Origin of the sequence: Metabacillus idriensis, assembly GCF_009674765.1 — a bacterium.
GTDB classification, from domain to species: domain Bacteria; phylum Bacillota; class Bacilli; order Bacillales; family Bacillaceae; genus Bacillus_P; species Bacillus_P idriensis.
Genome location: NZ_WKKF01000001.1, coordinates 1 through 57,671, shown reverse-complemented (window position 1 = coordinate 57,671; position 57,671 = coordinate 1). Strand labels below are relative to the sequence as shown.

The window sequence follows — 57,671 nt, the reverse complement described above, 5'->3', positions numbered from 1 at the left end:
CTGAACTGTGATTGGAAAATATACTGCACAAGCGGCAATGTTGCCATGTCGCTGTCGCTCAGTACGACGAGCGGCAAGAGAAAATCGTTCCATGCTCCTAGGCATGTAAGAATGGCGACTGTTGCATTCATTGGTGCAAGCAGCGGGAAAATGACCTTCCAGAACACTCCCCATGTTGTTGCGCCATCTACGATTGCAGCTTCTTCCAATTCTTTTGGAATGGATCTGATATATCCTACATAGATAAAGATGTTGAAAGATAGATTGTAAACAATGTACAAAATCACTAACCCCACTAGATTATCCATGCCCCACAATGCTGTTTGTCTTACAATTGGAAGCATGATGATCGGAAAAGGAATGAACATCGCACTTACAAAATAGTAAAAGGTGAATTTATAAAACTTCTTATGCATGTTGCGTGCAATCGCATAAGCGACCATCGAATTCGTCAGGACCGTAAAGATTACTACAAATACAGTGACGAATACGCTGTTTTTTAATGCATTGAAGAAATTCGTCATTTCGATTGCTTTAGTAAAGTTATCAAAAGACCATGACTGCGGCAGGGCAAGCAAGTTTCCCGCAAGCTCCTGCGGTGTTTTAAAGGCAATGGTAACGGTTAAGTAAAGCGGCAGGATAATGAACATGGCCCCTAAAATTAAGAGAATGGTGACAGGCCAGTTTGTCTTTTTGCTGATCATCAGTTCCCCACCTCTCTTTTTTCAAGAATCTTAAGCTGAAAGATAGAAAAGATCACAATCACAATAAAGTAAATGACTGCATTTGCAGACTGATAGGCAAATTCTCCTCCTTGGAAGCCGCCTCTATAGATCAGAAGTGAAATCGATTCTGTTGATTGACCCGGTCCTCCGCCTGTAAGGGCAACAATCTGGTCAAACACCATCAGAAAGCCTTTCATTGATAAAATCATATTGATGGTAAAAAATGGAGCAATCAGCGGAAACGTGATTTTCCAGAACTTTGTCCAAATTCCAGCACCGTCAATGCTTGCCGCTTCATATAAATCCTCTGTAATGGTAACAAGACCTGCAAGGTACAAGATTGTATTGAACGCGATTGCCTGCCAAACAGCTACGATCACGATACCAACCCAGGCAAGGTTCGGGTCGCCAAGAATATTTTTCGATAATGCCTCAATTCCAAGGCTTCCTGCGATATCAGGCAGAAAATGCGTGAAAATGAAGTTGAAGATAAAACCAACGATCAGAATACTTAAGATATAAGGCATGAAATACACAGCCCGAAGTGTTTTCTGAAACTTAATCTTCGCATTAAGCCCCATTGCCACAAGCAAGCTGAAAAAATTCACGAGAATCGTTGAGATGATTGCGAATTTAAACGTAAAACCATATGCATCTAGTGCTCTTTCGTCTTTAAAGACATTCAGATAATTTTTAAATCCTACAAAGTTCCATTCCCCGTACCCTCTCCAGTCCGTAAAACTGTAGAATATCCCCTGAAGCGCAGGATAGGTATGAAAGATAAAGAACAGGATAACGGCAGGAATGGTCATGATCAGAAATACTCTGTTTTTAGTGTTCATCGATTCATCTCCTTTACTAGAAATGCGGAACGTCCCGTTTAGAAACGGCAGACAGATAAGGATACACCGTAAAAGTCCGGTTTTGACTTTTCGGGGAATCTGTTCTGACCGCGGCGGGCTGTGCGGCTGGAAAAAATGAAATGTTGAATCGCCCGATCAGCGATCCTCTACTTTCTCCCACTCTCTATCCATTTTCTTTAAGAATGCGCTTTTCTTTTTCTCAATCAGAAATTCCTGAAGAATGTTTTCTGCACCCATTCCCGCTGGATAATAGTGATCTTGGAAGCTTGTAATCTTTCCTTTTTCAAAGTTTTCTTTTATTCCTTCGAAAACCGGGTCCTCTTGATAAACACCTTCTATTGCAGAGAAAGCTTTTTGCTCATCAATATAACGTTTTGCTGTCTCTTTCTCAAGCATAAATTCGAGGAATTTTCCAGCTTCTTTTTTGTGCTCGCTGTCCTTGCTGATAGTAAGCAGAACATCAACACCTGAAACAAGTTTGTTTTGCTCTGGGTCGTTCGTTACAGGCATCGGGAAAACGCCAAGCTCTGCTTCAGGATTTGCTTTTAAGATCTCAGGAATCGCCCAGTTCCCTTGAATATACATGACACCCTCGCCTGCGGCGAACGCATTGTTGCCATCGCCGTAGGCAATCCCAAAGTTGTCTTTGTGTCCATATTCAGTCAGGGTCAGCATCTTGTCAGCGACTTCATCGTAGCTCTTTACAAAAGATGTCTTTCCGGAGCTTTTCTTTTCTGCAAATTCTTCGCCAGCCAGATTACCTCCAAGCGAGTTCAAGGAAATCATGCCGGTCCAAGCATCCTTAAGAGTTAAATAGATTGGTATTTCGCCTGCAGCTTTTGCTTTTTCCAAAACGGCGATAAATTCATCCCACGTTTTCGGAACTTCAAGACCAAGCTCTTCAAACTTCTGTTTGTTGTAAATAACCGTGTTTGCGTTTGTAGCATAAGGCAGCCCGTAGACCCCATCTTTTTCAGGTCCTACTAAGCGGTCAATCATGTCAAGATAGGAAGGCTGAATCGAGTTAATCAGTTCTGAGTCAGCAAAATCCTCAAGCACTCCTGCCCTGCCCAATTCTCCGTATGTAGCGTTTCCTGCAATCAGCATGACGTCAGGAATGTCATTCTTTATAAGCTTTGTCCGCAGCACAGTCTCTGCTTCCGGGGGAGAATCAAATTTAATTCTGATATCTGGATTCTCTGCTTCAAACTCTTCTATCAGACCTTTATACGTATTGATGTTTTCAGATTTGTTGGAGAAAAGATTCAGAGTTACTTTCCCGTCTTTCTCATCTCCCGAAGAGCATCCTGCCAATACCGACGCGCCAAGTAAAACGCCTGCGGCGATTGCGGTTAACTTTTTGATCATTCATTTCGCCTCCCAATTCAGTATAAGTAAACGTTTACTCTTTTCTTCAAAAAAAGAACCATTTTTCCACTTTCTCAGCGTAAACGTTTACGTAATGGTCAAAAAAGAAGAAAGCTATTCCTCTTTTTCTGCCACACTGCTTCTTTCCATGATCGAATGCGGCATAATCCGGCTTTCTACGAGCTGTTCGCCGTTTATCATATCAAATATCATGTTTGCAGCCTTTTCTCCCATTTCATAGAAGGGCTGAGCAAGTGATGTTAAAGGCGGTATCGACATTTCAGCAATGCTTAAGTTATCATAGCCGATAATCGATAATTCTTCGGGTATCCTTATGCCCTGCTGATAAGCCGCTGAAATCGCGCCAAATGCAATTTCATCGCTTGCAGCAAAGATTGCCGTCACTTCAGCTGCCTGCTGTCTCATTTTCTTTAATCCTTTTATTCCGTCTGCAAAGGTAAATCCTTCGCTGCAGACAATCCGGCTGTCATCAACGGACAAACCATGATCCATTAACGCATCCTTGAAGCCGTCAATTCTCGGTTTACCAGCGATAAGATCGTTTTGATTTCCGCTGATCATGCCGATGCGAGTGTGCCCTTTTTTGATTAAGTACTGTGCGGCAGAATACGCGGCATGCCTGTCATCCACTTTGACGTAAGGCACTGAATAAGCACGTGATTCAGTTGATAAAAGTACGAGGGGAATATTCATTTTCTGAATAAATTCGTAGTATTCTTCTTTTAGAATCTCACTCGTAAAAATAATTCCGTCAACACGCTTTTCATTGAGCAATTGCAGATATTTCATTGTTTTCGAACCATTGGACTCTGTATGGCAGACAATCACGCTAGATCCAAGCTGATGCGCTGCTTTTTCTATTCCGGCTAACAGTTCCGTCACGAGCATACTTGAAAGTGCCGGAAATAATACACCAATCGTCGACGTTTTTTTATTGATCAGTCCTCTTGCAATCGCATTTGGATGATAGTCCAATTCTTCGATGGCTTCAAGAACTTTCCGTTTCGTCTTCTCAGAGTAACCCTTCTGATTATTGAGAATTCTTGAAACAGTTGCTATCGAAACATTGGCCTTTTTTGCTACATCTTTGATGGTATAATTCATTTCCCACCTTCTCCCCGCTCGCACGTAAACGTTTTCGTAAATTTATAGTACCACCTAATGAAAGCATTTACAATATGAAAATAATTAAATTTTTCTAATCAGTTAAAGCAGCAATGTTAGAACATACATATGATCATAGTCTAGGCTGCCTGATCTATTTTATATTTAATGAAAAAAAGCTCTTTTCTTAATAACAGGTTCGGTTCAGATGTGCAAAACATCAAAACAACATAAATAAATATACATTAAATAACACACCAATTAGCAGCATAATTGGTGTGTTTTATCTTGCAAATATACTCATCTTCAAAGGTGTATTTGTGATAAAATGGTAATATCAGTTATTCAGCAATCGGGCAGTTTTACGGAGTAAGCGGATTCCGAAGTTCTTCTCCAAAAGGGCCAGGTTGTGGAGCAACTTCTTTAAAGAAAATTAGATTTCTAAGCTGAATTTTAAAGGAGATTGTGAAATTATGTACTTAAAGTAACGGGGCAGAATAGTTTTAGAAAAAAATGTAAAGAAGTAAAAATAAATGATATGATAAATAATAAGTTATATTATGGAGGTGTTATTGTGATTTGGTTATATTTATTGATACCTGTCGTTATTATAGGTGGTATTGCTGTTTATCTTGATAAAAAATCTGGAATGACTCCACCCGATGAAAATATACAAGATGAAAAGTTAGGGGAAATTTTTAATCAAAATGGCATCAATTCTAATGGAACAGGAACAGATTATTTTAACTAACGGGTAGCTTTTGTTTAAGAAGAATTGTGAATTGAGTGAACAATTTTAGGACTGAATCCAAGTTGTAGTAATTCCATTAAACCAGCTAATAGCTTGTCAAGAATTATCAATAATAAGTGGTTCTCCGCTGCAGGAACTTGACTCCTGCGGGAAATAGGAATTGGGAGACCCCCGCAGGCATACCGAAGAAGCTCCCACCCGGACCGCGGAAAGGAAGTTCCTGCAGCGGAAAGGAACGGACAACATTTATAATCAAAACAACAATTTATGCGAAACAGCAAAAAAAAAGCCCGCTTTGGACTCTTTCTTTATCTACTTCCACAAAAACCTGCCGACTTCCTCGTCGACTTCCTTATTTTCATGAAGGCCATTATGAGTAGCTTTCTTGGATACAATAACTTGCTCACGGTAATGATCTGAAGCAACTACCTTTTTTAGGGATGTTGCACTTTGAACGGAGACCAAACCGTCTCCATCTTCTTTTTTACTGATTTTCCCAGCGATTGAGTACACTTGTATATTTGGATCGAAGTTCTCTTTTTCTGCATATAATTCCTGAATTGCCTGTGAATCTGCAATTAAATCATGCTTTTTTTCATGATATCTTTTTTCAAATACTTCTCTCTTAATGCCTTTAAATGGAGAACCGATTGTAATAAGCTTTTCAACTTTAGGAAACTCTTTTTCCTGTCTAGTTTCCTGAATATAATTGACTGAAACAAGGCCTCCCATGGAATGGGCAACGATATTGATTTTATCGTATCCATATTTTTCTTTTAAAAGCTTTAAGATATTGCCAAGTTCTATGCTTGTCTTTTCAAAATTCGAATCGTTGTCTTCGAAATAAACTTGTATAAGAGGGTTTTTCACTTTTTCCTCTGTCAGGGCACTACATTCAGCTACTCTATTATCCGATGTACAAACAAGTTTTTTTTCTCCCCATTCGTAATCAGACTGAAATCTCTCCATCATGCCTTCGAACGAATTCAGCGAGCCTCTGTAGCCGTGTACGAAAACAGTCGGCGTTCCTTCATGCTCTACCTCACTGGCTCCATTTGAAATCTCAGGCTTTACAGTCTGAACGATAAAAACGATAGCTAATAAACTAATAGCTGCAATAAGTGCAATATTCTTTTTTGATTTCATTATGGAATCCTCTCATCTTCTGCGATTTTCTTGTCGTAAGATTTATTAATACCCTTTTCTTCTTCCCTTTAAACGAGTACTCTAGCATACTGCTCCCTATCTATTTTGATTGCGAATTGTATCCCTTTTCTTGTGAGTGGAACTGGAATTCCTGCGAGTTGGAGCCAGGTTCCAGCTAATTAAAATGCGATTTATGCGAGTTGAAGCTTCGGTATCGTGTTTCTTCTTTTCAATATCCTGCAGACGACTCTCTATCCTTTGCTTCTTTCCCCCTTTTTAGGCGATAATAAGAGAGAGATTTGGAACAGGAAGGGATCTGCTATGAAGAAATTGAAATTAAGTCTTTTGTTTGTTGCTGTCGCTGCATTTATTCTTTCTGGATGCAACCGCCCGCAGCTTCAGAACGAAGATTACAGTATGCAGGGCATCTATAATGGAACTTGGGTAGACCGGGTTAAGGTGAAAGAAGAAGGCAATTTTGCCATTGTCAATTTCCCTGAAGATGGACAAGTTGCTGAGCTGACACTTGGACTGAAGTCGAAGGACAACAAGATTCTGAAGGAACACAAAACAAAAACGACCATCCGCGGAAATGGAGATGGCCCTTTTACAATAGAAGATTCTGCAATTGAAAAACCTGTTGAAGGAACGATTTCCCTGCGGGGTGACGAAATTGTAATCAGTATTAACGGTCTTAATGAAGAGCAGGAAAAAAAGCTTGGGCTTCATAACGGAACGAGGCTTTACAGCAAAGTCGATTATCATTTGAAGTGACATCAGGCATCAGCGATGAAAATGCCCTCACCTATTCTGCATTAAATAATACAGGAACCATACGGCATGATTCTGTTCATCTGCTGATGCTCTTTTAAATTGTTTTCGAATATAGGGGCTGCTTGCATTCTCAGCAATATCAAGATAAAAATCCACAGTCTCCTGCTCGTCTTTAAAAGCCGCTGTCAGCGCAACATAATAATCCCCAGGGCATTCTTCCGTTTGTTTCGGATTGTACTGCATCCCGGACAGACTCTGATAAATAGCAGCGAATGTCTGATAGTGTTTTATTTCATCATTTCTAATCTCCATGATTTGCTTTTTCTCTTCCTCATTCTTCGCCATATTGGCCATCTGTTCATAGCATTGAATCGCATTATATTCTCCTGCAAGTGCTTTTGCAATTTGATCTATTTCATTTTGATTTGCCCTATAGTAGCTATACATTATTTTTTCTCCCCTTTTATATGAAGGCTGTTTTTGCATGGATTGTTGTTTTGAAGATGAATGTGGACCGTTCCTTTCCGCTCCAGTCACTTGCTTTCCGCGGTCCGGGTGGGAGCCTCCTCGGCCTGCCTGCGGGGTCTCCCATTTCCCTCTATTTTCCCGCAGGAGTCAAGTGCCTTCCGCTGCAATCCACTATGGCTTTCAACATTTAGTCTAAAAGCAACAAAGTTTACGAAAAGAGCCTAAATGAATCATTGTTAAAAATATATTTAAAAAAAGAGAGAGTATGCCTATTATTGCTGATTCTGGACTTTGATCAAGTAAAAAATCATTAAACTAAGCCATATTGACATTGAAAAATAATCATCTAGTTTAAGCGTGCCGAAATAAAATTTTGCTTCTTTAAAAAAAACACTCCATTCCATTCCCTGTATCAGGTCTATTCCGACCGCAAGACCAAATAATGAAATAAAACTTATCGCCCCAAAACCAATTCCCTTTACCATTTTACCCCTCCTATTGCTTAAGCGGCATTTTCCTTTGCTTCGCCAAATATGACTTTACTGTAAGAGTTAAAAATAAGAGTACAGGCAAGACAATCTGGAAGGGAATATGAAGCAAGTACGGAACGACTTCAATTCCTTCTTTGATATGTTCAATGTAATCTGGAGCCATCAGCACTGCTAAAAGAATGACGAAAATACCGAAAGCAACAGAGATTTGTTTGACCGGCACTCCCGATACCTCTTCTGCCATTCTGGTTGCTCCGTAGAAGAAAATATAAACTTTCATAAAGCCTGTGACAATCATCAATATAACAATAAAGGCATCAAGTCTTTCAATAAAATCTGAAATGCTGACGAGAGAAACGGTGGTTAAAATAGGAAACATGGACCTTTCGACCATATCGGCACCTAAAATGGCAACATGCAGAAACGCTGTTGTCGTTAATACAAATGTCGCCATAATCAGTGCTGTGAATGTTACCTTTAATGCCTTCTTTTTCTCATCCAGCAGTGGGAAAATCATTAAAAATACGACCATTTCTCCAAATGGAAAGGTCAGGATTGTTGGAAAGATCGTTTTTAATACTGGCCCCCATCCGTTTCCAAGGATGGGCTTAACATACTCCAAATGAACAAGCTGCGAGAGAATTTCAAACATAATAATGACAAAGAACGGAACGATAATTAAAACAAATAATAGAACACTGAGCTTTGCAACAACCTGAAAGGACTTTAGCGAAAAATAGATAACGCAGAGAATCATGAAGCTATTGATCACAATCATGGACGTATCCTTATACGCAGAAATGATCAGCAGCTCTCCAAAATCTCTTAATACTCGTGCACTTATGTAGAGAAAATAAATCATATAAGCAAAGCAGAGCAGGAGACCTATTTTCTTTCCAAATCCTTTCATTAATTGACCTGTAAGAGTTAGTTCCGGATTTTTCCGGTAGAGAGAAAGATATAATAAAATCAGCGGAATAGCCGCAGCAAAACCAAGCAGGACTGCAATCCATGCATCCTGTCTCGCCCCTTTAGCTGCATCAAGCAAAATGGCGCTTCCTATTTCAAATATAAAAATGGTAAACAGCAATTGGTTTGATGTAATGGAAGGAATTTGCATAGCATCTGTCCCTTAATTTGAATTTGTGATATTGCCAGTTCTCTTAATCTCCGCTTCCGCATGTACATCCACATCCGCACCGGAAAATAACTCTTCCCATTGGTCCTTCAGCTTTTTCCACTGCTCCGGATTTTGACGGTAAATCGTTTCGCCAAATCCATAGATATCGGTTTGACGATCTTGGGCTTCTTTAATTGACGCCAGTATTTCTTGTTCAATGAGCCCTTCCAGCTCTTTCTCAAAGTCTGTAATCGTCCTTTTTTTAATCATTTTTTGATTCTCACAGCCTAAGCCGTCTATTTCAGCCTCCGCTTTAATCTTGGCGCTAAGTTTAATGTGATCACCTGTCATACTGGCTTTCTTTTTAACTTTTGCGTACGTCACCTTAATTGTTGTTGAATTTTCATCGTCACAGGGCAACGTGATGAATGTCTGCTGTATCCTATTTTCCAGAAAAAGAACACTTCTCTTTTGCTCCTCTTCCAGCCAATAAAGAAATTTCCCTTCTTGATCAAAAACAGCCAATCCTGACACAAGACTTGATTTTGGAGCTGCCTGTTCAAGGTTCACTTTTTGACTCGTCTTTTCCGTATAATCTGGAGTTTTTACCCCGCTGACAATAGGATATCCTTCTTCGGAATCTTTCTTTATGAGGAATTCTTTAATAGACACCGTCATCGTATTACCGAAGCTCTCCTCATTCATTTTCAGCTTGCCTTTGATGGAGAAAGCCGGAAGTTTATTGATCATGGTCAAAGAGTTAAGAACCTGAAATGCTGAAGCCTGATTCCCTATCACAATCGGAATGTTTTCCCTGATTTCAGGCTCCCTTTCTAAAATATCAAGAAGCGGAAAGATCCCCCGTTCAGCTAAATCCTGCCCGATGACAATTAAGGCAACATGAGTGTAAAAGGTGCTTCGGGATACTTGCTTTGCCGCATCCTCCAGAGCCTCAATAAAAGTCGGACCAATACCTGTATAGTTGACAATTGGAATGGAAGTTGTTCCGCTTGTAGCACCGGTAATGGAAATAATTTCGCTCGGATCAGCAATTTGAAGGGTGACCTGATAGCCGCTGCCACCGTGAACATCCACTCCAAGCGACAAAATTAATGCAAGCTCATTTAACTCTTTTTGAGTGCCGCAGCCGCTCATAAATAAGACAAAACAGATCATCATCGCGATTTTCTTCATGTTGAACTCTTCCTATCTTTTTCGCCTGAATCTTTATAGGTGAAATAAGGCATATTGAGTGATTTTAAACTCATTAAATGTCCCATCAAAATTAGCATTGCGAGAAGGAGACCGTAAAACCCGAGAAAATAAGAAACGAACATAAAGATAAACCGGAGCATCCTTGCGGTTGTAGCCAAGCTGTAGTTGGGTGTCGTGAAGCTTGATATTGCCGTAATTGAGACCACTATCACAACTGCTGTGGATACAAGGCCCGCCTCTACTGCCGTTTGTCCAATGACTAATGCGCCAACAATGGATACCGCCTGTCCGATTGCTCTCGGCATGCGGATTCCTGCTTCCCTTAAAATTTCAAAAGTTGTCTCCATAATAAGAGCCTCAATTAATGAAGGGAATGGAATTCCTTCCCTTTGAGCATAGAGACTCAGCAGGAGACTGTTTGGAATCATTGCCTGATGGTGTGTCACCAGACCAATATAGATAGAAGGGGCAAATAAGGATAGGAAAAAAGCAAAATATCTTAGGCCCTGCATGAATTTATCAATGCTGAACTGCTGAAAATAATCCTCCGTTGTCTGGAAAAAAGTACGGAATTCGATTGGGCAATAGAGGACAAAAGGTGTTCCGTCAATAAAGATGGCGATTCTTCCCTCATACAGGTTACTGACAATCTCATCAGGTCTTTCTGTATGATTAATCACGGGAAATGGAGTAATCTGATCGTTTTGAACGATTTTTTCGATATAGGCAGATTCCATGATAATATTCGGATGTTTATTCAAAAGCTTTTCTTTTATTGCTTCAAGAGCTTTCTCATTCACCTTATCTTTTAAATACATCAATTCAACTTTTGTATGGGAGTATTGGCCTTCCTCAAGCTTTTCCACACAAAGACCAGGACATTTCAGACGTCTTCTGACGAGTGAAGTATTCACTCTGATATCTTCTATAAAACTATCCTTTGGCCCGCGGATAACCGTTTGGGATGTAGGCTCTGAAATTGGTCTTTTTTCCCCGCCAGATGTTCCTACAATTAAAGCAAATCCTATTTGATTGAAAAGGAGAATTGTATTTCCCTCTAGCAGCTCTTTCGTGATGTTCTCCCACTTATTTTCCATTTTAATGTCATCGATTGCGATGATCGTATCTTTTAATTCTTTTAAATATTCGGGGGATGCATACTGCTTTTTTTCAGCAAGCGATTCGATGAGAGGCTTTAAGGTAAATTCAAACACTTTTGTATCATCTGATATTCCGTCAATCCTTGTCATAATTCCTTTAATGTTTGAATGGCTGAATGATTGTATTTGGTGAACAATCATGTCAGCGCTTCCGCCTGTAATTTCTTTAATCCGCTCACAGTTCAGTGTTAAATCGGACGAGATTTTGCCATCAGTTATGGTCATTTAACCACCGCAATTGTTTTTGATTAGTATGTGTCCTGCATTCTTATATATGTATTTTTATCCTATTTTTAACAATTAAGCTGCTTTTAAGGTCTCGATAACCATGTGTAAAGCTAATGCTGCTAGACTAGGGATAGTGAAGAAAAAGGAGCTGATTAAATGAAGGCAATTTTCAGATTTACCGCAACGGCTGCGTGTCTTTTGATGATTTCAAGACATTTTGGAGTATCATTCGCATCCCAGTATTACTGGTGGCTTGCTGCTCTATTTTTGGGCAGTCTAACCGGAAATATGATTTGTCACCTGATTGAAAAAAACAAATTGAAACATACAGGAACCTCTTAACAAATGCGCGGATTTGAATTAAGGTTATGAAAGACAGAAAGGGGAAGATTTCCTTGATTCATACTTGCAAAATTCTATTAGTGGACGATGAAGAAGCGATTATTAAGCTCGTCCGCACGGTGCTGCAAAAAGAAGGCTTTTTACATATAGATGAATGCTTGACAGGATCAAACGCTCTTAAAGCAATAGAGAGAAAACAATATGATTTAATCGTGCTCGACATCATGCTTCCTGATATAAGCGGATTTGACCTTTGCCCGCTTATCAAACAAAAAACAGACGCGCCAATCATCTTTTTAAGCGCAAAAAGCAGTGATCTCGACAAATTATCAGGCTTTGCATATGGCGCCGATGACTATATTACAAAGCCTTTTAATCCTCTCGAAGTGGCTGCACGCGCAAAAGCCCTGTTAAAACGCACGATGCCTCAAACCAATCAAAAGACTGCTCTAGAAGAGCGGTATGAGTACGATCGCTTCACACTAAATGTTTCTTCAGCGGAATTGACCGTAGGCAATCAGACGGTTGACTGTTCTGCACAGCTTTTTCAGCTGCTGATTTTCTTCTGCAAGCATCCAAATCGCGTATTTACCAAACATCAGCTTTATGAAAACGTCTGGAATGAGCATTACATGGTTGATGACAATACGGTTATGGTCCACATCAGAAAGCTCCGCGAGAAAATTGAAGAAAATCCAAGTCAGCCGCGCTACATTAAAACAATCAGGGGCCTTGGCTATAAATTTGTAGATCACAGGGTCAAACCATGAACTTAAAAAGAAAGCTTACGCGTTTTTTCATTTTTCATATGATTGTCTGGTTTATTTTGTTTTTAACCATTACCGGAGTATCACTTGCGATCTTGATGACACAGGATTTCAATAACATGCTTGAAAAAGAAGTGAAACGAATTGACCCGCTGTATATTGGAGATATCTTTCATTTTTCAGAGGATGATGCCATCTCGCTTGACGAGTCAGCCAGAGATGCAATCAAAAAGCAGAATGGCTGGCTGCAGGTCATTGATGAGGAAGGACGCGTTGTCTTTTCATACTTGACACCTTCTTCCATTCCGAAGAAGTATGCACTGACTCACTTTTTTGCAGATGCCGAAAAAGCATTCCATTATGATCAGACATATTGGATGCTTCACCAGGAAGAAGAGTCCTATATCGTCCTCTATGGAAAACATTCTGCTAATACGGACCTAATGACATCACTTATAGAAAAAGGCCTTGCTTTTAATAAGAAGCCCGTGCTTTCAAAAGAAATGAAGGCTGATTTTACAAAACAAAAAGCCTGGCTTGCAATCTATGATTCTGAGTACTCTCTAATTTACTCTTTTAATAAAGATAATAAAAATCTGCCTAAATACTTTGAAATGATGTCTTATAAAAAAGAACCCTGGAACCATAAAGTGTCGATTTCCACTTACGACGATCCGGAAACTGGAAAAAAATACATTATAGGGTCGCCAAATAAGGAATACTTCCCCGACGATCAATTTGACAACAGTCTCATGGTCTCCTTATTCAAATGGATTATCGTTTTCGTTCTTTTCACTGGAATCTTATTTTTCATTATCTCTATCTGGTATTCAAATAAACTTGGAAAGCCGCTGCTTCATATGATTCTATGGCTTGAAAATCTTGCGACAGGAAGATATGAGGAACCTCTTTCTAAAAAAGGCGTCCGGGCAAGCTCACGGCAAAACGGAAAATTGAAAAATTCGTTTAGAATCTACCATGATATTATTTACTCACTTAATGTGCTTACCTCAAATTTAATTCAAAAAGATAAGGACCGAGCTATGATGGATGAAAGAAGAGAAGACTGGATTACAGGCCTGTCTCATGATTTGAAGACGCCTTTAAGCTCTCTGTACGGCTATGCATACATGCTGGAGTCCAATCAATATGACTGGACAAAGGAAGAGGTTCAGGAGTTCGCATGCATTATGAAAGACAAAGCAAGCTATATGACGTCTTTGATTGAAGACTTCAATTTGACTTATCGCCTGAAAAATAATGCTCTTCCGCTTCAGATTGAGACAGAGGAAATGAACGAAACAATCAGAAGATCCATCGTGCATGTTTTAAATGATCCGCAATATCAAGAACGGGAAATAGATTTTCACCCTTCGGATGATGAAATCTATTTCCCTATCGATAAAAGGTGGTTTCACCGTATTATTGAAAACCTTGTCGCTAATGCGTTCAAGCATAATCCTTCTTCAACAGAAGTTGGAATTTCTCTGAAGAAAGAAGAAACATTCTTCTCTGTCCTGATTAATGACACCGGAAACGGGATGGACGAGGCAACAAAGGATAATCTGTTTGACCGTTATTTCAGAGGAACTAATACAGAAGAATCGACAAAAGGGACAGGACTCGGACTTGCCATTGCAAAGCAGCTGATTCTTGCTCATAATGGCGAGATCGCTGTCTGGAGCGAGCTTGGCAAAGGTACAGTCATTACACTTAAATTCCCGCTTTAATTTTTTTGGAACAGATCTGTTCCATCTTATTAGAAAATAAGAACAGTGCTAAAGCTGAAAAAACGTCCGTCTGATGTAAACCAGACGGACGTTTTTTTAATGATTAAAGCTATATTTGTAAATAATAATACAATTCTCAATCAAGGTAAAAGATGATATCGAAGGGGGTAAAAAATGGAGAGAAATTATGCAATAGACTTTATTAAATTTTTTGCAATATTTGCTGTAGTAGTGATACATACATTTCCATTAGACAGTCAGATTGAATTGTTTATTCTTGATAACCTTTTTAGATTCGCTGTTCCTTTTTTCTTTGTTGCTTCTGGTTATTTGTTTGGAAATAAAATCATAAATACCCGAGAGTCTGTTGAATATTTCAAAAGGTATGTTATAAAAATCATTAAAATCTACGTATGCTGGCTCATTTTTTATACAATATATGATGTTCTCGTCATATATCTAAGTGATTCTAATGTACTTCAGAAATTAATGAAGTATTTTGATGAATTCACAATGCTGAATCTATTCTATTTTGGCAAAGGAACCAGCGGATATCAATTATGGTTTTTAACATCCTTAATTTGGAGTATCATCATTTTATATATTATTTATAGACTAAAAAAAATAAATTTCCTATTAACCCTAAGTTTCATTTTGAACATCATTGGCCTTTTTGGACAATCCTATTCAATGTTTTTTAAACTTCCGATAAGTACCAGAGATGCTGTATTCTTCGGTTTATTTTATACAACGTTAGGATTTTTCTTTGCTTTACATTCACAAAAGATTAAATCTCTGAAGATAAACGCAACTATTTATTTATATTTATTTGTTGTCTTTTCATTTCTCCAAGTGATGGAGGGCTACATTTTAGAAAAGAAATTATCAAGCAGTCACGGAGAATATTTTATATCCACCATTTTTCTAACCGTGTTTTTATTTTCCTTTGCACTGAATTTCAGCCAGTTAGGAAAAGGTATGCTTATAACAAAAATCGGCAGTAACGCTCTTGGTATTTATATTATCCATGTTTTTTTCATAAAAATAATGGACATGGGAATAAATATTTTGGGACTGAAAAGCATGACAGAAAATTTAATTTGGCCACAGCTATATTCTCTGTTTATTTTTGTCATTTCGTATCTTGCATATAATGGTATCCAATCTTTAAAATTGGCATTCAAGGGGCAGGAATGAATCAAAAAGGCTGTTTTCGCATATTTTTGAATATAAATGCTGTCCGTTTCTTTCCGCTCCAGGAACTTAAGGTTTTTATCAAGTAATCTTAATGCAACAATTGCGGTTCCCCTTAAAGTGATATTAGGCATTGAAATACATAGACCCTATAGCGATTTGCTCTCTTTCAGGAAGCTTATGCTATAAACGCCGAGCTGCCATTAATATAGACAGTTCATTGCTTCTCTGCAAACAATAGGAAGAACCCTTTATTAGAGCTTCGTCAATATACGCAGGGTGGCACATTACTTCAACACTGATATCCCCTTGATAGTTCTCTTTTAAAGCAGTAAAATAATCCGGGTTTAAATTATCTCCGTAAAAATCAAACAAAAACACATCTGAAAGCGCCTCGATCCCCTCTTTTTCCCCTTCCCAAAAGCGTCTGACCGGAAGCTCATACTTATTTGAGAGCTTTTTAATGACTGGTTCAAGAACAGCCCAGGAATGAACGTGATGATGGCTGTCCAAATGAGATGGCGTTAAACCAAAAGACAAAAACTGCTGAATTTGACTCTCCCATTCTAACTCCACTTCATCCGCGTTCAAATATTGGTTTTGGCTTTGGTTATTTTTTATTCTAAAAAAACCGTTATCATCGATCAATGATGGAACTTGAGTGCTTACAGCCTTCCCGCAAGTCAGGGTTAGATGGATACCCGTCTTAAGCTCGGGATATTTTTTAGCAAGCGATGCTGCGTGAAGAGCGCCTGGCATGTTCGCCATCATTGTCGCTGAATTCACAATCCCGTTTGCATGGGCATCAATAATCCCGTAGTTCACTCCTCTGGAATAGCCAAAATCATCTGCATTGATTATAAATTGAGGCATGTTCTTCCCCCTCTGTCATGAACGTTTTAATCCTTCTTTGAAAAATTGCGGCTTCATTTTGTCCTTCCAATCTAAATATACACTTCATTCGAATATCATATGATTCAATCCTGCAAAATCAATATTCTTCCGCTTAAACTTTGAGAATACAAAAAACCTAATTTCTCCGGGATTCATGAGAGAAATTAGGCTTTCGTTTCTTTTACTTATTTGTATGCCAGAAAGGGAAATACTTTCTATAAATTCCCGATTGAAATAAATTTTGTTTCTAAATATGGCTCAATGCCTTCTGTTCCGCCTTCTCGTCCCAAGCCGCTTTCTTTCATTCCGCCAAACGGCACGTGAGCAGCAGAAGGAGCGCCATCATTCCAGCCTATAATACCAAAGTCTAAATGTTCACTTAAATAGGTTCCGATTTTGTAATCATTGGTAAAGAAATACGCAGCAAGTCCGTAAGGCGTACTGTTCGCGATTTCTGCAGCTTCTTCAATATCTTTAAAGCTCATAATCGGCGCAACAGGACCAAATGTCTCTTCCTGCATGATTTTCATGTCTTCATGAACATTTTGCAAGACGGTAGGATAGACAAAGAAATAGCCCTGTTCCTTGCTTGCGTGGAATTGATTACCAGTCAGTACTTTCGCCCCTTTATCTAGAGCATCATTGATTTGTTCAACAATCTTGTTAAATCCTTTTTCATTGATAATAGGACCTATTTGAGTATCCTCTTCAAGACCGTTGCCTACTTTTAATTCTTTCACTTTCTCTGTCAGTTTTTGAGAAAATTCTTCAATAATATTTTCATGAACGATAATACGGTTAGCACATACGCATGTTTGTCCTGCGTTTCTGAATTTAGAGGCGATGGTTTGCTGAACAGCGAAATCAAGATCTGCATCCTCCGCAATGATGAGAGGAGCATGTCCGCCTAATTCCATTGTGACATGCTTGACCGTATCGGCACTGTTTTTGATGAGGGACTTTCCTACAGGAGTCGAACCTGTAAACGTAATTTTTCTTACAAATTCACTTGAAGTAAATAAGTGTCCCACTTCTTTGCCGTCACCTATCACGTATTGAATGGCATCCTTTGGGATCCCTGCTTCATGTGCGAGTTCAATTATCTTTATAGCAGTTAAAGGCGTATCTTCTGCAGGTTTCACAATAAAGGTACAGCCGGCTGCAAGGGCCGGGGCTGCTTTTCTGGTCATCATTGCGGCCGGGAAATTCCACGGTGTAATCGCGGCGACTAACCCTATCGGCTGTTTGCTTACGATAATTCGTTTTGATTCTGAAGACGCCGGAATGGTGCGGCCATAGATGCGTTTGGCTTCTTCAGCATACCAGTCGATATAGCTTGCAGCGTAATCGACTTCACCTAGTGATTCCTTTAAAGGTTTCCCGTTCTCTAATGTCATGACTTCAGCAATTTCGCTTTTATTTTCCTGTATTTTTCGGGACCATTCTTTTAACAGTCTTGATCGTTCGTGAGCGTTTATTTTAGACCAGCTTTTAAAGCTTTCATGTCCTTTTTTTAGCGATTGTTTAATTTCCTCTTCAGAATGAATGCATACTTCTGCAATCATCTTCCCTGTAGCAGGGTTATTTACTTTGAACGATTCCGGCATTCGTATTCATCTCTTTTCTATTTTCTTTTGGACTTGTGAAATATAAAGCAGCTCCTATTAAACACCAAACAGCAAGGATGATCCATTCCATCGGCCAGACAAGTGCGGAAGGCATGCCGGGCAAATAGAAACTTAAGAAGACGATGCTTAATATGATAGCAAGAGTTCCTGTTGTTTTCCAGTATTTCACTTTATACGGACGTTCTAAATCCGGCTCTGTTTTCCGAAGTTTTAAAAAAGCAATAGACACGATCAAATAGCCGACGACGATTCCAACCCCGCCTGCATCCACAATCCAAACGAGAGCCGGTCTGCCTAAGAAAGGAGCGATGAAGGCAAGCAGCCCCAGAAAGAGAATGGCGTTTGTCGGAGTTTTATATTTTGGATGGATATGAGCAAACCATTTAGGGATCATATCCCGAATGGCCATCGCATAGAGAATCCGGCTGCCCCCGATAATAAAGGCGTTCCAGCTTGTGACGATTCCCGCTACGCCGCCCAGGACAAGAATGGTGCCAAACAATTGATTCCCGAATAAATTGACCATGGCATCAGCAGTAGCTAGTTGGGAACTATTAATCTGTGACTCTGTTAACCCTGTTGTAACCCCAAATACGATAAATAAATAAAACACGACAGACGTGATAATTGAAATAATCAAAATCCGGCCAATAATCTTCGGTGGAGCGTTAATTTCAGAAGCTACCTGCGGAATAACATCAAAGCCAACGAATAAGAATGGAATCATAACCAAGACGGCCATCGTTCCTCCGGCTCCGTTTTTAAAAAGAGGCTCAAGGTTAGCTGTATTCCCATTTTTAATGGCTCCAAATACTAACAGGAGGCCAACCGCGACAATGGCAACTGTGAAAACAGACTGGAAAATGGCTGCCGGTTTTATCCCAAAGTAATTTAAAGCTGTTAAAAGAACGGCGCCAACAGATCCGATCAGGGCCCAGGTTAAGTAAACATCCCATCCCCCCAATGTCCAAAGAAAGACTTGATGCTGCACAGGATAAATATAATCTAAAACGGTAGGAAGCGCGACGGCTTCGAAGGTGATAACAGAAACATATCCAAATAAAACGGCCCAGGCTGCTACAAATGAACTCCGTTTCCCAAAAGCACGCAAGACGAAAACCAGTCCCCCGCCTGTTTCCGGAATAGCTGCTGCAAGCTCTGCATAGGTTAAGCCAATGAAAATAACCAATAGTCCGCCAATCAAAAAGGCGATGATGCTTCCTAAAAATCCTGCTTTAGATACCCATTCACCTGACAGAACAACCCATCCCCACCCCAGCATGGCACCCATGGCTAAAAATAAGACATCTACCTTCGACATTGATTTCGAAAAATTTTTCTCCATCTAATCCCCCCCCTTGTCATTTAGAAATTATTGAAACGCATTTTTCAAAATAGCCAGTCCTTTTGCCAATTCCTCATCCGTAATCACAAGCGGCATAAGGAAACGAATAACATTGCCTTTTAAACCGGCAGAGAGGAGCAATAATCCATTTTCATTTGCGTACTTCACAATTTCTGCTGTTTTCTTTTTGTTAGGCAGCTTACTTATGCGGTCTTCTACAATTTCAACTGCGACCATAGAACCTAAACGGCGAATATCTCCCATGTAATCATGTTTTTCATATAGTTCATTTAAAACGTCTTCCATTTTTTGTCCAAGCACTTCTGCCTTTTCCGCCAGTTTTTCTTCTTCCATAATATCAATTACTGCCAATGCTGCAGCACATGCCACCGGACTTCCTGCATATGTGCCTCCGAGTTCTCCCGGATCAGCTACATTTAACATTTCCGTTTTCCCGACAACACCGCTTAATGGCAAACCGGCTGCCAATGACTTTGATACTGTTATCAGATCAGGGGCTACATTAAAATGCTCAATCGCAAATAACTTGCCTGTTCTTCCAAACCCTGTTTGAATTTCGTCCGCTACGAAAACAATCCCGTTCTCCTGGCAAAAATCATATACGGCTTGTACAAATTTAACAGGAGGAATAATAAATCCGCCCTCACCCTGTACAGGCTCCATGACAACACAAGCAACTGTTTCCGGAGCAACTGTAGCAATGAAGAACTCCTTAAATTCTTCAATTTTCATGTTTACATAGGATTCTTCCGTCATTTCATTTGGTTTTTGATAGAGATATGGAAAAGGAGCCTGATAGATTTCCGGAGCAAACGGCCCAAATCCAAATTTATATGGTTTTACTTTACTGGTCATCGTCATTGTCAAATTCGTTCTGCCATGATAACCGCGGACAAAGGAAACGACAGCTTGTCTTCCTGTATAGCGCCGGGCTATTTTGATTGCATTTTCCACAGCTTCAGCACCTGAATTAAATAAAATAGCCTGCTTGTCAAAGCTGCCTGGAGTGATGCGGCATAATTTTTCTGCCAGATTAATATAGCCTTCATACATCATGACATTAAATCCAGGATGCAAAAATTTATCGACTTGCTCTTTCACTGCCTGGGTTACTTTTGGATGAGTGTGCCCTACATTTAAAGTGCCGATCGCACCTGCAAAATCTATCCATTCATTCTGATCAATATCTGTAACTGTTGCACCGGAAGCATATTGCGCAATGTTCAAATTTCCATTGCTCACACCTTTCGGGACATACTTCCTTCTTTTCTCTTGTAATTCTTTAGTAGTTGAATGTGCAGTTATCATAATAATCCTCCTTATCAGAATTTATTCATAATTATGATAACTATCTGGTATAATGAAAAGTACCAAATAGAAAATATTTTAGGTACCAGATGAAGAGGGATAAACATGATTAACTTTTCAATTAATAAAAAAATGGATTCCCATTTTATTTATCAGCAAATTTATAAGGGGATTAAGGCCAATATTCTAGAAGGAAGAATAAAGCCGGATGATAAGCTCCCGTCTAAACGAATATTGGCAAAACAATTAGAGGTCAGTGTCAATTCAGTGATGAATGCCTATGATCAATTATTGGCTGAAGGATATATTTATCCCCTTGAAAGAAAAGGGTATTATGTCGAAAATATTACTCAGTTTATTGATCAAAGAGAATCAGTGAAAAATACATTGCCGGCTGATTTAAGGGAAACTATTTCAGGCAGCGAAGATGAAAGACTGTCCCTCTCTCATATGACCTCAAGCTTATCGTTATTTCCATTTAAAGAGTGGATGAGATGTCAGGAAAAAGCCATAAAGAATCACTCAAGAGAGCTTTCGGAAATGCCCCATCCTCAGGGGCCTTACTCAGTAAGGAAATCGATTTGCCATTTGATCGCTTTAACACGAGGGGTCATATGTGAGCCAGAACAAATTGTGATTGGGGCAGGGACAAAAACATTAGTCCGCCAATTAATGGAACTTCATAAAAAAGAGACCATCATTGCCATGGAAGATCCCGGATATTCAAGACTCTATCATTTACTGAAAAAGATGGAATTTGACATCCGTCCCGTTAACATGGATAAAAAAGGGATTAATATAAATGAAGTGGAACGCTCCAAGGCAAATTTTGCAGTCGTGACACCCTCACACCAATTTCCAACCGGTAAAATTATGCCGATTTCCAGACGAATCGAACTATTAAACTGGTCGATTTCTTCTCATGACCGGTACATTATCGAAGATGATTATGACAGTGAATTTAAATATGAAACGGATCATATTCCCTCTTTGCAAAGCTTAGATCGAAATCAGCGCGTCATCTATACAGGCACTTTTTCAAAAACGATGTTTCCTGGACTGCGGATCAGTTATATGGTGCTTCCGCCCAATTTATTAAGGGAACATCGCGAGTATTATGCTGATTTAATTCAATCCAGCAACACACTGAGCCTATTTACGATGCATTACTTTATAGAAAGCGGCGAATACATCCGGCATGTTAAACGGATGAATCACCAGTATGAAATCAAAAGAAAAACGTTAATCAAAGAGCTGCAGCACCGATTTAAACATAAAGTCTCTATAGAAAATGTCCCCGCCGGGCTTCATTTTCTTGCTCATTTTAAAACGCAGCTGGATTATGGAGAAATTGAAAAAAGAGCAATCAAAGAAAATCTGGAAATTTATACAATGAGGCGTTTCATGCTAAAACACAGCATAATAGAAGAAAATAGAATCAGTCTTGTTCTCGGATTTGCCAATATTCAAGAGGAAAAAATAAAAGAAGCAGTGAATCGGCTGTATTTGATATTTTCTTAGATAATGTTCATGTAAGCTATAACAAAAAAGTCCAAATCAGATGCGATTTGGACTTTATTTGCTCAATTATAAACCAATATACATTTTATCTAGGACGAAGTTCCTGATAAGACTGTACAGCAGGCAAATGCCCAGATGCCACTTGCACACGCGGCGGATTTTTGACTTCTAAGGTTAAAATACTGAGAACAAACAGAATCACGAGTACAATAAATGTAAGTGATATGTGCAGTCTCCTTCAACAATCAAGATCCAACTAAAACCGTTTCTCCTTTTATGTTAGATTTAAATAAAAACATAGAAGAACGATTTACTTACACGGTGTATCTCCCTTTCAACTGTAAATTATCAAAATTATATCATTTTCTATAAAAATTGCAATCTACTTGTTTAGCAGAGCAGTAATTTCCGGCACCTTTATTTCCTCTGCAATCGAGCGGGCCGTTTCATCTTCACTTGTGGCATAATCAGGATCCGCCCCTGCATTCAACAGCAGTTCGACCATTTTTACATCTTCTTCATATACCGCAGCAGTAAGGGCTGTTTGCCCGTAGCCGTCTTCGAGATTGATATCGGCATTCTTTTCAATAAGCAGTTCAGCTAAATCAAGATCACCTGAATAGATGATATCTACCGTAGCCACGTCTCCATTATCTGATACGATATTCGGATCTGCCCCATTTTTAAGGAGCAGCTCCACCATTTCAGCATTGATGATCAACTCTTCTTCGTACTCATCTGCCGGCGGATAACTTGCGTACATAAGCGGAGTCATGCCCATGGCATCCATGGCATTTACATCTTCCCCGCTTTCTATAAGCTCTTCTGCACGTTCTAAATCATTCTCTGAAGCTGCAAGCATAAGCTGGGTTGTTTCCTCACTGTCCAGTACAAAGTCACTGTAAAGACTTGTTTTAGCAAGCATTTGAACTAAAAAGACGCTGCCAGCTCCGAGGATGAAGATCAAGGCAAATGCTCCTGCTAATCCCGCTTTAAACAAAGCAGTTGTCTTAAATGAGATGGATGGATCAGACTCGCCAAATTTCACATTTAGGTGATGAATCCTCTTTGGCAGTATAGGGTGAGTAGATAATTTTTCACTAAACCAGACAAATAGGTTCTTCTCACGGCTGCTTTCCTGAAGATAGTCCGTTTCATTAACATGTTTATAAAGCACTGGACCAATCGCAAGGACAGTCAATGCCCGTTTTGAGGCATCCAGGTCTTCCGTATAATAATGAGCCAGAGCATCACAAGTATATTCGCAGGCTCTTGAATAGGCGCTGCCAAGGAACGGCACCCAGTTTCCAAACAGAACAAAGAGATTTTTTAATAGATGATTTCTTTTAATATGGGCAAGCTCATGTGCAATGACAAAATCAAGTTCTTCTTTTCCGCCCTTTACGTATAGTTCGGCTAATCCCGAATAAAGGACAACCATGTTTCTCCCTAAAAATCTTGTCGCAAACGCATTCAGCATGCCTTCTGATTCAATGATAAAAATATCGGGAAGCTTCTTCATTTCCATTTTAACGGCAAGATCATTCACCTTGGCATAAATCTCAGGAAACTGAGAAGGGGTAACCTTCACTCCATTGCCCCGGATCATGCCGATGGAAAGCAAATGAGCAATAAGCGGGATCAGGATAAATGGAATTAAGATGAAAAGTCCGACTCCTGTGAAAATAAATAATAAGTACATTGGAATACTGATTAAAAGCAGGATAATGAAATAAATATGTTCTTTTCTGTGTATATGCTCTGACATTTGTTCCTCCGGATTATGTAATTTTTATGTGTGATATGAACTATCCTATTTTACCTATTTTTCCGCTTGATTGGAAGGTAATTTATTCATAGAAAAATAGAAAAAGAGGACGATGTTTCGTCCTCTTTTTCTATGCATACATCTGCTCTTCATCTTTCCGGAAAAATCCTTTCATCGCGTGAAACACATCGACTTTTTGCTTGAGGATATAATGGCGGAATCTTTCATCAGAGATATTCTTATAAGCGGACATTAGAGTAGAATGGCGGTTGTACTGATTAACTTCCCCGTATCCAAACATGTTGGAAACCTTCATCAGTTCTCCCACAAGCTTCACGCAGCGGGCGTTGTCAGATGTTAAATTATCACCATCTGAAAAATGGAAAGGATAAATATTATAGCGGCTCGGGTGGTACTTTTCTTCAATGATTTCCAGTGCTTTCCGGTAGGCAGATGAACAGATCGTTCCTCCGCTTTCCCCTTTTGAAAAGAAATCTTCTTCCGAGACGACTTTTGCTTCTGTATGGTGGGCAATGAACTCAATTTCAACTTTTTCATACTTGGAGCGCAAAAATCTTGTCATCCAAAAGAAAAAGCTTCTAGCCATATACTTCTCCCAAATACCCATGGATCCGCTTGTATCCATCATCGCTAAAACAACTGCGCGTGATTCAGGCTTCACCACTTCATTCCATGTTTTAAATTTTAAATCCTCAGGATAGATCGGATGAAACTTCGGTGCCCCTGATATCGCATTGCGCTTATAGGCAGAAAGCATCGTTCGTTTTTTATCAATATTTCCCATCAAACCTGTTTTTCTAATATCATTGAATTCAATATTTTCTACAACAATCTGGTCCAGCTCTTTTCTCTTAAGGTTTGGCAGCTCAAGCTCTTTGAACAGCGCTTCCTCAAGCTCCATCAGCGAAACCTCTGCTTCGTAATAATCCTCGCCCGCCTGATCGCCTGCGCCCTGCCCTTTTCCGGGACCATTTGCATTTGACTGAGAACCATCTCTTGCTACAACATCGCCGACTTTGCTGTCTCCATCTCCCTGACCAACATGTTTATTTTTATCATAATTGTATCTGATTTTATATTCATCCAGTGACCTGATCGGAATCTTAACAACATCTTTACCGTTTGACATCACAATATTTTCTTCTGTAATTAAATCTGGCAAATTGCTTTTGATAGCTTCCTGAACCTTCTCCTGGTGACGTTTTTGATCGTCGTGGCCTTTGCGATGGAGGGACCAATCTTCATTCGAAATGACAAAGTTGCGCCCATTTCCTTCTATCATCTTATTTTCTCCCCCTCCAAAAATAATTTTGGAATAGATTCACCAAACTGCACCTATATACATAAAATAGCTTTGGGTCTAGATTCGGTTTTGTTTAGATTACTCTATCCTATGCTGAAAAAAGAGATAATTGACAAATAATTTAGAAAATTAGGCTGGTCCTCATAAAAAATAGACAAGTTTCATTGTGCATAATTATTTAACGTACATACAGGTTTATTCAACAAAGAGCTTTCATCTTGCACAGATGAAGGAAGCCGTTTTCATACATATGCATTCTCATTTAATCAAGCATTGTCTTGGTTTCAAAAAGGACAGAAAAAAACTCTCTGACAGCATATCAGAGAGTTTTATTTTTTATCTTCATGCTGAGCAGGATCAGGTTTTTTGCCGCTTTTTTTCACTTCCTGATTGGTTTTCATATGCTCCATGATCTTCGAATGCTCTACTAAATCCTTCATATTGCGCACCATTGAGCCATTTTCTGTTTCTGTTTCATTTCTTTTTGTCATGGCAAGCACCTCCAGTCTTATTTTTACTTTTCCCGATATTATCCAAATTGAAACCTTGTGCAGGCTGGACTCTGCATTAAGATGGGGACACAGCCTTTGTTGATTCAGCCTCCACATTTCCGCGTCAAAAAGCCGGGCACAATCACCCGGCTTTCGTTTACCGATTTAACAGACTGCCCACGTAACGCAGCAGGTCATTTGCAGATGTTGAGTTATATCCGTGCTCATCAATGAGTCTTTTTACAACCTCATTGATTTTCTTCAGCTGCAGCTCATCAGGTGTTTTCGAGGATGTTGTAATTTTCACTACATCCTTCAGATCAGCGAAGAGTTTTTTCTGAATGGCTTCGCGAAGACGCTCATGAGAGTTGTAATCAAATCGTTTTCCTTTACGGGCATATGCAGAGATTCGGATAAGAATTTCTTCCCTGAACGCTTTTTTCGCATTTTCAGAGATTCCAATTTGCTCTTCAATGGAGCGCATCAATTTGTCGTCCGGATTCATTTCTTCCCCAGTCAGCGGATCGCGGATCTTGTTCTTATTGCAGTAAGCTTCCACATTATCCAGGTAGTTATCCATAAGCGTTTTGGCAGACTCCTCGTATGAGTATACGAATGCCTTTTGTACTTCTTTTTTCGCAAGATCATCGTATTCTTTTCTCGCAACGGAGATAAAGTTCAAGTAGCGCTCGCGGTCTTCATTTGAGATGGATGCGTGCTGATCCAATCCTTCTTTTAAAGATCTGAGGACATCCAGGGCATTAATAGAAGGAATTTCTTTTCTGATGATGGTCGAAGAAATCCGGTTGATGACATATCTCGGATCAATCCCGCTCATTCCCTCATCCACATGCTCCTTTTGCAGCTCTTCTACATCGACGTTATTGTAGCCTTCAACATTTTCACCATCATACAGACGCATCTTTTTGACGAGGTCAATGTCTCCGCGCTTAGGATCTTTTAATCTGGTCAAAATAGTAAACATGGCTGCAACCCGCATCGTGTGAGGGGCAATATGAACATTTGCTACATCACTCTCACTGATCATCTTCTCATAAATTCTTTCTTCCTCAGAAACTCTTAAATTATATGGAACAGGCATAACGATAATTCTGGAATGCAAGGCTTCATTTTTCTTATTCGAAATAAACGAACGATACTCCGTTTCATTCGTATGGGCAACAATCAGTTCATCCGCTGAAATTAATGCGAATCTGCCTGCTTTAAAATTGCCTTCCTGGGTGAGCGATAATAAGTGCCATAAGAATTTTTCATCACATTTCAGCATTTCCTGAAACTCCATCATTCCGCGATTTGCCTTATTCAGCTCTCCGTCAAAACGATAGGCCCTTGGATCCGACTCTGAACCAAACTCTGCGATCGTTGAAAAATCAATGCTTCCTGTTAAGTCTGCAATATCCTGTGATTTCGGATCTGACGGGCTGAACGTTCCGATGCCGGTCCGTTTATCTTCTGAGAAAAAGATCCGCTCAATTAACATATCTTCTATTCTGCCTCCGTACTCCTGCTCAAGTCTCATCAGGTTTAGAGGCGAAAGATTCCCCTCAATGCGAATACCATATTCCTGAAAGAAATCTTCTCTTAGATGATGGGGAATTAAATGCAAAGGATCCTCATGCATCGGGCAGCCTTTAATCGCATATACTGCACCGCGATCCGTCAGAGAATATGTTTCAAGACCCCTTTTCAGCATAGTCACAAGCGTTGATTTACCCCCGCTGACAGGGCCCATAAGCAGCAAAATCCGTTTCCGGACATCAAGCCGCTTAGCTGCCGGGTGGAAGTACTCCTCTACAAGTCGTTCCAGTGATTCTTCAAGTCCAAACAGCTTATGATCAAAGAATTTGTAGCGCTTTGATCCATTTTCTTCCTCTATACCGGCATCTTTGATCATATTGTAAACTCGTGAGTGAGCCGATTGTGCAACCCATGGTTTCTCTTTTAACATCTCTAAATACTCAACGAAGGTTCCTTCCCACTTCAGTCGCTGTTCATCTTCTCTGTACTTTTCAATTTTTTTTAAGATATCCATAAGGACCTCCTCCATCATTGGTGATACTTGAGCGCGATTAATACACTTTATGCAAGGATGTCCTTTAACATTCTTGTTTAATTTAGAAATGCGGAACCGACTGTTCAGACCTGACAGACAGATAAGGATTTGGCAGAAAAGGCGCTTTTTGCCTTTACTGCCGAATCCGTTCTGGCCGAGGGGCTAGGAGGTGGAGCTGGACAATGAGAAATGCGGAACCGACTGTTCAGACCCGACAGACAGATAAGGATTTGGCAGAAAAGGCGCTTTTTGCCTTTACTGACGAATCCGTTCTGGCCGAGGGGCTAGGAGGTGGAGCTGGACAATGTGAAAAGCGGAATCACTAGTTCTAGAAGAGAAAATCAATCTTTGCGATTGAAAATCTGATTTCTCGCTCTTATTAAATAGAACGGGTTAAATCAAAATTTGCAAAATCCAATAAACCTACTGGGCTTGCTGCTGCAAAAAGGACTAGGCAGCAAAATGGCCTTCCGGTTAGTAAAGAACGCTTTACAACCTTTTATAGATCAAACAAAAAAGATAATTCAGGAAATGTTCCCATTTTTATTCACATGATATTAGGGATAAGATATAATAGGACTAGCTATGTAAGGGTCATCATTTACATATAAGGGAGGAATCAGCACGATGAAATTGGCATTAATCTTAGGGGTATGCATCACTTTTCTAGTTTCGATATTCACTGCTGGGTACAACGATAAGCCGGGCGTGAAAAAATAAACATAAAAAAAACGGCCTGAGAAGCAATTCTCAGGTCGTTTTTTTGAGTAATCCGGGATAGTTCTGCTGTCTTAATGCTTCGTAGATTAAAATCGCAGCTGTGTTCGATAAATTGAGGGATCTCACATTTCCTGTCATCGGCAAACGGAGACATCTTTCCAGATTTTCAGCAATTAATTCTTTCGGAAGTCCTGTCGTTTCTTTCCCGAAAACAAAGAAGGTATCTTCCTCATGATTGCTGTAATCAAATGTTGTATGCGGTTTTTCTCCGAATTTCGTTATATAGTAGAATTCCCCTTGCGGATAGGCTTCAAAAAGCTCATCTAAGGAATCGTGATAAACAACATTTACAAATTCCCAATAATCAAGCCCTGCACGCTTCAGCATTTTGTCATCCGTTCTGAATCCAAGAGGACGGATTAAGTGCAGCGTGGTGTTGGTTGCAGCGCAAGTCCGCGCAATATTTCCTGTGTTTGCCGGAATTTCCGGCTGATAGAGTACGACATGTAATGCCACTTTCTTCACCTCATCTAAATCTGTTACCCGTATTATACCACTTATTATTTTTTAGAACCTGAATCATCATCGATATGAAAAAATCTATACTTAATGTTCGGCGTGTAAGCTGTCGAGTCTTCATAATCCCAATAACGCATTCGGCTGTTGTACGTATTTGCATTCACAAGAGGCATGTTCGCCTGATCCTTAGCTACAACAATCGTTGTATGATCAAACCTGCCGTCCCCTTGAAAATCATAGCAGATGACATCCCCCGGCATTAACGCTTCAGGTGCACGGACAGCTGTCGCCCTCAAGCCAGTTTTTGAATTTCCGAGATGCAGGGTGAGGGAATGGGCAACCGTCCAGCTGTAACTCCATATATTGTTCTGCATCCACCATCCGTTTGATCGCCCCGGGTATCCTCTCATTGGAGCGCCGCCTGCATGAAGACACTGGGAAACATAGTTCGTGCAGTTTACATCGAAGTTTTTAAACTTAGGATTGTTGGTGTTCCACCATCTCTCAGCATATTGAACGGCAGCGAGCCTGTCATAAAAGAAAGATACTCTTTCATTAGGAGTATCGTCGCTTTCTGCAAAAGGTTCATCATACTCATGCTCGACCTTATAGTCCCTTATGATTGTATTATTTTGAAACACAGCCATGCGGTTTTCCGTTTTTTCTTCGAGATAAAAGGACTCCTTATCTTTATGAAAATATTTATAGTGGCACCGGTAGAGAACATGCTGCTCACGTTCAGATACGTTCTCAAGCGCAAGCAATTGAACAGAGGCATTTCCTTTTAAAATCTCGACATCCCGGTCTTCCAGAATCTTTTTTTTCCGCAGCATCGCTTTGCTGTCTTCTATTATATCAAGCTCTTTAGCACGCCGATTATTGATAAGAAGCTCTAACTTCGCCTTTATTGCAGCTGAAAGATTATTTTTCATCCATGCCTCACCGCCATATTTGTCGTTAGTAAGACCATATGAAAAGAGATTGGCAAGTATGAAACTTACGCTTCTATTAGCGATATTCCTTTTTCGATTTCATTCCGGACTTCTTCGTCTTCTTCAAGCTGAAGGGCTTTTTGCAAGTCGTTCAAACTTTCTTTCTCACCAATTGAGCCAATTGCCCAAGCCGCAGTTCCGCGAATAACCGGACGCGGATCTTTATGCATCAGCTGAATTAGTTCAGGGATAGCGGTTTGATCTTTAAAGTGAGCGAGCGCAATAATCGCATTTCTCTGAATCGGTTTTTTCCCTCTCCATGACCCAGATACATGTCCAAACTTTTCTTTAAACTCTCTGTTGCTCATGGTAAGCAGGGGCTTAAGCTTTGGCTTTGCAATCTCTGGATCCGGCTCCATTTCTGCATGTAGATGAAAATCCTTGCCTTTGTTTTCGGGGCAAACGGTTTGGCACGTATCACAGCCATATAAACGGTTGCCTAGCTTCTTTCTGTATTTATCCGCTAAAAAGCCTTTCGTCTGTGTTAAAAAGGCGATGCATTTATTTGAATCAAGCTGGCCGCCCTGTACAAGTGCTCCTGTTGGACACGCATCCACACAGATATTGCAGCTGCCGCAACGGTCTTCCATTGGTGTATCCGGTGAAAATGGAATATTTGTAACGATTTCGCCCAAGTATACATACGATCCAAATTCCGGAGTGATGATCGCACAGTTTTTCCCGCTCCAGCCAATGCCCGCTCTTTCTGCCACAGCCCGGTCTGACAATTCGCCTGTATCAACCATTGATTTAAACTCAGCATTCGGAACCCGCTCCCGTATATATACCTCGAGCTTATTCAGACGATCTCTTAACACATGGTGATAGTCCTGTCCCCAGGAAGCTCTGCAAAAGATACCTCTTCTATCTTCCTTCGTGCTTCTGGGTGCATCCTTCAGCTTGGATGGATAAGCAAGCGCAATAGAGATAATCGATTTTGCCCCCGGCAGGAGGACATCTGGATTTGTCCGCTTTTCAAGATCAGGCTCTTCAAAACCAGACTGATATCCATTTTGTTCGTGAACAATCAGCCGCTGCTTCAGTTCATCGAAAACAGATGCCTGTGCAAATCCGATTTTATCAATGCCGATGCTCTTGCTGAATGAAAGAATATCCTGCTTAAGTTTTTCATAATTCATGTCCTGCACCTCCCTTCGGTTCATATTTTCGAAAAGACATTATCTTATATGGTAAAATAAGTTCATAAAAAAGTGGAGGATAAAATGATGGAAATTTCCATAAACCCTGAAATCAAACAGCATTTCCCTGATTTCAAATTGGGCGTTATTAAGTATACATCAATAAGTGTATCGGAATCCCCGCAAATGCTTAAAGGAAGAATGCGGCTCTTCCAGGAATCAATCTTCTTTGAAATGGAAAACAAAAAAGTACAGGATCTAAAACCGATTGGAGAATGGCGGAGCATTTTTAAAACGCTTGGCACAGATCCTGGGCGGTATCGACCTTCAAGCGAAGCGCTGTACCGCAGAATTCAAAAGCAGCAGTACCTTGAACCTATCCATTCAGCAGTCGATTTAAATAACTTTTTCTCCCTGCAGCACCAAATTCCATTCGGGATTTACGATGCAGATAAATTGTCAGGAAATATTGAAATCAGGGTTGGAAAAGAAGCGGATGTTTATATGGCCATTAACGGACGGGATGTATCCATGAATGGAAAACTGCTTTCATCAGATGATACTGGTCCCTTTGGAAGCCCTTATGTGGATTCAAAGCGGACCGCTGTTACTGAAGAAACGACAAACGCGCTTCACTTGATCTATCTCCAGCCAAGTATGGATGATGAAAATGCAGAGGAAATGTTATCATCATTAACGAAAATGTTCATTCAGATTCATGGCGGGGATGGAAAGCACAGGTTAGTAAAGTAATTCATCGGACACAGCATTTCCTCTCTGTTTTCAGGGAGGGATTTTTTCTTTTTAAAATGAAAAAACGCAATGCCCCGTTTGTCAAAAAACGAAACACTGCGTTGTATATGTATTGGAGCGGGTGATGGGAATCGAACCCACGACATTAGCTTGGAAGGCTAGAGTTTTACCATTAAACTACACCCGCAAGAGGTAATAAAAATATTATAGCAAAAAATGAACCCTTCTTCAACCGGAAATATCACATTTTGTCGAAATAAGGATAAAGAAAAAACAGGAATCCTGTTTTTTCTCCATCGTCTATTACGATTTAGAAGTCAGGGAATGCCGGTATTCATTTGGTGTAAGACCAATATGTTTTTTAAATACCTTACTGAAGTACTTTTCATTTTGATAGCCTACCCCATAGGCCACTTCATATATTTTCAAATATGGATTCTCAAGCAGATTTTTAGCTTTCTCCATGCGGATATTTGTCAGGTAATCCGTAAGTGTTGCATGATAATCCTGTTTAAATTTCCTCGAAATGTATTCGCGGCTCAGAAAAAACCGGTCGGCAATATCCTGGAGATTGATATCCTCCTGATAATGCTGCTGCAGGTATTCTTCAATTTGCTGCATGTTATTTTTTTCTTTCTGATACTTCACATTGGAAAGAAGCTTAATAAGCTCGCTGAATTCCTTTTTCTTTTCTTCCTTAAATTTTTCAAAAGAAAAAGAACCGTCTTCCTTCCAATAATCCGTGCCCTGATAAAAAACAGGATGGTGATGAACCTCATATTCTTTCATCCAGTTGTTTCTCAGCAAATCAAATTGATTTTCCCAGAGTTCAATCTGCTCTAATGAAAGTGTATGTTCATTAACCAGCTTAATGAAAATCTGCTCCAGCTGTTTTTCTGCCTGTGCCATACTTCCAGATTTAATCGACCACTTCAGTTCGTTTGAGTAATCAAACAGATGCAATAGCGGCTTTATATCAGTCTCTTTACCCGTCACAATCCTTTTCTGACTCAATAAATGATGTTTTATATATACTTGCTCAGCAGATGTGTAAGCCTCGCTTAAGTCATTCGATTTCTTTCCGAGTGCAAGAATACAATTAATTTTATGAGATTGATAGATGAATGAGCTGATCTCCTCTGCGAGGTACATCACATTCTTATTCTTCCAAAAAAGAAGAACAAGCTCTTCTTCCTTGTTGATGTTCCGAAAACAAACACCGTCATTCTGCTTTCTTACTAATTCGTTGCAGATGTTCGTCAGGGTCGAATAGGCAAGCTCATAATCACCTCGGAATGATTTCATGACAATTGATTTTAAAGGAAGAATGGCAACCGTTTTTTCCGCAAGCGACATGGAAATGCCAAATTCTTTTTCAATTTTCTTTTCCGCTGATTCGGCTCTTTCTTTTTTTGCACAGAGACCTGACAACAGCCGGTCCCAATAGAGCGGCTTCACTTCGTTCATGACAAGGCTTTCCTCAGCCTGAGAGGATCTTGACCTGGCCTGCTCTTTCCATTCTGCAACGGCCCGTTCCAAAGTTTCATTTAAAACATCAGGTTCAATCGGCTTAAGAATATAATCAAAGCTTTTATACGCAATCGCATTTCGCATATAATCAAAATCATCATACCCGCTCACGACAATCGTTTTGCTGCCAAAATCAGAGGAATGAAGCCATTTTAACAGACTTATTCCATCTCTTCTGGGCATTCTCATATCTGTAAAAATAATTTCCGGCCTGTGCTCGGTGATAAGCGCAGCTGCTTCTTCGCCGTCTTCTGCTTCAATAATGGTATCAATTCCATGCTTTTCCCAGTCAGCGAGCAGCATGAGCCCTTCACGCACATGCTTTTCATCATCAATTATGATAGCCTTCATTTCTCTCACCTTCCAGCTGGACCGGCAGCCTCATGGTGACCATGAATCCGCCCTCCTCTTTATTTTCAAGAAAAAGCTTTGCTTTGTGATCATAATAAAGCTTCAGCCGCGAATAGACGTTTTTCAGTCCGATATTTGTCTTCGGACCTTTTTTATTCAGCGCATCCGCTCTAAAGTGCTCGTAAATCTCATTCAGTCTTTGCGGTGTCACACCAAAGCCGTTGTCGGATATCCTCAGCACAAGCTCATCTTCCTCCCTGTAACACTTCAACTCTATACTACCAATGCCTTCACGGATATCAAATCCATGCTTAAAATAGTTTTCAATGATAGGCTGCAGAATCATTTTAGGGACAGGAATTTGCTGAACGTTTTGCTCAACCTCGACATGATAATGCAGATGGTCGCCAAACCGCTCTTTTTGCAAAAGAAGATAAGCATTTGTGTAGGTAATTTCTTTACTCAGCGGAACGAGATCTTCCTCCATATTCATCCCATATCTCATAATCTTGGAGAGATGAGTAATCAATGAATAGATTTGCGGAACTTTGTTTTTTAAAGCAACCGTCCCGATGGACTGCAGGGCATTATAAAGAAAATGCGGATTGATCTGCGACTGCAGCACTTTGATCTGATTTGTCTTGTTTTCCAGCTCAAGCTTGTATTCCCTTGTAATCAGCTGATTAATCCGCTCGATCATCTGCTGAAAACGGAAGCCGAGTATGCCGATTTCATCCGATCCAAAAGACTGGGAGGCAATCTTCATATTCCCTTTTTCGACCTGTTCGATATTCTGCAGAAGAATTCGGATCGGAGACGTAATTTTAAACGAAACAAACAAAACAGCCAGCACGACGAGCGACAACCCGAGGACACCAAAAAGAATGTTAATTTTCGCTACGCTGTATGCGCTGTCATATAGAATATGAAATGGTACTCGTTTTACTAGAATCCAGCCTCCAGAGGAATCAGATAACCTGTCATACATCATCACGCCATTAAACGAATCCTCTTTCCACTCCAGAGTGCCTGATGTGCTGTCTGCTTTCATTACGCTGTAAATCCACCTCTGATCATTCTGAAGGTCCGCAATCTCTTCATTTGAACTGTAGATCATCTCCCCTTCTGATGAAAGCAGAAAAAACTCCTCTGCTTCGCGATTGTACAAGTTTCTGCTCATATCAATAATCGTATCCGGAGAAATTCCAAGGGTAATGTAGCCGAGAACGTCGCTTCCGGGAACGTTTGTGAGAGCCCGGTGCATCATGATAATGTCTCTGCCTCTTCTCGCACTGTTTTCATGACTTGCATATATAGGCTCGATATACATGTTGTAGGGACTGCGCTCAGCGCTGTTGAAAGCCTCATTCTTTTCGTCTTCAATGCTGGTTGAAAATACAACAGTCGATCGTTTCGTTGCGGAAATCACCCTGTCATCTTTTGCAAAGGAGATTTTCACCTCGTTGATCGTATCCCCTGTATAAAGAATCGTCTGCATTACATTTTTCACAATTCCCACATTTTGATAGTCATTATTTTCATCAGGCGATCTCAAATAATTAATGAAATCCGGGTTGTTGTATAGTGAGAGGGTCAGCCCGTTGAGTTCATTCAAGTAGCTTTCCAGGTTGATTTTCCCCTGGTACAGCAGGTTGCTGCTTTCTTTGACAACCTGGTCTTCAAGCGACCCTTTCGTATATAAGTACGTTATTAAAATGGAACTGCCGAATGGCACGATGGTTGTAATCATCAATAAAACAATCAGTTTATTGCGGATGCTTCTTTTCAGCATGGGGTCTGACCTCCAGGGACTCGCTTATTCTTTAGTATATAACTAGGTTCATAGGCTTAAAAGAACTTTTTGGAATCTTCCTGCAAATACCTTCGGAGTAGATAGGGGGATTTTTGTGGATGGCGTTAAATTGCAGTCTTAAAATGATATGTATTTGCAAGCAAATTTTTATAGTTAGCGTTGCATAATGCCTTTTGATGCGCCAATCGGCAATCACACACTCCCGTTCGCGTTGCTAACTCTTTTTTACAACACCTAATCGCTCTTGAACACTCCAGTTCGCGGTGCTAACTCCAATTTAATGCGCCAGCCAGGACGGAACCTATTTGTTCGTGCATAAATTAAGTCAGCCTATATGAAAAGAAAGCACACCCATAACAGGTGTGCTTTCAATCAGTCTATTACTTCAAATTATCCCATGAAGATTGGAATCTCTCAAGCAATGTATCATAATCAATTTTGCCTGCAGCGTATTCCTGAATAGCAGCTGCGAATTCTTTATTTGCTCCATCCGGCCATTTGAACCAAGTCCAAGGAATTGTTTTCTCTTCCTTAGAGTAATCAAGAATTGACGTTCCTAGATCGCCAAGACCTGCTGGCTCAATGTTATCAAATGCTGGAATGAATGCAAATTCTTCTGTGATGTAGCGTTTACCAGTTTCAGAAGAAACCATCCAGTCTAAGAATAATTTAGCTTCTTCAAGATGTTCTGAGTTTTTATTCAATACCCAGTTATTTGGAACGCCTACAGGAAGGTTTCCTGCACTTTCATCATTGCTGATTGGAATTGGAAGGAAGCCCATGTTGATTTCAGGATTGATTTCAGTGATCATGTTCTCAGTCCAGTTTCCTTGTTGCAGCATTGCTGTTTCACCAGAAGCAAATAATGTTACTTGTGTATTGTAATCTGTTGTTAATGGGTTATCATTTGCATATTTAAGCTCTGTATCAAGTACTTCTTTGAATTCTTTAAATTGCTTGTTGCCCACGATTTTCTCAGATCCATCATATAATCCAGCGATAAATGCTTCTGGATCTTCCTGCTGAGCAAATGGAATGTTAAGTAAATGCTGTCCAATTACCCACCACTCGCCATAACCTGCAGAGAATGGAGTGATCTTTTTAGCTTCAAGCTTTTTCGCAGCTTCTTTTAACTCGTCAATCGTTTTAGGCGGCTCTGTAATACCCGCTTTTTCAAATAAATCTTTGTTGTAAACAAATCCGTATCCTTCAAGGTTTACAGGCATACCATATAGCTTGCCGTCTGCATCTGTCATTGGAACTTTACCGATTGGAAGAACATGCTCAACCCATGGCTCGCCTGATAGATCAGCTAACTTTTCTTTCCAAAGCTCTAATTCTTTAAATCCGCCGTTGTTGAAAATGTCCGGCTCTTCACCTGAAGCAAATTTTGCTTTAAGCGCTGCACCGTAATCGGCACCCCCGCCCACTGTTTCAAGCTTAACTTTAATATTTGGATGCTCCGCTTCGAATTCTTTAATCATCGCTTGAAGCTGATCCGCAATTTCAACTTTGAACTGGAAGAAATTAAGCGTTACTACTTCATCACCAGACTTAGAATCTCCGCCTGACTCACCATCTTTAGCCGTTTCTTTAGAAGAACAGCCAGCCATAATACCAAATACGAATACTAAAGACATACATAATAACAGAAAGCGTTTCATGAATGGTTTGACCTCCTTGATAACTATAATATTATATAATTTTCTGCATCCATTACACCCAATGAATGCAGAAACTTTATATCTACTTGATTGAGCCTGAAGCAATTCCCTTGATAATGTGCTTTTGTAAGAATAAGAAGAAGATTACTACCGGTGTAATACCGAGCACTAAAGCTGCTAGACCCATATCCCACTGCTTCGTATACTGAGCAAAGAATGAGCTTGCTGCAAGCGGGATCGTCCGCAGCTCTGCATCCTGAAGCACAAGCAATGGAAGCAGATAATCATTCCAGATCCATAGCGTGTTCAAAATAACGACTGTAACAGTAATCGGTTTTAGAAGAGGGAAAACGATTCTCCAAAACACTCCGAACTCGCTGCACCCGTCAATTTTCGCTGATTCTTCAATCTCCACAGGAACTGTCTTTACGAAGCCGTGATATAAGAACAGCGACAGCGGAACACCAAATCCAAAATACATCATGATTAAGCCTGGAATACTATTTGTGATTCCGAGCGTGCCGCCAAGCTTCATAAGCGGAATCATGACCGTCTGGAACGGGATGACCATGGCAGCGACGAAAAGAATGAATAATATCTTGCTGAACTTCCCTGGCGTGCGGACCATTTTCCACGCAGCCATTGAGCTGATGATAACTAAACCAATATTACTGAAAACGGTAATCACAAAGGAGTTCCAGAAAGCGCGCGGGAAGTTAATGATCTCCCACACCTTGGCATAGTTAGAGAACATGAATTCCTTCGGCCAAGCTGCAGCATCAATGAGGATTGCTGCAAACGGCTTGACTGAGTTGACCAGCACGAAGTAAAACGGGATAAGGAAAATGAGCGCGACGGCAATCGCTATCAGCTCTAATATAAACGTTCTGCTTGTATACCGGCTGCCCATTATGCCTCAACCTCCCTCTTCTTCGTCATCATAACCTGAACTGTAGTAAAGATTGCCACTACTACAAAGAACAGAATGGACTTCGCTGTACCTAATCCATAACGATTGTTCTGGAAGGCTTCCTGATAAATATTAATCGCTACAGACTGAGTTGAATTAAATGGCCCTCCGCCTGTAAGGGAAATATTCAGATCAAAGATCTTGAATGCCATCGAAATCGTTAAGAACAGACAAATCGTAAATGCCGGTAAAATTAACGGAATAATGATTTTTGTTAAAAGTGTAAAGCTTGATGCCCCATCCATTTTAGCAGCCTCAAGCAATGAATTATCTACTCCCTGTAGCGCTGCAATATAGATGACCATCATATAACCGCTGGTCTGCCATGCAAACACGATGACAATCCCCCAGAACGCTGTCGTTTCATCCCCAAGCCACGGCATTTTGAAAAATTCGATGCCCGTCATGTTCCCGATCGAAGCAAACCCTTTTACAAAAATGAACTGCCAGATAAACCCGAGCAGCAATCCGCCGATAACATTAGGAATAAAAAATACGGTCCTCAATATGTTCTTGGTTTTAAGCGCAGCATTTAAAATCAATGCAAACGCAAAACCTATTAAGTTACTAATAATAACAGCCGCAAACATAAATTTCGTCGTAAACATAAAGGAATTAAAAAAGGCCGGATCGTTCGTAAAGATCTTCTTATAATTCTCAATGCCAACCCACTCAACAGCCGAGCTGACTCCATTCCATGAAGTAAATGAATAATAAAGACCCATTAAGAACGGAAGAATCTGAATAACTAAGAAAAATAAAAGTGCCGGTCCAACAAAGGCAGCGTATGTTAGTAAGCTCTTAAACTTAAATTTCTTTTTAGGTACTGCCTCCAAATGAGATTTCGTGCTTACCGGATTCGTTTGAATTTTCGTTTCCAACCGTATCACCACCCCTTTTATTGTAATCGCTTTCTTTTATTATAATGGTAGCGTTTACTTATATAGGGAGACTAAATTGACGAAGAAGGTGCACTATTTTGACTAGATTCTGGTGCAAAATCTTGTCCTATTGGAAAAAGACCGCTTTGGGGGTCTTTGGAATCCTATAAAACAGAAAAAGCTTTAAATTGGTTTCGTTTACGTTCTAAAAAATGTAGGAGCTTTTCTGTGAGGTTTACACGCCATTCAGGATGATCAGCGGCTACATGAAGGATCCACAGAGCGCATAATTCCGGCCAAAGGAATGAGATTCCCCATCCACTTATAAAATTGCTCCAATGATAGATTCTCTACTACAGCATGAAGATAGGTAATCCTCTATTATTTCTCTAATATAATCACACATTTTTATTTTTTTTATTAATTGTCCAAGAGATTTTAATAGAGAATCATAAATTATTATATGTTTTTATGAAAGGGGATACATCAATATGCCTACAAGACAAGCAGAGGCTTTTCTTAAAATTTCTCAGATCAGAGCAACCCGTGCACAAAGAGAACTCTTGGTAGCTGAACAGCTTATTGAAAGAGCTAGAGCTTCAGATCCTACTTTAATTAACAATGCGGATGTAGCATTTGCATTAGATACATTTAGAGAGGCGAGACTTGTACAAATTGAAGCTGGAAAATCAGCGGTTCAAGCTGTAATAGATGAGGAAGAACCTCAAGAGAGCTAACTAACACTTCAAGACATGAAATAAAATGGTTAGGAGGTAGGGTATCTAATAGTTGCCCTGCCTTTTTGTATTGCCGATAAGAATGGTTATGCAAACTAACTATGAATCTTATATTCATAATACTCTATTACCAGAAATGCATAAAAGATTGTAATCTTGCCAGTTCTTATTAATAGATAGATGCTGTTCACCCAAAACTATCTCTATTAATATAAAATATTCTTTTACATGTCTCTTAACAACTTAATTTATCAATTAGCTTATTTACAAATTGAAAATTTTAATAGGATCTAAGAGCTCGGATACTTGTTATCTTAATGAGTTGTTTGCTTGTCTTCTTCTACTCACATCAACCTCCTACGCACACGATTTTTTTTTATTTATGTAGTGTTAGAAAACAAAAAAAGACCTCAACATAGTTGTTGAAGTCTTGATTTCTATAGATCTTAGATACCGGTGGTCGGGGTCGAACCGACACTCCAGAGGAACACGATTTTGAGTCGGAAAGTTCCAGTATCTTTATTTTATAGTACTTTTATTTACAGTGATATTAGGTAATTCTACAGGTAATTGTTGTTTGTTATTATATAGCTGTTCACACGACTTAATAATATTTTTCATTATAGTGAACTTTATCTACAATTGCAATATTTAATATTATTAAGTTATTAAATTATCGGTGATTGTTCTAAGTAATTTCCATAATACAGTGCCATATAAACACTATAGTATCGATTCAAACCTTCGCTTGATTTTATAAGAAGATAATCCAATTCCTCGTATACTTTGCCATTGTTAGATATATAAATACCATTTCTCCCTTGGAATATTTGATTAAATATCGTTTATTGGGTTTGAAAGAAATTGTAAGTATCTTTTAGTTTCATTTAAAAGTTTTATATAATCAGCCAAGCCAGATCCTTTAGTATTAGGTATTGATCCAAGTTTTTGCTTATAATCAATAGCTATAGCTTCATCAAAAAGGTCTATAGCTTCAATAATTTCCAATATTTCATTTTTTATATTTTCCTCGGCCTTATTTATAATATAAAAGACAGGTGATATAAATTCACTTACATTTAATATTTTTCCATCTTTAATTATTTTTTCTTTAGCTTTCAATTTTTCTAATTCCTCAATTTGGTCGGGCTTTAAATATTGAGTTAATTCTTTTAGAAAATCCCAATTTTCAAAATCAAATATAGAGTTAGAATCTGCTGGTTTATCATTCAAAATATTTAATATAGCTTCTTTGCGAATGTTATTTAAATCTGTTGATAATTCTTCAAAAGTTTCTTGATCTATTTTTACTTTATTATAAAAAATAGCATCTTGAATAAATGTATCAAGCCTATAGATTAGTATATCTTCATTAGTAAGTTCGTAAAACTCTTTTAAAAGATGTGGTTGGGGACGTAGGATTCTATTCCTTTTTTTCACCCACCAATCCGTTTTATTGTCTTCAGTTATAAATATAATAGGTTTTTTTTCAGTTGAGTTTCTTACTCTATCTATAATATGACGCCATAAAATAAAGTCGCCAAATTTTTGATTATACTGATATTCTCCGAATGTACGAATAGCATCTTTTTTATTACTTCCTTGTCCATCTTCCCAGCCTGGAGGTATTTTTTGTTTATATCTTTCTTCAGCTGTCTTTTCAATTTGTGATAACTCTTCCTTTGAGTAAGGTTCGCCAATCGAGTTCTTTAATAAATTTAATAAATTAAATTGAATCTCATCTGTAGATTTTAATTTTAAAAGTTCTTGTTCCTTAATGTTTTCGAGTTTTTCTTGAATAGAAGCAATATCATGATTTATAGGATTAAAATTATTTAATATTAAATATGGATGTGTTTTTTTATAATCCTCATGAATACGAGTTATGTTAGAAGATAAATTGTTTATCTCATCTCTTATTTGCTTAGAAAAATTATGAATACCTTGTTTTTGTAAATCAACTACATTGTCGCAGTTGAAAAAATATTCTAAAGCAACTTGATATGGAATATATAAACGGTTTTGTTCCTTAAAACTTTTTAATATATCAAATATTGCGGAATAGCTACGTTTGGTAGAATAACGATAAAAATTCAACAGCACATTGGTATCTAATATAAGAATTGCATCTTTCCAAATTGCTGATAGTTCGTTCTCAGTGTATGGGATTAAGCCATAAAATTTATTTTTCAAAATAATTCCTCCTTATACATAAATATCTATTAAATGTTTTATTTGTATTTAATTATATATGATCTAAAGGAAATTTACGCGGGAATTATAATAGTAATGAATGGACAATGAAAGAAATGAAAGAGATTGAAGCAGGAAGGGAACAGTCTATATCAACATTATGTTTACATGCGGAAAAATGGACATCAGTTTGAAAAGACTTTATGGAATTATATGGTACTATAAATGAAAAAAGGGGGTTAACAAATGAAAAGAAAATTTAATACCATACTTTGTATCATTATTGTCCTTCTAGGCGTCCTGCATTTTTTTGTGAAATCTCCAATAATAGTAACAGCTGTAGGGGTGCTTTTTGCTATTTTAATCGGTAGTGCATTTTTTGAAGCAGTAAAGGAAAAGGAAAAATGGCGTACTTTTTGCCTCATTGGTTTTACAATAGTTTTTGGTTTTATCATTCTTAATTACTTAAAAGTAATTTAAAGTTGCTGAGGGCGTCTGTGTTGCATTTATCTTTTGCTTTATGAGAGGTTATACTATTACATTAGATTAGAGGTGATTCAGATTGAACCAAACTTATGATGATTATAATGAAAAGATAGAACAAATAGAAAAAGCATTAGAAAATCTATTAGAATCATTTGCAGACTGTAAGAACACTATGAGGTCAGGGTTCGATGAAATTCATACAAGGCTGGACAGAATGTTGGATAAGGAAGAATAACCGTGGAAAATAAATGTACTTATTGCTGGCAGAAATCAGATGACTTGAGGCCATTACCCACAGAATTAAAAGGTGATGATAGAGAAAGGTTTTGTTCTAAATGTTACCCATCAGTATTAAAATCTGTAAAAAACCTGCCTTGGAACTAGTAGAACCCGCCTAACTCGTTGCAACTGAGGACGTTTTATAAGAAAACGTAGTTATCTAAACGTCATTGATAGAGGAGTATATCTTTATGGCATGGGAGAGAGTGAATGGTTTTCCTGACTATTATATAAACGAAGAAGGGCGGCTTTCACACAAAGACAGTGAAGAAATTCGTTCCTATTTCAGACTTATGTTTAATTTTCTAACAGAAGATGAACTAAGTTGGATAAGAGGTGTTTTGAGTGATTATGAACCTGGCCAAGTATCTCCATCATATATTCATAAAAAGAAAACGGAATATGAACGAAATAGAAACAAAGATATTGTGAGAAAAGTGTTAGATGATCTAAGGGGAAAAATGATGAAAGTTACTCCACAAGAGTTGCTTAAACTTAGAGACAAAAATGAAAGAGAACAACAAGGGATTGTTAATTTCTCTGGTATTTATATCATACATAATTGTGTAGAAGATATTTATTATGTCGGACAAGCAGAAAGAGTATTCGACAGGGCTTATGTGCACTTTGTTATAGATAAAGGAAATCCTGTAGTATATAAGGATTATAGTTTAGGAGATAAAATAATTATTAGTTTAATACCATTAGAGAATACGTCATATGATTCGCTAAATGAGTTAGAGGATAATGCAATAAGGGCTTATGATTCATTTCAAAATGGATATAATAGAATGCCGGGTAATATTTTGGATAAACCTATTTTCAGAAATGATGACTATCGGAAGGTTTCGGATTTTATCTTAGATAGGATAATAGGAACAGAATTGTTCTCGACCCTTACTACTAACAATAAAAGATTGAGTTTCATTGGACAATTATCCAGAGAATTTGAATTACCAAACAACCCAGATTTTCATCGTAATTTTCATACGGCTATAAAGAATTACCAAAAGGTTAACAAAAAGAAGAAAAAATAATTTTACACAGTCTAACATATTAAATATATATAACTGTCCTAAAATCCGTTTTGATTGCAAGTACGTAAATGAATACAAAAACAAAACGAAAAGGACGGATGAAAAATGACTACAACAAACCCATCAAAAACAATGTTAGAGAATCTAGAAGAAATAATTGAAAATTACGATTTAGATATTGACCATTTAGAGGTGCTACGTGTTGTTCTCGATGAAAATCTTATAGATGATAAATTATTTTGTATGCATGACCTTAAACGGTTTGCCTTTACGGATATCTACAAGCCAACAAATTATGACGACGCTGTAAAATGGGTTAACCTTATGAAGTCTGAGTACGAAAATTATACTAAATATATTAAGGAATTAAGTGATTATGGACTATTAGTTCGTATTGAAGGTTTCGATTTAAACCATCAGGAAACATACTATTTTGTAGTTGATGAAAGACTTTTCAACAATAAGTTTATGGAGGCATTAGAGAATAAAATGAATTTTATGTATTGTGGGGAATAGAAGAATTTAGAGGGTGTTACTGTTAATTCAGTAGCATCTTTTTTTTATTTAAAAAAAGGAGAGGCAAGGTCATTAAAACCCTGCTTTACTTAATCGATTGATCACTGTCTGACGTGTGACACCGTATATTTTAGCTATCATAGTTTTTGTCATTCCTTGTTCAGCTAGTGCAACCATTTCCATAGTATCGGCTTCCGTAAGTCTTTTCTTCTTAGGTGTAGCTACTACTTTGTTATGTGAATGTTTTAGGCTGGTGTAGCACACATGAGGTTGTTTTTTCTCATTCAATAACCATTCAGGCCTGCTGTAAAAATTAGCACTACATTCAGTACAGTGATGAAGCAATGTACTTTTATGATTTAAGAAACGTTCGATAACTACGACAGTGCCAGCATAAACAGCGTCAAGTTCCTTCTGATACTCGGTATTAGCTTCACTGTACTTGCCTAAGTACAAATCCATTCTTGGAAGGGTACGGCCTGAATCTATTATCACAGGGTTAAGCCATGTTTTAATGAAGGGTGTTTCTTCCGATTCTACAATAGCAGCCATTCCTGCAGCCGTCTTGGCCACTCGTTTCATTAGCTGTTTCTTCTGTCTTTTCTTACTTGCTTTATTACGTTTGGCCATGTGCTTTATCTCCTTTTACTTGGTCGTTTTTAAGGGTGTGGGCTATGCTAGTATTACTTTCGTAAAAAACGACATTATTAAATCGCTGGAACCATTGGTATCATTGACTTTCTAAATCTAATAAAGTCGTTGTTTTAGTCACGTTTCCCATTGTATTTTCTATGCTTCTGTTTTTTCATACTGTGGGAACAATCCTCACAATAGACCTTGTTCTTTGCGTCTGTTTTGAAATGAGTTTCACACCGTTTGCAGGTCTTTAAATACTTACCTACTTGATAGACCGCTTTACCGTTGTCAGGGTATGCCTTTACTACGGCCTCACGTTCAGCTAAAATTTCATCTACAATAGAGTTAAGAACTTCTTCTCTATGAGGGTTTTCCAGCTTGTTTATGTCCTTAGTAAAACCACTTTCTATATGACTACACTTAATGTCCTCAGGATCAAAATTGTATCGGTCATGTTTGGCCAATAAAGGACAGTGTGCGTCTTTCAATAAACACCAATTAGACTCACCGTTATGTTCTTTTACTAGGTTGGCACAATCTTCGACCTTAACTGTTCTTGTTAGAAGTGAGTAGCCACCGCCTGTGTATTGTTTTACCTGAAATTTATATTCTGTCATTCTCATTTCCTCCAATAGAAAAAGCCCGCCGATTTCTCAGCAGGGCTAGTGTATTTATTTAAGTGCTATTCTTCATTATCAGTTTTAAATCTTGTAATTGATACTAATGTAGCTATAGGTGCATTTTTTGCTTTCATATAGTTTCCCATTGCTTCATTATTAAATTGGTAAGCCTCATTCTTTACAATAGGTTCAGCTAGTCCGGCTTTCAGCATGTCTAATGGATTGTTAGTATTTTCAGCCATCTTATTTCACGTCCTTAGGTGTTGCTAAGTGTTGCGGAAGGTTTCCACGTACAGCTGCAAACAACTCATTTTTTGAAACTACTGATTTATCAAACCAACTTAGTCCAGGTTTAAATTGGTCTGCATGGAAAGAGTATTCTAATCGTGGGTTGGCTTCTTTTACAGCCGGATCTTCAAAGATTTCCATAACGTCAGGTGCAATAGCATGATACTGGCCTTGCATTTCCTTTCCAATCTCAGCTATTTCAGTAAGAAGTAAGTAACGGTATTTAATGGCCAACTCAGTAACATCATATTGACTTAAAATCATTCGGTCTTTCCTTAGTGCCTCTTGAAGAATAGGCGTGAATTTAAGTTTTAATTCAGTGTGTTCATTCTCCAATTCCTCTAATAGCGAACCAATGACCTCACTTTTTTGGATAATTCCTTTGCTTTCAATCTTTAAATAAACTCGTTCAGAAACACTTGCATTCTCTTGGGCAATTAAATTTGCTGTATGCTGTTCTTGTAGTGCCTCTAGTTCAGCCTTTAATTCTCGTCCCTGTTCGTCTAGCTGGAACGCTTCTTCCTGATATTCAGCCACAACTATTTTAGTTTCAAAAAATAAGTCTGCCACTTTACCTTTTTTCATTTCTTATTTCCCCCTGTATGGTATTGAATTATAAATTCTCGCTTCTCTTTGTCATCATTTAAGGTATTAGCCAATGCAATAACGCCTTGACGTTCAATTTCTTTCTTTAGTTGCTTGTGTAGGACATGCCTTTCCATACGCTGTTCAATCCACGTTTTAAGTGAGTTCAGTGCAGATTTCACGTTCTATTTCCCCTTTAGCAGCCACTTTGTTTTTAAATACGATAAACCCCTTTAACAGCACCGCCAATGCAATAGTAATCATTATTTGTAGCCTCTCTGTTCTTTCATTTCAATAATCTTACGGATCGAAGCAAGTTCTACGTTCGACACTCGTAAACGCTTGATGGCCATTTTGAACTTTTCCTCATAGTACGGCGTAAACTCTAAGTCTCCTCTTTCCAGCTTCGCGATAGTGCTGTAATCAACGCCCATAAATTCTTCCATCTGTCTTAGCGTTTTATTTCTGGCCATTCTGACTGGCTTAATGAAACGATTGTCATATTGTTGGTTGTACGGTAAGCGTGTATTGGTTGTTAACATTGTGTTTGTCACCTCTCTGATAGTGTTTTGTAGTTCTAATTATTGGAACATGCGGTAAATAAAAAAGAGGAAAGCTGTTAGGCCTTCCCCTTCAAAGGAAAATTTCAATATTCACCGTAGGAAGTCGCATGTACTTCCCTTTAAACTATTGTTCATCAAACCACCATGAGATACAGGTCAGGAATAGAGGTTTTTAAAATAAATCTACAGCCAGCCCTTTTCCTTGAATACTTTCCGCAACGCTTCATTAACTAAATCCGACCTATTGCCTTTCCTAGCCCCTGTTAATCTCACTTCAATGATATCCTCAGTATGGTTGTAAGTGCTTCTAAATGCTACTTTTGACTTATATTAAACAACTGATCCATAACCTCATTTGCTATTTCATTATCATCTAGCAGCATACCTATTCTTAAAATGGCCCGACTTGTGAAAATGCCATTTGTATAGCCATCCTCAGCTAGTTCATTCAGGTTTCTAAAAACAACCTTTTCAATAACCTTCTTATCGACTTGGTAAAACCATGCTACTTGTTGAGTATTTGCAGTTTCATCACTAGGGAACAATAATATGGTTTTCACTCGTTCCAAAACCTCCATACGCCCCTTGAGGTATTCATAAAATTCCTCACGTAGCTTTTCGTCCTTCATAATAGTTTCTGGGCTTAGGTTAGCGAATTTTGAATAGTTCATTGTCCAATACCTCCATGTAATTTTGTGATTCATTTATGTACTTGCAATCAGATCGAATTTTAGGACATACTACTAAAAAAACATTAAATGTAAAAATAGATACTCTTTAATTTTGTTACATCACTGGATACAAGTAAAAAATAAACAATACATTGAAAAACCCACTAGCCAATTTTAGCTAGTGGGTTTACTTTATTTACCATGACAATATTTAAATTTTAATCCACTATCACATGGACAAGGTTCATTTCTTCCTATTTTCCTTTCAGTCATCACAGGTGGTGTATGTACTTCTAGTGTAGAAGCAAATTGTTTAAGGGTTTCTTCTATTTTAATGTCTTCAATAATTTCTGTTTTAGGGTTTATTTCAATATGAGGTTTTATCTCTATGTTCCCACCAGTTAATCCATTGATTATTGCACCTATCCCATATAGATAAGCACTTAATTCTTTTGCATTCTTCGGTAAATATCTAGCTAAGAAAGATAACTTAGGTACTTCTTTTTGAATTTCTTGTTTTACATCCTGAGGCAGTGTTTCTAACTTAGAGGCATTTTGAATAATCATGTACAGTTTTTGAAGATCTTTTACAGTTTCTTCAGTACCTTGTAATACTTCTATAGCGTTGTTATAAAAGTTAAAAACACCCTCGGGTATTCTAGCCCATTGTTTACAGCTTGGACACCTTGACTTACTACGTGTAAGAGTTACATTAAAAGAAGCACCTTGAAAAACCATCCCTGACGGAAAGATATTTCCGCAATTATCACAAAAAGCTGGTACATGAACCATTTCAACACCTCTTTTTTTTCTAATCATACCATAATTTATCATTTATTTGGATAATAATAGGTATTCTATATGAAAAAAGTATTACTTGTACTATACTTTTAAATAAGTAAATGATTGGATTTTACTAGATTGGTACAATAAGCAGAAATGGGGGAAGTTTAGTGAACATTTTGCTAACAATTTTACAAATAGCTATATTATTAGGTGGATGGTTTATATACACCTATTTAAAGAAATTACCTGATCAAGTACACGCAAAAAACTTAAAAGCTTTTGAGTATGATTTAAATAAACAATTAGAGGAATTTAGAAATCAATTAACCACTGATTTGGAGTTAATGAAAATCAATGAATCACAGTTACATATTCATAAAACTCAAGAATTTTCAAAATTAGTTGAAGTTCTAATCATCAATTTGACGGATAGGGACTATGTTAGAAGGCTGGGAACAAATCAAGCTACTCAAAAAGAACACAATAAGAAAATGTTAGATTTAGGTACCAAATTATTTTTCTTCGCATCGGATGAAACGGTAAAGAAATTTGTTGAATGGCGAAAATACTCTCTAACTGTAGATTCACCTAACTATGAATCAAAACAGGTAATAATATTGTTGGCTGAAATAATGGTTTTAATAAGAAGAGACTTAGGCTACAGTGAAACTGAATGCACTAAGGATGACTTTCTTCATATAATGCTTAAGGATTGGGCTAACTATGAAAATACTTAAGGGTAACTCCAAAAGTTACCCTTTTGCCCTTAAAAAGGTTTTAAAAATTTGGTGTGTATTTTGTAAACACCAGACCACGTGTATATCCCCCCCCTCCCCCCTGGGTATACCCTTCCCTACTTGTTATGATTTCTTTTAGATAAACTCGTCAAGTCCCATTGATCTAACATTCATAAGTGTATTTCATTTATCAACTCTTTCAATCTGTTTCATTCATTCTTTTCTCTTTTTGTAATTACCTTGCTGCGTTGCCTTGAGAGTTGTATTTATCACTTTCCTATTCACCTTTTATAGTGTCCTTACTGCCTACTTAGTGCTTTTCTATGTCTATTGGTATTCTCTATTCTCTTGCCTCTATCATTGCTGTATGCCTTCTATATGCCCATAGCGTTGCTGTATTGAGTGTAGTTCATGCCCCTCTATTATGTATCTGTTGAAGTAGTGAGTATCCCCTTATCTATTACTCCCCTAAGCCCTTCTTTTTTGTAACACTTATCACACCATAGTCTGAAAAGGTACACCTAAATCGACTATAAAAAAACAGCTAAAAAGATGTACATTAAATACATAAAATAAACCTTTATAAACGTCTATAAAATAATTGACCTTATAAGACATATGATGTATGTTAAGACTATCAAATAAAAGAATCGGTGGTTTTATCAATGGGAATCAATTTCGGCTATATGCGTGTTTCATCAAAGGAACAGAATCTAGACAGACAATATGAGGCTTTAAAGGGCTTTGTAACGGACGTGAAATATATATACAGTGATAAAGCTAGTGGTAAGGATATGGAACGTGAGGGCTTTCAGAACTTGTTAAAAGCTATTAGGTTAGATGACACTCTTTTCATTAAATCTATTGACCGTCTAGGACGTAATAAACAGCAAATCAAAAGCTATTTAGAACAGTTCAAGAATGAAGGCATTCGAGTAAAGATCATTGACCTTCCTACCACTATGCAAGACGTTCCTGAGGGTCAAGAATGGGTCATAGATATGATTAACAATATAATCATAGAGGTTTACACTTCAATGGCTGAACAAGAAAGAGAAACGATTAAACAGCGTCAATCTGAGGGAATAGCTGTAGCTAAAGCTAAAGGTAAGCATTTAGGTAGACCAGTGTTAGAACTTCCTAAAGAGTGGGGCAAGCTTTACAAGGAATGGAAAGCTGGAAAGATTACAGCTGTAGCATTTATGAATGAAGTAGATATGAAGAAAGCGACTTTTTATAAGAAAGTGAAAGAATACGAGGCGAAACTTTAATCGGTGACGTCTTTTTTGTGCATTTTTTATTTCTGGGGCAGACCGTGTAATACAAGCGTAAAAGCGATATTTGCACTAAATTCCACAGACAAAATTCTTTACAAACCTATATGTACCAACGATTTATGAATTGTGCATGTCGGTAGGAAAAATGCTTGTCTGCTAACCTGCTGCTTAACATTGTAAGTTAGTATAGAAAATATACTCTACGTGTGCAGCTGGGCATAAAAAAAGCACCAAATTAGGTGCCACTACTTTTATCTTTATCATTAGTTAAGAATATCCAACCAGCATTCCTGCCTTTTTGATTATCAATAGGGTAATAAAAAAGATTGAATTTTTTTACACTGTATGAAATTTTAACAATGGTTTCATTGTTCTCGATTTTTCTGCGTGTACTTTTATAAAGCATTTTTTCTCCTGCTTGGGTTCTATACTTCATTTCAATTTCCTCTATGAAAAATTCAATTTCATACATATCTAATCTATCCATAGGTATAAATATTTCTTCATTTTGTTCAAGGATTGGCAAAGAAATATCTAATTTCCAGCTTTCTTTTTTATCTACACTCCTTAATGTTACACTAATTGAACTGCCTGTAATGATGCCGTTCCCGAAGGGTTTTACGTGTAAATAAGCTAACTGGATCTTAGATGGATTTATAGATTTGTTTCTAATTCTATTTTCAATTTCCTTTTCTAAGCTTATAAATTGATTTGGAATAATAAGTTTAGTTCCATTTTTTAGATTAGGCATATTTTTTAATTTATAATTAGCTGTTACCTCGTCCACATCAAAGAAAGTGCGATACTCTAACTTCCTATCCGTAATGTTCCCTAACCTTCCTAAAAAGAATGTTATAAAAGGTGCAATTAGTACTGCGGGCAATATCCTCCAAAAAGCTTCCATTAAAGTTATACCTGTCATTTATTATCCACTCACTTTCATCTACTCAATACGCCAAGAGTAAAATATATCCTGCATGACATCTTCTTTTAACAGATTCTCTTACCACCTAGACAAACTGAGATCATAAAAAAGCACCCTCATTTGGATGCCTTTACTTAATCAAATACTATTTCAACTGCAATTAAGTCCTGAAAGTTTCTTTCGCCTACACCTTCTAGAACTATAGGTCTATTATTCTCATAGTTACTTTTCAATAACTCTAAAAAGTCACCTTCATAATCCATAAAGGTTTCTTTAGCAATTCGTACCCTAGTACCATCTTTAAACTTTAAACGAAAATACATCGTTATCACTTCCCTTCATCTATTTCAATTCGACAAAAGGATATTTTTTCCTTCTATGCTTCTTAAGCATTATTTTATTATAGGCAACTATTGTATTCGGTTTTCAAAATCATTCTATTTAATTCCATTATCCCAGTTTTGATTTCTTTATGTTTTTCTTCTAACTCTTTGACTCTATTTTTCAACTTGCAATTTTCACTCTTTAAATGACCTACTTCTTCAACCATTTCTTTAAAGTCATGAAAAGTTTCATATGTGTGATTAACACATACTTTTAGTCCATCATTGATACTAACATCCCCTATTGATTCTCCATTAAAAAATTCAAGTAATTCAGATAGTCTATTCCATTCTTCTTGTCCAAATCGTCCACTTACGGGATAGCGTTTCTCCAATATAATTCACTCCACTTTTTCTATGATACTTTTAATTTAGCACACAAAAGTAAAAAAGTAAAAAAAATATTGACTTACAATCTAAAGTGTGTTAGTTAATCTAATTTAATGTACTTCAAGGTAAGTTACGTTAACTTAGTTGATTTGTTAATACCTCGGCTAAAGCCTCGTGTTCGGGTATGCACCCTCACCACTATAGATTCTGTTATTAGTATTTTTTACAATTCTTCTATTACAGCCAAATTAACATGGAAAGGGGTAGCCTTTTTTTGGCTATCCCTAGAAGTGTTATTTGGTAGGGTTTCTTTAACATGTTAATAATTATATTTATCTTTCTTATAAGGGAATACTCAGAAAACCTAGAGTTATCAGGGCTTCCAACGTTTATTTACTAGGCTGTGTCTAGTAAGGTTTATTAGTAATAATAACTAAATTTCATTATCCAAATATTGTTCTAACAGTGTTCTCATTCTTTTAGAAGGAATATAAACATTTATAGATTGTTCATTACGAATCCGGCTGCGGAACAACCATTGAAGTAGTTCTGACAATGCGAATAAATCCATATCAACTTCTACTTGATGTTTACTAAAGAAGTTTTTCACGACAGGATTAGTATATATATTTGCTATATAGATACATGTGCTTTTATGTTGGTAATCATTAGTTGCACGTGCATTTACACTGACAAAGTGATCTTTTAATCCACTTGGAGTAATCTTATTTTCAAAATCTTTAAAGGTAGTCCACATAACTTCCTCAGTAGATACTTTACATTTATTGCGATAAAAATTATAAGCACAGTTTCGTATAACCCGTTTTGTTTCAGTGTTCATAGTCTTTTTCTTTAAATCAGAGACACTAAATGAAGAATGTTTACTTCCAATTTTATTCATGTCCTTCTTATCTTTGGGTAATGGGTAATAAATGTTTATTAGCTTCTTTAAATGTGAACGAATCTCATCCTGATAGGGGATGTATGAAGAAAGTTTATATTCCTCATTTGTGTTTATTACAGATTTATAATTGTAATTGAGACCAAATAGATCAAAGTAAGCCCGTTGAATTTGTCCATTAAACATATAAGTTAGGATAAAAACTTCCTCAAAGCATTTAAAGGTCTCAACTGGAAACGTCCAGTAAATCGCTATAGGTTCGCTAGCATCATCCTCATACATCATGAGGTTGCCCGAATTAGCTAGATTACGGATCTTTTCGAAGTAACCCTGCTGATAGTCAACTTGTTCCCATGACACGATACCTTTTTTATCCACTTCAATAACCTTATTCTGTATAAGCATCTTCAAATCATCTCTTGAAATTTTCACCTGTTCAATAACATCCATAACTTCATCCAAAATCAAAACGTAATTTTCCATATCTAATAGATCAATGACTTCACTATCTACACGTTTGAATAATGAGTGAGTGGATACTATGTTTTCCCCGTCAGCGATAAGTCGTTTAATATCCTCTAGCTTTGTTTCACCAGTACTATCACCATCTGGCTGCTTAAATTCACGGTTAACAGAAGATAAGACCCGTTCCACTTCAGTTTTAAAAGGTGTGATGTAAATGAATTTTTGGTAAGTAGGTGCTTCATTCATATACTGGATAGCCCAACTTGTTTTACCACTACCCATTATTGAATCAATGATGTTAATTCTAGTTTTCGTTGGTCTTTGATATAGCATTTTGATCGTCCCTTTCTTCATGTGCCTGTAAAATGACACTTACATAATTCACATGAATTAGGACAGTAAGAAATAAATTTACAGCAATAAATCTTCTCCCATCATTCTTCATGCGTTTCATTTATGTACTTGCAATCGAACATGAGAAAAGGACGTAAAAATCATTTTATTTCTTGACTCTTGGATTTGATTTTCACTGAATTAACAAGATTGATTAGGAAACATTGGACAAAAGAATGATTACCTATACTGTACTAAAAAAATATATAGTACTGTAAAAGCAGTCATTCTTTAATACGATTCCTGAATTGAACTGAGTTGATGAGGTGTCCACCGTATCACCTTGTTTGAACGCTTGAATTTCTTCAACAACGAACTTTCTACACATATAGCTAGTCCTTTGTGCGATTGTCTATTCGTTGCTACCCGTACCGCAGCACGCCTAGCTACCAAACCGAACCTTTAATGGTCGTTCTCACCTAGTAATCACCAGCAAACAAGGAAAGCTGTTGATGTGATTACGGCTGTATTTTCTGCATTGGCTACAACCAGTACCTTTCAAGTTTTATTTAACAACGTGTTAGTAGGTTTCCACGTTGGAAAGACCGTAATAAAAATGACATCACTAAAGACAACTTGCATCCATTTACTTTTTTCGATAAGATAAATACAAGAATTACGATTTTCGTATTAAATTATATTGGTTTTGGGTCACCTACTGTGAATAGGTGGCTTTCTTTTTGTTCTAATATAATTAGATTCTTTTATTCAGCACTTTAATTGGTGAAAATTCCTTGTGCCTATCTCTAACATCATTACCGAACAGATTTACATAAGTCTTCACTATTTCCATGCTGGTATGTCCTAGAATAGTTTGAATTTCAAAGATATTAGCACCTTGCTGTACACTAAGCTTTGCAAATGTATGCCTAAAAGTATGACAGCTACATCTAACATCTTTAAGATTAGCCATCTCACCATATTTAGTAATCCTTTGTTGTATCCCTCTCTTTGACAGTCTTTCACCATCGATTGTAATAAATAAAGCATCACATTCTCCATAACTGCGGATAGTTATATATTTTTCCAATTGATGTTTCATATCTTTTTGAATTGGAACTAATCTCTCTCTATAGCTTTTCGCATTTCGGATTACGACCATAGAATCTTCCCACCGTATATCTTTTAAAGATAATCCTGCTAACTCATTTACTCTAATACCGGTTTCAAGCATTAGCATCATTACCGTATAATCACGTACTCCAGTGAATGTTCTTAAATCTGGCTGTTTAAATAACTTGTTTAACTGATCTTTTGTAAATGTTGCAATAACCGTTTTTCTATCTTTAAGCAGCTTGATATTCTCCATCGGATTATTTGTAATGAGTTTTTGTTTATAAAGGAAGTTGTAAAAAGCCCTTAAAGCACGTAACCTCGTGTTAATGGTAACTACTCTGCTACCCTTAAAATTACGCATATAGAGAATCACATTGTTTTTAATATGTTCTTCAGTTAGGTTAGATGGTTTCAATAAAGTAATATCAATACCCTGATCTTTAAGTTGATTTAAGAATGCTTGTATTTCATTCAAGTAATATTGAATTGTATGAGGTCTTAAATTTCGAAGTTCGCAATCCTGAATGAACAATTGGGTAGCATCTTTAAATGTCTCTACATAAGCTTTAACTTTCTTTTGAATAACAGCCAATTCATCATCATTTAAAACATTCTTACGCCTGGTCATAATAATTCCTCCTTTCAACGGTGCACACGATTAAGGAACACGATTTCATTTATGTATGTCGTGTGAAAAAAAAATAAAAAAACAACAAAAAAACGCCTCTACAATAACTGTAGAGACGTCTTTAAACGTTGATATTACTTAATTCACTTGTAATTGAAAGTAATAAAATCTTAGATACCGGTGGTCGGGGTCGAACCGACACTCCAGAGGAACACGATTTTGAGTCGTGCGCGTCTGCCAATTCCGCCACACCGGCAAATGAAATTGTGATGGATATGGTGCCGAGGACCGGAATCGAACCGGTACGGTAGTCACCTACCGCAGGATTTTAAGTCCTGTGCGTCTGCCAGTTCCGCCACCCCGGCAAGGGTGATAAATAAAAATTGGAGGCGACACCCGGATTTGAACCGGGGATAAAGGTTTTGCAGACCTCTGCCTTACCACTTGGCTATGCCGCCTCAACTATTGGAGCGGAAGACGGGATTCGAACCCGCGACCCCCACCTTGGCAAGGTGGTGTTCTACCACTGAACTACTTCCGCAAATCGCTGTGTAATGTATTTTATGCAATAGCTGCACAAAGATGACTCTTAATGAAAAATGGCTGGGCTAGCTGGATTCGAACCAGCGCATGACGGAGTCAAAGTCCGTTGCCTTACCGCTTGGCTATAGCCCAAAACAAAAATAAAAACCCTATTAAGTAAAAAAAAGGGGCGACTGATGGGAATCGAACCCACGAATGCCAGAGCCACAATCTGGTGCGTTAACCACTTCGCCACAACCGCCATTATACTATATAAGATTAATTAAATTGGCAGGGGTAGTAGGACTCGAACCCACACCGGAGGTTTTGGAGACCTCTGTTCTACCTTTAAACTATACCCCTATATTCTTTTTATGAAAATGGTGGAGGGGGACGGATTCGAACCGCCGAACCCGGAGGGAGCGGATTTACAGTCCGCCGCGTTTAGCCACTTCGCTACCCCTCCACACTGTAAGTGGTGCCGGCAAGAGGACTTGAACCCCCAACCTACTGATTACAAGTCAGTTGCTCTACCAATTGAGCTACACCGGCATTTAAGTGTAAATGGTGGCTTGGGACGGAATCGAACCGCCGACACAAGGATTTTCAGTCCTTTGCTCTACCGACTGAGCTACCAAGCCATTTATTTATGATGTCAAACTGTTAATTATCAGCAGCTTATTCAAGCAGCTTGTTTAATTAAAATGGCGGTCCCGACCGGGATCGAACCGGCGATCTCCTGCGTGACAGGCAGGCATGTTAACCGCTACACCACGGGACCATTTGGTTGCGGGGACAGGATTTGAACCTGCGACCTTCGGGTTATGAGCCCGACGAGCTACCAGACTGCTCCACCCCGCGACAATAATAAATGAAGTTTTTGTGCTGCTGTATTCAGTAAAGATGGTGGAGGATGACGGGCTCGAACCGCCGACCCTCTGCTTGTAAGGCAGATGCTCTCCCAGCTGAGCTAATCCTCCGCAGTGAAAATGATGTTGGTGACCCGTACGGGATTCGAACCCGTGTTACCGCCGTGAAAGGGCGGTGTCTTAACCGCTTGACCAACGGGCCATTTATATAAATAGTGGCGGAGAGCAAGGGATTCGAACCCTTGAGACGGGTTACCGCCTACACGATTTCCAATCGTGCTCCTTCGGCCACTCGGACAGCTCTCCAAAATGGCTCCGCAGGTAGGACTCGAACCTACGACCGATCGGTTAACAGCCGATAGCTCTACCACTGAGCTACTGCGGAATAATATTTTCACTAGCCTGGCAACGTCCTACTCTCACAGGGGGAAACCCCCAACTACCATCGGCGCTAAAGAGCTTAACTTCCGTGTTCGGCATGGGAACGGGTGTGACCTCTTTGCCATCATCACCAGACATAGTGACAAAAATTATTATACTATGAAATCCGAAGATTTCAAGCTTTTTTTTCGAAAGAAGTTATTCTTTCAAAACTAAATAACGTATGATAACAAG

At 38.3% G+C, this 57,671-nt stretch carries 56 protein-coding genes, 17 tRNA genes and 1 rRNA gene (1 of these 74 running past the window's edge); 16 read left to right on the top strand and 58 right to left on the bottom strand.

The window, feature by feature from the left end; translation table 11 throughout:
- From GJU41_RS00370 to GJU41_RS00355, 4 genes are all read right to left on the bottom strand, one after another.
- On the bottom strand, positions 1-704 hold the 5' portion of the coding sequence (locus GJU41_RS00370) for a carbohydrate ABC transporter permease (protein ID WP_154317808.1). 118 nt of this gene lie to the left of the window's left edge; 704 of the gene's 822 nt are visible here — the first part of the coding sequence; its start codon is at positions 702-704; its stop codon lies off the left edge, out of view.
- Positions 704-1,567 carry a carbohydrate ABC transporter permease gene (locus tag GJU41_RS00365; RefSeq protein WP_070877197.1) on the bottom strand — a complete coding sequence of 288 codons (864 nt, stop codon included), beginning with the start codon at positions 1,565-1,567 and terminating at the stop codon, positions 704-706. Before GJU41_RS00365 ends, GJU41_RS00370 begins: the two co-directional genes overlap by 1 nt.
- A gap of 156 nt (positions 1,568-1,723) precedes the next feature.
- Entirely contained in the window at positions 1,724-2,956 is a 1,233-nt protein-coding gene (locus tag GJU41_RS00360; RefSeq protein ID WP_154317807.1) for an ABC transporter substrate-binding protein, read from the bottom strand.
- Between the two features lie 114 nt (positions 2,957-3,070).
- On the bottom strand, positions 3,071-4,105 hold the full coding sequence (locus GJU41_RS00355) for a LacI family DNA-binding transcriptional regulator (RefSeq protein ID WP_224771148.1): 1,035 nt from the start codon (positions 4,103-4,105) through the stop codon (positions 3,071-3,073).
- A 550-nt stretch (positions 4,106-4,655) separates the two neighbouring features.
- Here GJU41_RS00355 and GJU41_RS00350 point away from each other — a divergent pair.
- A complete protein-coding gene (locus GJU41_RS00350; protein ID WP_154317806.1) occupies positions 4,656-4,832 on the top strand; it encodes a hypothetical protein in 177 nt (58 codons plus the stop codon).
- Between the two features lie 312 nt (positions 4,833-5,144).
- Here the strand turns inward: GJU41_RS00350 and GJU41_RS00345 are convergent, their stop codons facing one another.
- Entirely contained in the window at positions 5,145-5,978 is an 834-nt protein-coding gene (locus GJU41_RS00345; RefSeq protein ID WP_070877200.1) for an alpha/beta fold hydrolase, read from the bottom strand.
- Between the two features lie 321 nt (positions 5,979-6,299).
- On the opposite strand from GJU41_RS00345, the gene GJU41_RS00340 reads away from it, so the two are divergent.
- Entirely contained in the window at positions 6,300-6,752 is a 453-nt protein-coding gene (locus GJU41_RS00340) for a lipoprotein (protein ID WP_154317805.1), read from the top strand.
- Positions 6,753-6,779: 27 nt separating this feature from the next.
- On the opposite strand, the gene GJU41_RS00335 is transcribed toward GJU41_RS00340, so the two are convergent.
- The 5 genes from GJU41_RS00335 to GJU41_RS00315 form a co-directional block, all read right to left on the bottom strand.
- On the bottom strand, positions 6,780-7,199 hold the full coding sequence (locus tag GJU41_RS00335; protein WP_070877222.1) for a ferritin-like domain-containing protein: 420 nt from the start codon (positions 7,197-7,199) through the stop codon (positions 6,780-6,782).
- Positions 7,200-7,492: 293 nt separating this feature from the next.
- Positions 7,493-7,705, bottom strand: a complete 213-nt coding sequence (locus GJU41_RS00330) for a YczF family membrane protein (RefSeq protein ID WP_070877202.1) — start codon at positions 7,703-7,705, stop codon at positions 7,493-7,495.
- 10 nt (positions 7,706-7,715) lie between these two features.
- Entirely contained in the window at positions 7,716-8,831 is a 1,116-nt protein-coding gene (locus GJU41_RS00325; RefSeq protein ID WP_154317804.1) for a GerAB/ArcD/ProY family transporter, read from the bottom strand.
- 12 nt (positions 8,832-8,843) lie between these two features.
- Complete coding sequence (locus GJU41_RS00320) at positions 8,844-10,025, bottom strand: Ger(x)C family spore germination protein (RefSeq protein WP_154317803.1); 1,182 nt, start codon at positions 10,023-10,025, stop codon at positions 8,844-8,846.
- On the bottom strand, positions 10,022-11,431 hold the full coding sequence (locus tag GJU41_RS00315) for a spore germination protein (protein ID WP_154317802.1): 1,410 nt from the start codon (positions 11,429-11,431) through the stop codon (positions 10,022-10,024). The genes GJU41_RS00320 and GJU41_RS00315 overlap by 4 nt, the downstream gene beginning before the upstream one ends.
- A 159-nt stretch (positions 11,432-11,590) precedes the next feature.
- On the opposite strand from GJU41_RS00315, the gene GJU41_RS00310 reads away from it, so the two are divergent.
- The 4 genes from GJU41_RS00310 (at position 11,591) to GJU41_RS00295 (ending at position 15,470) form a co-directional block, all read left to right on the top strand.
- Complete coding sequence (locus tag GJU41_RS00310) at positions 11,591-11,776, top strand: hypothetical protein (protein ID WP_070877206.1); 186 nt, start codon at positions 11,591-11,593, stop codon at positions 11,774-11,776.
- Positions 11,777-11,832: 56 nt separating this feature from the next.
- A complete protein-coding gene (locus GJU41_RS00305; RefSeq protein WP_070877223.1) occupies positions 11,833-12,546 on the top strand; it encodes a response regulator transcription factor in 714 nt (237 codons plus the stop codon).
- A complete protein-coding gene (locus GJU41_RS00300; protein ID WP_154317800.1) occupies positions 12,543-14,273 on the top strand; it encodes a sensor histidine kinase in 1,731 nt (576 codons plus the stop codon). The genes GJU41_RS00305 and GJU41_RS00300 overlap by 4 nt, the downstream gene beginning before the upstream one ends.
- A gap of 174 nt (positions 14,274-14,447) precedes the next feature.
- Positions 14,448-15,470, top strand: coding sequence for an acyltransferase (locus tag GJU41_RS00295; protein ID WP_154317799.1), 1,023 nt, complete (start codon positions 14,448-14,450; stop codon positions 15,468-15,470).
- Between the two features lie 180 nt (positions 15,471-15,650).
- Here GJU41_RS00295 and chbG read toward each other — a convergent pair whose 3' ends face one another.
- From chbG to gabT, 4 genes are all read right to left on the bottom strand, one after another.
- A complete protein-coding gene (gene chbG, locus GJU41_RS00290) occupies positions 15,651-16,340 on the bottom strand; it encodes a chitin disaccharide deacetylase (protein WP_154317798.1) in 690 nt (229 codons plus the stop codon).
- A 236-nt stretch (positions 16,341-16,576) separates the two neighbouring features.
- A complete protein-coding gene (locus tag GJU41_RS00285; protein ID WP_154317797.1) occupies positions 16,577-17,968 on the bottom strand; it encodes an NAD-dependent succinate-semialdehyde dehydrogenase in 1,392 nt (463 codons plus the stop codon).
- Entirely contained in the window at positions 17,943-19,334 is a 1,392-nt protein-coding gene (locus GJU41_RS00280) for an APC family permease (RefSeq protein ID WP_070877211.1), read from the bottom strand. Before GJU41_RS00280 ends, GJU41_RS00285 begins: the two co-directional genes overlap by 26 nt.
- Before the next feature lie 27 nt (positions 19,335-19,361).
- Positions 19,362-20,663: a 4-aminobutyrate--2-oxoglutarate transaminase gene (gene gabT, locus GJU41_RS00275; RefSeq protein ID WP_070877212.1), complete on the bottom strand. Its 1,302-nt coding sequence runs from the start codon at positions 20,661-20,663 to the stop codon at positions 19,362-19,364.
- A gap of 105 nt (positions 20,664-20,768) precedes the next feature.
- Between gabT and gabR the strand changes: the two genes are divergently transcribed.
- Positions 20,769-22,184 carry a MocR-like transcriptional regulator GabR gene (gene gabR, locus GJU41_RS00270; protein WP_070877213.1) on the top strand — a complete coding sequence of 472 codons (1,416 nt, stop codon included), beginning with the start codon at positions 20,769-20,771 and terminating at the stop codon, positions 22,182-22,184.
- Between the two features lie 382 nt (positions 22,185-22,566).
- On the opposite strand, the gene GJU41_RS00265 is transcribed toward gabR, so the two are convergent.
- From GJU41_RS00265 to GJU41_RS00250, 4 genes are all read right to left on the bottom strand, one after another.
- On the bottom strand, positions 22,567-23,952 hold the full coding sequence (locus GJU41_RS00265; RefSeq protein WP_070877214.1) for a M48 family metallopeptidase: 1,386 nt from the start codon (positions 23,950-23,952) through the stop codon (positions 22,567-22,569).
- Between the two features lie 130 nt (positions 23,953-24,082).
- On the bottom strand, positions 24,083-25,255 hold the full coding sequence (yhbH, locus tag GJU41_RS00260) for a sporulation protein YhbH (protein ID WP_070877215.1): 1,173 nt from the start codon (positions 25,253-25,255) through the stop codon (positions 24,083-24,085).
- A 350-nt stretch (positions 25,256-25,605) separates the two neighbouring features.
- A complete protein-coding gene (locus GJU41_RS00255) occupies positions 25,606-25,767 on the bottom strand; it encodes a hypothetical protein (RefSeq protein ID WP_154317796.1) in 162 nt (53 codons plus the stop codon).
- A gap of 157 nt (positions 25,768-25,924) precedes the next feature.
- Positions 25,925-27,820 carry a PrkA family serine protein kinase gene (locus tag GJU41_RS00250; protein WP_070877216.1) on the bottom strand — a complete coding sequence of 632 codons (1,896 nt, stop codon included), beginning with the start codon at positions 27,818-27,820 and terminating at the stop codon, positions 25,925-25,927.
- A gap of 203 nt (positions 27,821-28,023) precedes the next feature.
- On the opposite strand from GJU41_RS00250, the gene GJU41_RS00245 reads away from it, so the two are divergent.
- A complete protein-coding gene (locus GJU41_RS00245) occupies positions 28,024-28,167 on the top strand; it encodes a hypothetical protein (protein WP_154317795.1) in 144 nt (47 codons plus the stop codon).
- A gap of 424 nt (positions 28,168-28,591) precedes the next feature.
- Here the strand turns inward: GJU41_RS00245 and trmL are convergent, their stop codons facing one another.
- The 3 genes from trmL to queG form a co-directional block, all read right to left on the bottom strand.
- The gene (trmL, locus tag GJU41_RS00240; protein WP_070879352.1) at positions 28,592-29,077 is read right to left on the bottom strand and encodes a tRNA (uridine(34)/cytosine(34)/5-carboxymethylaminomethyluridine(34)-2'-O)-methyltransferase TrmL; all 486 of its coding nucleotides are present in this window, start codon (positions 29,075-29,077) and stop codon (positions 28,592-28,594) included.
- A gap of 44 nt (positions 29,078-29,121) precedes the next feature.
- Complete coding sequence (locus GJU41_RS00235) at positions 29,122-30,012, bottom strand: amidase domain-containing protein (protein WP_154317794.1); 891 nt, start codon at positions 30,010-30,012, stop codon at positions 29,122-29,124.
- Between the two features lie 65 nt (positions 30,013-30,077).
- Entirely contained in the window at positions 30,078-31,211 is a 1,134-nt protein-coding gene (queG, locus tag GJU41_RS00230; RefSeq protein WP_154317793.1) for a tRNA epoxyqueuosine(34) reductase QueG, read from the bottom strand.
- Positions 31,212-31,298: 87 nt separating this feature from the next.
- Between queG and GJU41_RS00225 the strand changes: the two genes are divergently transcribed.
- On the top strand, positions 31,299-31,964 hold the full coding sequence (locus GJU41_RS00225) for a B3/B4 domain-containing protein (protein WP_070879349.1): 666 nt from the start codon (positions 31,299-31,301) through the stop codon (positions 31,962-31,964).
- A 113-nt stretch (positions 31,965-32,077) separates the two neighbouring features.
- Here the strand turns inward: GJU41_RS00225 and GJU41_RS00220 are convergent.
- From GJU41_RS00220 to GJU41_RS00195, 6 genes are all read right to left on the bottom strand, one after another.
- Positions 32,078-32,151: transfer RNA gene (locus tag GJU41_RS00220), tRNA-Gly, on the bottom strand.
- A 116-nt stretch (positions 32,152-32,267) separates the two neighbouring features.
- Positions 32,268-33,845: a response regulator transcription factor gene (locus GJU41_RS00215; RefSeq protein WP_070879348.1), complete on the bottom strand. Its 1,578-nt coding sequence runs from the start codon at positions 33,843-33,845 to the stop codon at positions 32,268-32,270.
- A complete protein-coding gene (locus GJU41_RS00210; protein ID WP_154317792.1) occupies positions 33,826-35,637 on the bottom strand; it encodes a cache domain-containing sensor histidine kinase in 1,812 nt (603 codons plus the stop codon). The genes GJU41_RS00215 and GJU41_RS00210 overlap by 20 nt, the downstream gene beginning before the upstream one ends.
- A 401-nt stretch (positions 35,638-36,038) precedes the next feature.
- Positions 36,039-37,322: an ABC transporter substrate-binding protein gene (locus tag GJU41_RS00205; RefSeq protein ID WP_154317791.1), complete on the bottom strand. Its 1,284-nt coding sequence runs from the start codon at positions 37,320-37,322 to the stop codon at positions 36,039-36,041.
- A gap of 82 nt (positions 37,323-37,404) precedes the next feature.
- On the bottom strand, positions 37,405-38,232 hold the full coding sequence (locus GJU41_RS00200; protein WP_070879345.1) for a carbohydrate ABC transporter permease: 828 nt from the start codon (positions 38,230-38,232) through the stop codon (positions 37,405-37,407).
- Positions 38,232-39,173 (bottom strand): carbohydrate ABC transporter permease, encoded by a 942-nt coding sequence (locus GJU41_RS00195; protein WP_070879344.1) that lies wholly within the window; start codon positions 39,171-39,173, stop codon positions 38,232-38,234. The genes GJU41_RS00200 and GJU41_RS00195 overlap by 1 nt, the downstream gene beginning before the upstream one ends.
- Before the next feature lie 491 nt (positions 39,174-39,664).
- Here GJU41_RS00195 and GJU41_RS00190 point away from each other — a divergent pair, with 491 nt between their 5' ends.
- Entirely contained in the window at positions 39,665-39,910 is a 246-nt protein-coding gene (locus tag GJU41_RS00190; RefSeq protein WP_154317790.1) for a hypothetical protein, read from the top strand.
- A gap of 834 nt (positions 39,911-40,744) precedes the next feature.
- Here the strand turns inward: GJU41_RS00190 and GJU41_RS00185 are convergent.
- On the bottom strand, positions 40,745-42,103 hold the full coding sequence (locus GJU41_RS00185) for a PIN-like domain-containing protein (RefSeq protein ID WP_154317789.1): 1,359 nt from the start codon (positions 42,101-42,103) through the stop codon (positions 40,745-40,747).
- Positions 42,104-42,349: 246 nt separating this feature from the next.
- Between GJU41_RS00185 and GJU41_RS00180 the strand changes: the two genes are divergently transcribed.
- From GJU41_RS00180 to GJU41_RS00165, 4 genes are all read left to right on the top strand, one after another.
- Positions 42,350-42,583: a hypothetical protein gene (locus GJU41_RS00180; RefSeq protein ID WP_154317788.1), complete on the top strand. Its 234-nt coding sequence runs from the start codon at positions 42,350-42,352 to the stop codon at positions 42,581-42,583.
- Between the two features lie 82 nt (positions 42,584-42,665).
- Positions 42,666-42,824 (top strand): hypothetical protein, encoded by a 159-nt coding sequence (locus GJU41_RS00175; RefSeq protein ID WP_154317787.1) that lies wholly within the window; start codon positions 42,666-42,668, stop codon positions 42,822-42,824.
- 235 nt (positions 42,825-43,059) lie between these two features.
- Positions 43,060-43,905, top strand: coding sequence for a GIY-YIG nuclease family protein (locus GJU41_RS00170; protein ID WP_224771341.1), 846 nt, complete (start codon positions 43,060-43,062; stop codon positions 43,903-43,905).
- 105 nt (positions 43,906-44,010) lie between these two features.
- Complete coding sequence (locus tag GJU41_RS00165; protein ID WP_154317786.1) at positions 44,011-44,421, top strand: hypothetical protein; 411 nt, start codon at positions 44,011-44,013, stop codon at positions 44,419-44,421.
- Between the two features lie 72 nt (positions 44,422-44,493).
- Here GJU41_RS00165 and GJU41_RS00160 read toward each other — a convergent pair whose 3' ends face one another.
- The 8 genes from GJU41_RS00160 to GJU41_RS00125 form a co-directional block, all read right to left on the bottom strand.
- On the bottom strand, positions 44,494-45,051 hold the full coding sequence (locus tag GJU41_RS00160; protein WP_154317785.1) for a helix-turn-helix domain-containing protein: 558 nt from the start codon (positions 45,049-45,051) through the stop codon (positions 44,494-44,496).
- Positions 45,052-45,185: 134 nt separating this feature from the next.
- Positions 45,186-45,674, bottom strand: a complete 489-nt coding sequence (locus GJU41_RS00155; protein ID WP_154317784.1) for a hypothetical protein — start codon at positions 45,672-45,674, stop codon at positions 45,186-45,188.
- Between the two features lie 65 nt (positions 45,675-45,739).
- Positions 45,740-45,919 carry a hypothetical protein gene (locus tag GJU41_RS00150; protein WP_154317783.1) on the bottom strand — a complete coding sequence of 60 codons (180 nt, stop codon included), beginning with the start codon at positions 45,917-45,919 and terminating at the stop codon, positions 45,740-45,742.
- A gap of 1 nt (position 45,920) precedes the next feature.
- Positions 45,921-46,550, bottom strand: a complete 630-nt coding sequence (locus GJU41_RS00145; RefSeq protein WP_154317782.1) for a hypothetical protein — start codon at positions 46,548-46,550, stop codon at positions 45,921-45,923.
- On the bottom strand, positions 46,547-46,732 hold the full coding sequence (locus GJU41_RS00140) for a hypothetical protein (protein ID WP_154317781.1): 186 nt from the start codon (positions 46,730-46,732) through the stop codon (positions 46,547-46,549). Before GJU41_RS00140 ends, GJU41_RS00145 begins: the two co-directional genes overlap by 4 nt.
- Before the next feature lie 81 nt (positions 46,733-46,813).
- The gene (locus GJU41_RS00135) at positions 46,814-47,092 is read right to left on the bottom strand and encodes a helix-turn-helix domain-containing protein (RefSeq protein WP_154317780.1); all 279 of its coding nucleotides are present in this window, start codon (positions 47,090-47,092) and stop codon (positions 46,814-46,816) included.
- A gap of 335 nt (positions 47,093-47,427) precedes the next feature.
- Complete coding sequence (locus GJU41_RS00130; protein ID WP_154317779.1) at positions 47,428-47,784, bottom strand: hypothetical protein; 357 nt, start codon at positions 47,782-47,784, stop codon at positions 47,428-47,430.
- Positions 47,785-47,976: 192 nt separating this feature from the next.
- A complete protein-coding gene (locus tag GJU41_RS00125; RefSeq protein WP_154317778.1) occupies positions 47,977-48,576 on the bottom strand; it encodes an SEC-C metal-binding domain-containing protein in 600 nt (199 codons plus the stop codon).
- Positions 48,577-48,737: 161 nt separating this feature from the next.
- Between GJU41_RS00125 and GJU41_RS00120 the strand changes: the two genes are divergently transcribed.
- Positions 48,738-49,307, top strand: a complete 570-nt coding sequence (locus tag GJU41_RS00120; protein WP_154317777.1) for a hypothetical protein — start codon at positions 48,738-48,740, stop codon at positions 49,305-49,307.
- A 665-nt stretch (positions 49,308-49,972) separates the two neighbouring features.
- Positions 49,973-50,578 (top strand): recombinase family protein, encoded by a 606-nt coding sequence (locus tag GJU41_RS00115; RefSeq protein ID WP_154317776.1) that lies wholly within the window; start codon positions 49,973-49,975, stop codon positions 50,576-50,578.
- Between the two features lie 241 nt (positions 50,579-50,819).
- Here the strand turns inward: GJU41_RS00115 and GJU41_RS00110 are convergent, their stop codons facing one another.
- From GJU41_RS00110 to rrf, 22 genes are all read right to left on the bottom strand, one after another.
- Complete coding sequence (locus GJU41_RS00110) at positions 50,820-51,506, bottom strand: hypothetical protein (RefSeq protein WP_154317775.1); 687 nt, start codon at positions 51,504-51,506, stop codon at positions 50,820-50,822.
- Positions 51,507-51,643: 137 nt separating this feature from the next.
- A complete protein-coding gene (locus tag GJU41_RS00105) occupies positions 51,644-51,832 on the bottom strand; it encodes a hypothetical protein (RefSeq protein WP_154317774.1) in 189 nt (62 codons plus the stop codon).
- Positions 51,833-51,909: 77 nt separating this feature from the next.
- On the bottom strand, positions 51,910-52,227 hold the full coding sequence (locus GJU41_RS00100) for a hypothetical protein (protein WP_154317773.1): 318 nt from the start codon (positions 52,225-52,227) through the stop codon (positions 51,910-51,912).
- Positions 52,228-52,655: 428 nt separating this feature from the next.
- Positions 52,656-53,921 carry a hypothetical protein gene (locus tag GJU41_RS00095; protein WP_154317772.1) on the bottom strand — a complete coding sequence of 422 codons (1,266 nt, stop codon included), beginning with the start codon at positions 53,919-53,921 and terminating at the stop codon, positions 52,656-52,658.
- 754 nt (positions 53,922-54,675) lie between these two features.
- On the bottom strand, positions 54,676-55,665 hold the full coding sequence (locus GJU41_RS00090; RefSeq protein ID WP_154317771.1) for a tyrosine-type recombinase/integrase: 990 nt from the start codon (positions 55,663-55,665) through the stop codon (positions 54,676-54,678).
- Between the two features lie 175 nt (positions 55,666-55,840).
- Positions 55,841-55,921 (bottom strand) — tRNA-Leu (locus tag GJU41_RS00085).
- Between the two features lie 20 nt (positions 55,922-55,941).
- Positions 55,942-56,030: transfer RNA gene (locus GJU41_RS00080), tRNA-Leu, on the bottom strand.
- Positions 56,031-56,049: 19 nt separating this feature from the next.
- Positions 56,050-56,123 (bottom strand) — tRNA-Cys (locus tag GJU41_RS00075).
- A gap of 8 nt (positions 56,124-56,131) precedes the next feature.
- Positions 56,132-56,206, bottom strand: a tRNA-Gly gene (locus GJU41_RS00070).
- Positions 56,207-56,265: 59 nt separating this feature from the next.
- Positions 56,266-56,340, bottom strand: a tRNA-Gln gene (locus tag GJU41_RS00065).
- A 36-nt stretch (positions 56,341-56,376) separates the two neighbouring features.
- Positions 56,377-56,449, bottom strand: a tRNA-His gene (locus tag GJU41_RS00060).
- Between the two features lie 27 nt (positions 56,450-56,476).
- Positions 56,477-56,550: transfer RNA gene (locus GJU41_RS00055), tRNA-Trp, on the bottom strand.
- An 18-nt stretch (positions 56,551-56,568) separates the two neighbouring features.
- Positions 56,569-56,653 (bottom strand) — tRNA-Tyr (locus GJU41_RS00050).
- Positions 56,654-56,663: 10 nt separating this feature from the next.
- Positions 56,664-56,739 (bottom strand) — tRNA-Thr (locus GJU41_RS00045).
- A 13-nt stretch (positions 56,740-56,752) separates the two neighbouring features.
- Positions 56,753-56,828: transfer RNA gene (locus GJU41_RS00040), tRNA-Phe, on the bottom strand.
- Positions 56,829-56,892: 64 nt separating this feature from the next.
- Positions 56,893-56,968, bottom strand: a tRNA-Asp gene (locus tag GJU41_RS00035).
- A gap of 3 nt (positions 56,969-56,971) precedes the next feature.
- A tRNA-Met gene (locus GJU41_RS00030) sits at positions 56,972-57,048 on the bottom strand.
- 43 nt (positions 57,049-57,091) lie between these two features.
- Positions 57,092-57,167: transfer RNA gene (locus GJU41_RS00025), tRNA-Val, on the bottom strand.
- A 16-nt stretch (positions 57,168-57,183) separates the two neighbouring features.
- Positions 57,184-57,258, bottom strand: a tRNA-Glu gene (locus GJU41_RS00020).
- 14 nt (positions 57,259-57,272) lie between these two features.
- A tRNA-Ser gene (locus tag GJU41_RS00015) sits at positions 57,273-57,362 on the bottom strand.
- Positions 57,363-57,366: 4 nt separating this feature from the next.
- Positions 57,367-57,441, bottom strand: a tRNA-Asn gene (locus GJU41_RS00010).
- A 15-nt stretch (positions 57,442-57,456) separates the two neighbouring features.
- Positions 57,457-57,572: ribosomal RNA gene (gene rrf / locus GJU41_RS00005) — 5S ribosomal RNA — on the bottom strand.
- Between the last annotated feature and the right edge of the window lie 99 nt (positions 57,573-57,671).

What these genes read in the sequence shown, in the direction of transcription:
- GJU41_RS00365 (WP_070877197.1), bottom strand. Translation starts at nt 1,567, where the DNA reads ATGAACACTAAAAACAGAGTATTTCTGATCATGACCATTCCTGCCGTT.
- GJU41_RS00360 (WP_154317807.1), bottom strand. Translation starts at nt 2,956, where the DNA reads ATGATCAAAAAGTTAACCGCAATCGCCGCAGGCGTTTTACTTGGCGCG.
- GJU41_RS00345 (WP_070877200.1), bottom strand. Translation starts at nt 5,978, where the DNA reads ATGAAATCAAAAAAGAATATTGCACTTATTGCAGCTATTAGTTTATTA.
- GJU41_RS00340 (WP_154317805.1), top strand. Translation starts at nt 6,300, where the DNA reads ATGAAGAAATTGAAATTAAGTCTTTTGTTTGTTGCTGTCGCTGCATTT.
- GJU41_RS00335 (WP_070877222.1), bottom strand. Translation starts at nt 7,199, where the DNA reads ATGTATAGCTACTATAGGGCAAATCAAAATGAAATAGATCAAATTGCA.
- GJU41_RS00330 (WP_070877202.1), bottom strand. Translation starts at nt 7,705, where the DNA reads ATGGTAAAGGGAATTGGTTTTGGGGCGATAAGTTTTATTTCATTATTT.
- GJU41_RS00325 (WP_154317804.1), bottom strand. Translation starts at nt 8,831, where the DNA reads ATGCAAATTCCTTCCATTACATCAAACCAATTGCTGTTTACCATTTTT.
- GJU41_RS00320 (WP_154317803.1), bottom strand. Translation starts at nt 10,025, where the DNA reads ATGAAGAAAATCGCGATGATGATCTGTTTTGTCTTATTTATGAGCGGC.
- GJU41_RS00315 (WP_154317802.1), bottom strand. Translation starts at nt 11,431, where the DNA reads ATGACCATAACTGATGGCAAAATCTCGTCCGATTTAACACTGAACTGT.
- GJU41_RS00310 (WP_070877206.1), top strand. Translation starts at nt 11,591, where the DNA reads ATGAAGGCAATTTTCAGATTTACCGCAACGGCTGCGTGTCTTTTGATG.
- GJU41_RS00300 (WP_154317800.1), top strand. Translation starts at nt 12,543, where the DNA reads ATGAACTTAAAAAGAAAGCTTACGCGTTTTTTCATTTTTCATATGATT.
- GJU41_RS00295 (WP_154317799.1), top strand. Translation starts at nt 14,448, where the DNA reads ATGGAGAGAAATTATGCAATAGACTTTATTAAATTTTTTGCAATATTT.
- chbG (WP_154317798.1), bottom strand. Translation starts at nt 16,340, where the DNA reads ATGCCTCAATTTATAATCAATGCAGATGATTTTGGCTATTCCAGAGGA.
- GJU41_RS00285 (WP_154317797.1), bottom strand. Translation starts at nt 17,968, where the DNA reads ATGCCGGAATCGTTCAAAGTAAATAACCCTGCTACAGGGAAGATGATT.
- GJU41_RS00280 (WP_070877211.1), bottom strand. Translation starts at nt 19,334, where the DNA reads ATGGAGAAAAATTTTTCGAAATCAATGTCGAAGGTAGATGTCTTATTT.
- gabT (WP_070877212.1), bottom strand. Translation starts at nt 20,663, where the DNA reads ATGATAACTGCACATTCAACTACTAAAGAATTACAAGAGAAAAGAAGG.
- gabR (WP_070877213.1), top strand. Translation starts at nt 20,769, where the DNA reads ATGATTAACTTTTCAATTAATAAAAAAATGGATTCCCATTTTATTTAT.
- GJU41_RS00265 (WP_070877214.1), bottom strand. Translation starts at nt 23,952, where the DNA reads ATGTCAGAGCATATACACAGAAAAGAACATATTTATTTCATTATCCTG.
- yhbH (WP_070877215.1), bottom strand. Translation starts at nt 25,255, where the DNA reads ATGATAGAAGGAAATGGGCGCAACTTTGTCATTTCGAATGAAGATTGG.
- GJU41_RS00255 (WP_154317796.1), bottom strand. Translation starts at nt 25,767, where the DNA reads ATGACAAAAAGAAATGAAACAGAAACAGAAAATGGCTCAATGGTGCGC.
- GJU41_RS00250 (WP_070877216.1), bottom strand. Translation starts at nt 27,820, where the DNA reads ATGGATATCTTAAAAAAAATTGAAAAGTACAGAGAAGATGAACAGCGA.
- GJU41_RS00245 (WP_154317795.1), top strand. Translation starts at nt 28,024, where the DNA reads ATGAGAAATGCGGAACCGACTGTTCAGACCCGACAGACAGATAAGGAT.
- GJU41_RS00235 (WP_154317794.1), bottom strand. Translation starts at nt 30,012, where the DNA reads ATGAAAAATAATCTTTCAGCTGCAATAAAGGCGAAGTTAGAGCTTCTT.
- queG (WP_154317793.1), bottom strand. Translation starts at nt 31,211, where the DNA reads ATGAATTATGAAAAACTTAAGCAGGATATTCTTTCATTCAGCAAGAGC.
- GJU41_RS00225 (WP_070879349.1), top strand. Translation starts at nt 31,299, where the DNA reads ATGGAAATTTCCATAAACCCTGAAATCAAACAGCATTTCCCTGATTTC.
- GJU41_RS00215 (WP_070879348.1), bottom strand. Translation starts at nt 33,845, where the DNA reads ATGAAGGCTATCATAATTGATGATGAAAAGCATGTGCGTGAAGGGCTC.
- GJU41_RS00210 (WP_154317792.1), bottom strand. Translation starts at nt 35,637, where the DNA reads ATGCTGAAAAGAAGCATCCGCAATAAACTGATTGTTTTATTGATGATT.
- GJU41_RS00205 (WP_154317791.1), bottom strand. Translation starts at nt 37,322, where the DNA reads ATGAAACGCTTTCTGTTATTATGTATGTCTTTAGTATTCGTATTTGGT.
- GJU41_RS00200 (WP_070879345.1), bottom strand. Translation starts at nt 38,232, where the DNA reads ATGGGCAGCCGGTATACAAGCAGAACGTTTATATTAGAGCTGATAGCG.
- GJU41_RS00190 (WP_154317790.1), top strand. Translation starts at nt 39,665, where the DNA reads ATGCCTACAAGACAAGCAGAGGCTTTTCTTAAAATTTCTCAGATCAGA.
- GJU41_RS00180 (WP_154317788.1), top strand. Translation starts at nt 42,350, where the DNA reads ATGAAAAGAAAATTTAATACCATACTTTGTATCATTATTGTCCTTCTA.
- GJU41_RS00170 (WP_224771341.1), top strand. Translation starts at nt 43,060, where the DNA reads ATGGCATGGGAGAGAGTGAATGGTTTTCCTGACTATTATATAAACGAA.
- GJU41_RS00165 (WP_154317786.1), top strand. Translation starts at nt 44,011, where the DNA reads ATGACTACAACAAACCCATCAAAAACAATGTTAGAGAATCTAGAAGAA.
- GJU41_RS00160 (WP_154317785.1), bottom strand. Translation starts at nt 45,051, where the DNA reads ATGGCCAAACGTAATAAAGCAAGTAAGAAAAGACAGAAGAAACAGCTA.
- GJU41_RS00155 (WP_154317784.1), bottom strand. Translation starts at nt 45,674, where the DNA reads ATGACAGAATATAAATTTCAGGTAAAACAATACACAGGCGGTGGCTAC.
- GJU41_RS00150 (WP_154317783.1), bottom strand. Translation starts at nt 45,919, where the DNA reads ATGGCTGAAAATACTAACAATCCATTAGACATGCTGAAAGCCGGACTA.
- GJU41_RS00145 (WP_154317782.1), bottom strand. Translation starts at nt 46,550, where the DNA reads ATGAAAAAAGGTAAAGTGGCAGACTTATTTTTTGAAACTAAAATAGTT.
- GJU41_RS00135 (WP_154317780.1), bottom strand. Translation starts at nt 47,092, where the DNA reads ATGTTAACAACCAATACACGCTTACCGTACAACCAACAATATGACAAT.
- GJU41_RS00130 (WP_154317779.1), bottom strand. Translation starts at nt 47,784, where the DNA reads ATGAACTATTCAAAATTCGCTAACCTAAGCCCAGAAACTATTATGAAG.
- GJU41_RS00125 (WP_154317778.1), bottom strand. Translation starts at nt 48,576, where the DNA reads ATGGTTCATGTACCAGCTTTTTGTGATAATTGCGGAAATATCTTTCCG.
- GJU41_RS00115 (WP_154317776.1), top strand. Translation starts at nt 49,973, where the DNA reads ATGGGAATCAATTTCGGCTATATGCGTGTTTCATCAAAGGAACAGAAT.
- GJU41_RS00110 (WP_154317775.1), bottom strand. Translation starts at nt 51,506, where the DNA reads ATGACAGGTATAACTTTAATGGAAGCTTTTTGGAGGATATTGCCCGCA.
- GJU41_RS00105 (WP_154317774.1), bottom strand. Translation starts at nt 51,832, where the DNA reads ATGTATTTTCGTTTAAAGTTTAAAGATGGTACTAGGGTACGAATTGCT.
- GJU41_RS00095 (WP_154317772.1), bottom strand. Translation starts at nt 53,921, where the DNA reads ATGCTATATCAAAGACCAACGAAAACTAGAATTAACATCATTGATTCA.
- GJU41_RS00090 (WP_154317771.1), bottom strand. Translation starts at nt 55,665, where the DNA reads ATGACCAGGCGTAAGAATGTTTTAAATGATGATGAATTGGCTGTTATT.